Genomic DNA, 54,957 nt, shown 5'->3' with positions numbered 1-54,957 from the left:
AGCTCACGCGGCGGATGACCAAGCGGGTGGCCGCCAAGAGCGGCGCCCTTGCGCTGGGGCGCCTCATCCCCTTCGGGGTCGGCGCCGCCATCGGCTGGACCGGGGGCAGGGCCCTGGCCAACCAGGTCATCGAGGGCACCCGCTCCGCGCTCGGCCCGGCCGTGCAGCCGGCCGACCGCGCCGAGGTGATCGACGCGTGAGCCGCTCCGCGGACCGCTACCCCGCCCTGAGCGAGCTGGGGCTGCGGGCGCCCGACGGCGTCGACGTGGCCTACGAGGAGCTCCTCGCCGAGGTCCTGTCCCACGGCCTGCCCAAGGGCGACCGCACCGGGACGGGCACGCGCTCGCTGTTCGCCCGCCAGCTGCGCTACGACCTGGGGGCCGGCTTCCCGCGCATCACCACCAAGTTCGTGGCCATGAGGGCCGTCAAGGGCGAGCTGCTGTGGTTCCTGCGCGGGTCCACCAACGTGGGCTGGCTCCGCGAGCGCGGCATCACCATCTGGGACGAGTGGGCCGACGACGACGGCGAGCTCGGGCCCCTCTACGGGGCGCAGTGGCGCAGCTGGCCCACCCGCGACGGCGGGGCGATCGACCAGATCGCGAGCCTGGTCGACACCCTGCGCCACGACCCTGACTCGCGGCGCATGCTCGTGTCCGCCTGGAACGTAGGCGACCTGGGCGCCATGGCGCTGGCTCCCTGCCACGCCTTCTTCCAGTGCTACGCGGCCGGCGGGCGCCTGAGCCTGCAGGTCTACCAGCGCAGCGCCGACCTGTTCCTGGGGGTGCCGTTCAACATCGCCTCCTACGCCCTGCTGACCCACATGCTCGCCCAGCAGACCGGCATGGAGGCCGGCGAGCTGATCTGGAGTGGCGGAGACTGCCACATCTACGACAACCACGTCGTCCAGGTGCGCACCCAGCTCTCCCGGGTGCCCGCCGCCCACCCCTTCCCCGTGCTCCGCCTGAGGCCGGCGGAGTCGATCGACGCCTACACCATGGAGGACATCGACGCCTCGGCCGGCTACCTCCACCATCCCGCGATCAAGGCGCCGGTGGCCGTGTGAGCGCGCCGAGAGCCGGGCTCCCGTGAGCGGAGGGGAAGTGCGGCCCGCGGCGCCGGCGGGCGGCCTGGGCATGATCTGGGCGCAGGACGCCACCGGCCTGCTCGGCGCGCGGGGAGGGATGCTGTGGCGGGTGCCCGCGGACTTCAGGCACTTCAGGGCCACCACCATGGGCTGCGGGCTGGTCATGGGCCGCTCCACCTGGGACTCCCTGGCCGGGGCGCTGACGGGGCGCCGCAACGTGGTCCTCACCCGTGACCGCCGCTGGCGGGCCCCGGGGGCGCTGCGCGCCTCCGGCCTGCGCCAGGGCCTGGCCGCGGCCGCCCGGGGCCTGTCGGCCGAGCTCGGCGAGGACCCCCGCACGGGCGAGGCCGCGGGGCTGCCCAGGCTGTGGGTGATCGGCGGCGGGAGCGTCTATGACCAGGCCCTGGCGGCGGGGCTGCCCGATGTGCTCGTGGTCAGCGTCCTGGACCTGGACGCCGCCGAGCGGGCCCGCGAGCGCGGCCTGCCGGAGCCAGACCTGGTGCGGGCGCCGGCGGTCTGCGCCCGGCAGTGGCGCATCGACCCCGCCCGCTCCGACGCCCCGGGGACCTGGCGCCCCGTCTCCGGGGACGCCCGCTGGCGCGTGGAGACCTGGCGCCGCCTGTGAGGCCGGGGCGCCGCCCCTTTCCCGCCCCATCGCCCGGTTGTCCGCGCCCGCAGTCCGCTGGACCGGCGCGAGGAGGTGTCACCGCATGACGAACCGCCACCAAGACTTCCGTTCGAAAGTTCAGAACTTTCTAACGAAGGACTAATGTCCCTTTTTTGCAACTTTCTTGGTTGCGTACGCTTGTGTCCATCAGCCCGCCGCATAGGGTAGAAAGGAGGCATGCACACCATGGCCGCACGTCAAATGGCGATCCTCGAGACCGTTACTCGCGACGGCGAGGCATCCGTCACCGCTCTGGCCGAGGCCCTGTCAGTCTCTCAGGTCACGATCCGCAAGGATCTGGACACGTTGGAGGAGCAGGGCCTGGTACGCCGGGAACGGGGGATCGCGACGCCGGTGTCCAGCGACGATCCCGCGGGCAGGATCGCCCACCACTACGCGGCCAAGCTCCGCATCGCGCAGGCGGCGGCGGGCTCCGTCTCCGAGGGGGAGACGGTCATGATCGAGGCCGGATCGTGCTGCTCGCTTCTGGCCGGGGAGATCGCCCGCACCAAGCGCTCCTGCACCATTGTGACCAACTCGGCCTTCATCGCCGAGCACATCAGACGCCAGCCGCACGCTTCGACCATCCTGCTCGGCGGCAGCTACCAGAACGACTCCCAGGTGATGGTGGGTCCCATGATCCGCCAGGCCGTCAGTCAGTTCCTTGTCGACAAGCTGTTCATCGGAACCGACGGGTTCTCCCCCCGTGTCGGCTTCACCGGCAGGGACCAGCTCAGGGCGGAGGCCGTGCGCACCATGGCCGAGCGTGCCGAGCACGTCATCATCCTCACCGAGTCGGACAAGTTCGGCTCCCACGGCCCGGTCCCCCTGCTGGAGGCCTCCGCCGTGACCCGTGTGTGGACCGATGCGGCGATCAGCGAGCAGATGGTCGAGGAGCTGACCTCCGCGGGCGTTGACGTCTCCACGGTCGCGCCCGACGGAGCGGTGAGCGACCGCAAGGCTCGCCCCCACAGGCTCTAGTCCAGTCACCGGGCGGCAGCGAGGCCGCCCGGCCGACGCCGAGGCACGCCCGAGGCGCCATCCCGACATCCACAGCGCAGGCCCCGGCCACTGGCCGCCGGGTCCGTGACGCGCACCCGTCCTTCCACCCGTGAAGCCTCAGGGCGGCTCCAACCGGGAGCCGGCCCCGGGCCATTGCGGCCAATGGCAGGTACCTGTACCTGTCCATGATCCGCGTACCGCGAACCAGTCCAAGGAATCCGCACAGAGAGGTGCCTACTATGACTCTGACCGTACCCATTGAGCACATTGGCTCACTGCGCCGCCAGCGCGACACCCGGCCGCCCGGAACTGAGACGCTGCCCCGCAGCACCAGCTCATCCGTCTTCACGCCCACCACCCGCACCGGCTTCACCATCGGAGTCGACGTCGGCGGAACCAAGGTCGCCTACGGGCTGTTCAACGGGGAGCGCGAGCTGACCAGCCGCGTCCAGGTCCCCGCCGACCCCTCCGCCTCCCCCGAGGAGTTCCTCGACAGCATTGTCGGGACCTGCCGCGCACTGGCTGAGGACCAGGGGCTGAAGATCGACGAGCTCCGCGGCATCGGCATCGGCATGCCCTCCTACGTCCTGTACGAGGAGGGCCGGATCATCAAGACAGCCAACCTTCCGCTGCTGCACGACGTCCCGGCGCGCTCCTATCTCAGGGCCGCCCTGGGAGGGAGCGTGCGCGTCCTCATCGACAACGACGCGCACACCGGGGCGCTCGCCGAGCACCGTCACGGGGCGGGGCGGGGATTCCGGCACATGCTCTACTGCCCGGTGTCGACCGGTATCTCCTCGGGCATCATTATCAACAACGACCTCTTCCGCGGCCGCTACGGCTGGGCCGGGGAGTCGGGGCACATGATCGTCACGCCGGGCGAGGGCATCGAGTGCGGCTGCGGCAACCGCGGCTGCCTCATGTCGTACTGCTCTGGGTCCATGATCGTCAAGCATGTCCGCGCCCGTCTTGAGGCGGGCGCGGCGTCCATGATGCCCGAGCTCGCCGGGGGCGCGCAGAATATCACCGCACGCACCCTGGAAGAGGCCTGGGACGCCGACGACGAGCTGGCCCGGTGGGCGGTGGAGCAGATGGCCCGGTACATGGCGGTGTGGACCTACAACCTCTACGTGCTGCTCAATATCAACTGCTTCGTCTTCGGCGGCGGTCTGCTCAACTTCGGCGATCGGCTCTTTCCCCGCGTGCGCGAGCTCTTCGACGCCTACAACGACAACGACATGCCCGTGTACTTCAAGGAGGCCGAGCTCGGCAACGACTTCGGCATTATCGGCGCTGCGGAGCTGATGTTCCAGTGAGCACCGCCGCGCACCCCGCCGAGCAGCCGGCACCTGCACCCGAGAACCGCCCTGAGCCGCCGGAGAGCACCACTTCGAAGGGCTCCGGGTTCTCACCCCGGGGGCTGCTCGATGCGGCCATCAGTGCGATCTCGCAGATCTTCCTTCCGCTGCTCAACGCCTTGGCCGCCGCTGGCATCCTCAAGGGCCTGCTCGCGGCCCTGACCATGACCGGCCGGCTCCCCACGGAGAGCTCCGCGTACGCCGTTCTCAATGCCATGGCGGACGCGTTCTTCGCCTTCCTGCCGGTTTTCCTGGCCTTCACCACGGCGAACCTGGTCAAGGCCAACCGTTTCACCGCCGTCTTCATCGCCGTGGTGCTGCTCTACCCGAAGCTGACAGAGGCGCTCGCCGGCGGCCAGCCCGTCACCTTCGTAGGAATCCCCGTGGGGAAGGTGAACTACGCCGCCAGCGTCATCCCGATCATCTTGGCCGTCGTGCTGCTGCGCTACGTGGAGGCGGCGTGCAGGCGCCTGCTGCCCGAGGTTGTCGAGGGCCCCTTCACCCCACTGATCAGCGTCTTCGTCGTCGGCGGCGCCACCCTGGTCGCGCTGGGGCCGCTCGGCACGACGATCGGCAGCGCCCTGGCCGCCGGCTACAACTGGGTCTACGCACTGAGCCCCGTTGCCGCCGGTACGATCCTGGGAGGACTCATCCAGCTCATGGTGCTCTTCGGCTTCCACTGGGCGCTGGTGCCCATCGCAATAAGCAATATCAGCGAGTTCGGATCGGACACGATCCTGGCCTTCTTCGCCCCAGCGGTCTTCGCCCAGGCAGGCGCCTGCCTGGCCGTGTGCATCAAGACCCGCTCGCGCCCCTATCGCGCGATCTGCCTGTCCGCCGCGATGAGCGCCTGCTTCGGCATTACCGAGCCCGCCATGTTCGGCGTGACCCTTCCGCTGAAGAAGCCCCTGGTCGCCGTGTGCATCTCGGGCGCCGTAGGAGGCGCCATCGTTGGAGCCTCCGGGGCCTCCGCCATGAGCTTCGCCTTCCCGGGCCTGGCCACCCTGCCGGTCTTCCTGGGCCACGGCTTCGCCCTGATGGCCGTCGGGTGTCTGGGCGCAATGGTCCTGGCCTTCGCGCTCTCACTCATCATGCGCTTCCCCAGTGAGCCGGCAGCGCTGAAGGACGGTGAGGCGATCCGCACGTGAGAAGGCCGGACTTCCGGAAAGGCGCCTCGCACAGCCTCCGGGGCCCGGCCCCGGCCCGGGGCGGTGTCCTCGCCGCGCTCCTGCGGCGAGGACACCGTCGCCCCGGGCGCTTGAAGCCGGGCGGGAGAGTGGCGGCCCGGGGCCGGGACTGAGAGCAGACGCCTAGAAGTAGGCGGCGACGCCGTCGCCGGCCAGGGTGCGGCGGAAATCCTCCAGGTCCTCCTCGTGGAGGGCCGGCACCCCCGAGAAGCGGTACTCCCAGTCCAGCAGCTCGTACTTGCGCTCCCCGAACTGGTGGAAGGGCAGGAGCTGGACCTCCTCGACCCCCAGGCCCCGCAGGACCCGGGCGAAGCCGTGGGCGTCGTCGCGCGTGATATTGACCCCGGGGACGCAGGGGATGCGCACCACGGTGGGCACACCCCGCTCCAGGGCGCGGCGCAGGTTCGCCTTGGGCAGCGCGTCGTCCACACCGGTCCACACGCGGTGGGCGACGGCATCCCAGTGCTTGACGTCGATAAGGAGGGTGTCGATACGGTCCAGGACCTTCTCGAAGATGGCGGGGGCGCAGTACCCGGTGGTCTCGATGGCGTTGTTCAGGCCCTCGGCACGGAAGGCGTCCAGCAGGGCGACGGCGAAGCGGTGCTGGACGAGGGCCTCCCCCCCGGACAGGGTGGCCCCGCCGCCGGATTCCTCGTAGAAGGGCCTGTCCTGCATGACGACGTCGAGGACCTCCTGGACCGTCCACTGCCTGGAGTCGGGCACGAGGACCCCGGGCCGGTCGGGGTCGTGGACCTGGAGAGCCTGGAGCTTGCGGGACCCCGGGTTGGCGCACCAGGGGCAGCTCATGGGGCAGCCCTTGAGGAAGACGACGGTGCGGATACCCGGCCCGTCGTGGATGGAGAACTTCTGGATGTTGAGGACCTGCCCCCTGTCAGCCGGCACCGAGACTCCTCCGCAAGTACTTGTATCTTTCGTTCGTAAGTATATATACTTGTGCTCGAAGGGAGCAAGAGATCCGGCGAACCTCCCTCCCCCGGGCCCCACCGACCCGCCCGCGGCAGCCGGCCGCCCACAACGAGAGACAGCAGCAATGACCATCCTCCAGGCCCCCGCATCCACCCGCGGCGCCGACGCCGCCCAGGCGGCCCCCGAGCCGCACTTCGGCGCCCTCACCCCGCGCATGGCCGCCTGGCGCGACCGCCTCCTGGAGACCACGCCATCGGTCTGCGCGGAGCGGGCCACCATCACCACCCGCGTCTACCGGGAGCACGCGGCCGACCCCGTCGTCCTCAGGCGCGCCCACATGCTGCGCTCCGTCCTGGAGGGCATGAGCATCTACATCGAGCCCGAGACCCTCATCGCGGGCAACCTGGCCTCCACCAACCGGGCCAGCGCCATCATGCCCGAGTACGCGATGGACTGGGTCATCGAGGAGCTCGACGAGTTCGACAAGCGCCCCGGCGACCGCTACACCATCACCGAGGAGACCAAGCAGGCCCTGCGGGACATCGCCCCCTTCTGGGAGGGGCGGACCCTCAAGGAGCACGGGCTGGCGAACATGCCGCCGCAGGCGCGCGTCTTCTACGACCTGGGCATCATCCACCCCGAGGGCAATATCACCTCCGGCGACGCCCACATCGCGGTCAACTACCCGCGGCTCCTGGCCGAGGGCCTGGCCGCCTACAAGCGGCGCACCCGGGAGGCGCTCGACGCCCTGGACGCCACCGACGCCGAGGGCCTGAGGAAGTCCTACTTCTACCGCGCGGTCCTCATCGTCATCGACGCCGTCATCGCCTTCGCCCACCGCTACGCCGACCTGGCCGAGGACCTGGCCGCCGCCGAGCCGGCCGCCGAGCGCCGCGCCGAGCTGACCGAGATGGCGCGGATCCTGCGCCGCGTGCCCGAGCACCCGGCCACCACGCTCCACGAGGCCGTCCAGGCGGTCTGGCTCATCCAGGCGGTCCTGCAGATCGAGTCCAATGGGCACTCCCTGAGCTTTGGGCGCTTCGACCAGTACATGGGCCCCTTCTACGACGCCGACCTGGCCGCCGGCCGCATCACCCGGGACTCGGCCACCGAGCTGCTGACCAACCTGTGGCTCAAGGTCATCACCGTGGCCAAGCTGCGCAGCTGGTCCCACACCCGCTTCTCCGCCGGCGGCCCGCTCTACCAGAACGTCACCGTCGGCGGGCAGACCCGGGACGGGAGGGACGCGGTCAACGCCTTCTCCTACGTGGTGCTGCGCGCCGTCGCCCAGACCCACCTGCCCCAGCCCAACCTGACGGTGCGCTACCACCGGGGGCTGAGTGAGGAGTTCCTCTCCGAGTGCGTCGAGGTCATGCGCCTGGGGTTCGGGATGCCGGCCTTCAACTCCGACGAGGTCATCATCCCCTCGCTCATTGAGAAGGGGGTCGACCCCGCCGACGCCCGCGACTTCTCCGCCATCGGCTGCGTGGAGGTGGCCGTACCCGGCAAGTGGGGCTACCGCTGCACCGGCATGAGCTTCCTCAACTTCCCCAAGACGCTGCTGGTGGCCCTCAACGACGGCCTCGACCCGGCCACGGGCACGCGCCTGGCCCCGGCCTGCGGCCGCCTGGGGGACATGACCTCCTTCGACGAGGTCATGCGCGCCTGGGACGTAACCGTGCGCGCCTTCCAGCGGGCCGCCGTCACCCTGGACTCGGCCTGCGACCTGGCGCTGGAGGAGCTGGTGCCGGACATCCTGTGCTCGGCCCTGGTGGAGGACTGCATCGGCCGCGGCAGGCCCCTGAAGGAGGGCGGCGCCGTCTACGACTACATCTCCGGCCTCCAGGTGGGCATCGCCAACCTGGGCGACTCCCTGGCCGCCATCAAGAAGTGCGTCTTCGAGGACCGCAGCATGGGGGCCGACGAGCTGTGGGCGGCCCTGCAGTCCGACTTCGCCGGCGAGCGCGGCGAGCAGATCCGCGAGCAGCTCGTGGCGGCCCCCAAGTACGGCAACGACGACGACTACGTCGACGCCCTGCTCGTGGACGCCTACAACAGCTGCATTGACGAGATCCGCAAGAGCCGCAACACCCGCTACGGCCGCGGCCCGATCGGCGGCGTCTACTACGCCGGCACCTCCTCCATCTCCGCCAACGTCCCCCAGGGCGCCGGCACCGCCGCCACGCCCGACGGCCGCCGCGCCGGCGAGCCGCTGGCGGAGGGCTGCTCCCCCAGCCACGGCGCCGACGTCAACGGTCCCACCGCGGTCTTCAAGTCCGTGGGGAAGCTCCCCACGCACGACATCACCGGCGGAGTCCTGCTCAACCAGAAGGTCAACCCCTCCATGCTGCGCAAGCCGGAGGACCGCGCCAAGCTCATGATGATGCTGCGGACCTTCTTCAACCGCCTGGAGGGCTTCCACGTCCAGTACAACGTGGTCTCCCGCGAGACCCTCCTGGACGCCCAGGCCCACCCGGAGAAGCACCGCGACCTCATTGTCCGCGTGGCCGGCTACTCCGCCTTCTTCAACGTGCTGTCCCGGGCCACGCAGGACGACATTATCGCCCGCACGGAGCAGAGCCTCTGAGCCGGGCGGACAGGACGAGGAGCAGAAGCACGGATATGACCACCACGGGACTGGAGATCCTCTTCGACACCGCCGACCTCGCCCAGGTCGAGGCCGGCGCGGACATCTACCCCCTGACGGGGATCACATGCAACCCCAGCATTATCAAGAAGGAGGGCGCGGTGGACCTGCTGGACCACCTGCGCGCCGTCCGGAGCATCATCGGCGCCGAGCGCGGCCTGCACGTGCAGGTGATCGCCCCGAATGCCGACGGGATGCTGGCCGAGGCCCGTGCCCTCCTCGACGGCGTGGACGAGGGGGTGTACGTCAAGGTCCCGGTGACCGAGGAGGGCCTGCGCGCCATCAAGGCGCTCAAGGCCGACGGCGTGCGCGTGACCGCCACCGCCGTCTACACCCGCCTTCAGGGCACCATGGCCATTGCGGCGGGGGCGGACTACCTGGCCCCCTACGTCAACCGCATGGCCAGCCTGGATGTGGACCCCTACGCGGTGGTGGCCCACCTGGCGGCGATGGCCGACCGGGCCGGCACGGGCTCGAAGGTCCTGGCGGCGAGCTTCAAGAACGCCGGACAGGTCAACCGGGCCCTGGCCGCCGGGGCGCACGCTGTGACCGCGGCCCCCGAGGTGGTGCGCGGCGCCCTGGAGTCCGCCGACGTCACCGCCGCCCTGGCCGGCTTCACCCGGGACTGGGCGGGCACCTTCGGGCGCGAGACCCTGCTGTAGCCGGGCCGGGGAGGCCGACCCGAGCCGGGGCCCGCCGCCTTCGCGCGGTTCCGGGCCCCGGCGTCGTAGGAGAACGGTCAGGAGTACCTCTCCTCGAAGTGGCGCTCCAGGGACTCCAGGGAGTGCCCCTTGGTCTCGGGCAGGAACCTGACGTAGAAGGCCAGGGTCCCCAGGTTGACGGCCGCGAAGATGAAGAACACATTGCCCTGGACCGCCTCGATGAGATTCGGGAAGGTGAAGGTGACGATGACGTTGCCCACCCAGTTGCAGAGCACGGCGATGCCGTTGGCCAGGCCGCGCACGCGCATGGGGAAGATCTCGGAGAGCATGAGCCAGAAGGTCACGCCGATGAAGCACTGCATGAAGTAGAGGAAGGAGAGCATGAACAGCAGCACCAGGAGGCTGCGCACCATCGACTCGGGCAGCAGGAAGACCAGCCCCAGGGCGATCAGCGAGGCCACACAGCCGATCTGCCCGGTCACGATCATGCGGCGGCGCGGCAGCCGCCTGAGGAAGTAGGTGATGCCGATGTACACCGAGATCACCGAGACCGCCCCGTTGGCGATGGTCGCCACGATCGAGGCCTGCGACCCCATTCCCGTGGAGATCAGGATGGTGGGGGCGTAGTACATGATCCCGTTGACCCCGGTGAGCTGCGACAGCAGGGCCAGGCCGATGCCGATGAGGGTGATCCTGCGGATCCACGGCACCTTCAGGTCGGCCCAGGAGCCGCCGCCCATGCGGGCCTCCTCCTCGACGCGGAGCACGATGTCCTCGCCCTCCTCCTCCACCCGGTCGGGGGTGCGGACCTCGTTCAGGACGGCCCACATCTCCTCGAGGCGTCCCTTGCGGGCCAGCCAGCGGGGCGACTCGGGCAGCAGGTGGATGCCGACCCACAGCCCGATCGCCGGCAGGGTGGCCAGGACCAGCATCCACCGCCAGGCGTTGGCGCCCGGCCACACCGTGGCGATGACGGCGTTGCAGGTGTAGGCCAGGAGCTGGCCGGTGACGATCATGAGCTCGTTGCGGGAGACCATGGTGCCGCGGATCTCCACCGGTGAGAGCTCGGAGAGGTAGACCGGCACGGTTGCCGATGCCCCGCCGACGCCCCGCCGACGCCCAGCCCGAGGACGAAGCGGAAGACGGTGAGCACCGGCATGCTGGGAGCCAGCGAGCAGCCCAGCGCGCCGATGAGGAAGATGACGGCCACCATCATAATGTTGCGCCTGCGGCCGAAGCGGTCGGACAGCCTCCCGCCGCTCAGGGCCCCCAGGGCCGCCCCCACGGTCAGGGCGCTGGTGACGATCGACTCGTCGAAGGCGGTCAGCGCCAGGCCGCCCTCGGCGACCGGGTTCCTCAGGAAGGGCAGCGCCCCGGAGATGACCCCGGTGTCGTAGCCGAAGAGCAGGCCGCCCAGGGTGGCGATGGAGCGGATGGTCAGCAGACGGCGGTCGACGCCGCGCTGGTCAGGCGCGGGCCGGTCGGAGGCGGGCCGGTTGGTCGCGGCGCTCATGCGGGCGCCCCCTCGGACGGCAGGGACTCAGGCGGCAGGGAGAAGGTCCGGATGAAGTCGTCGAGGGCGTCGTCGCTGCTCCCGGTGGCGAAGGCCTCCATGGCGACAGTGCCGTGGTAGCCCATGGCCCCCAGTGCGGCGGCAACGGCGCTGTAGCTGATCTCGCCAGTGCCGGGCTGGGCGCGCCCGGGGACGTCGGCGACCTGGATCTCCCCGATCCACGGCCGGCAGGCGCGGCACAGCTCGATGAGGTTCCCCTCCCCGATCTGGGCGTGGTAGAGGTCGAGGTTCATCCGCAGGTGCGGGGAGTCGACGGCCCGGACCAGGGTGCGGGTGTCCCGGGCCAGGGCGAAGGGGCATCCGGGGTGGTCGACCGGCAGGTTGAGGTTCTCCAGGGTGAAGGTGCGGCCCGCCGCCCTTCCGAGCTCGGCCAGGCGCCGCAGGGTGTGAGCGGCGCGCAGCCAGTCCGCGGGCGTGGGGTGCTCGTTGGCGACGACGGGGATGCCGCCCTCCCCCAGCCCGGTGCCGTGGACGTTGAGGCGCGGGCAGTCGATCTTCTCGGCGGCCGCCAGGGACTGCTCGGCGGTGGCCAGCAGGCGGGCGGTGCCGTCGTCGGTGGTGAGGTCGCCCTCGATGTAGCCGGTCATGGAGACGACCTCGACGCCGTCGGCGCGCGCGGAGGCCAGGGCGTCGAGGTCCTTGGCGGACCAGTCCCACATCTCGACCTTCAGCCCGCGGGCGGCGATGCGCTGCGCGCGGTCGAGGAAGGGCAGGTCGGTGAAGATCATCTCAGCGCAGGCGGCGAGGGTGAAGGCGTTGTCGGCGGGAACGGTGACAGTGCTCATCGGGCGGCCTCCTGGGTGGCGACGATGCGGACGGGCGGAGCGGGTGACATGGTGGTTCCTTCGTCATGTGCGCGTCATGTGCGGCGGAGCCCGCGCCTCGAGGGCGGGTCCGAGGCTCCACCGGACGGCTCCGGTGCCGGCCAGTGGTGACAAGGAAACTAGCACGTTCTAGACACATAGGACCGAGGCGACGTCAAGTCTATAAATTGATAGTGATCTTTCTCAGCAATCACAACGATATATGACATGCGAGTCTCGCGATAACGTTCTAGATTTCTAGCTGATACAGTTGCTCCCGTAATGCTCCGCCGTCGCTCAGCGGAACGCCGGGCGACGGCGCAGTCGAAGAGAGGCGGGAAAGCCGTGACGAAAAAGCCACGAGAGGGCGGGCGCTCACGGGGGCGCGCCCGGAAGGTGACGCTCGTCGATGTCGCCCGCGAGGCCGACTGCTCGGTCTCCCTGGCCTCGATCGTCATGCGGGACGCCGCCGGGGCCTCGCAGGAGACTCGGCGCCGGGTCAAGGCGGTCGCCGCGCGCCTGGGCTACCGACCCGACCAGCGGGCGCGCGCCCTGCGATCGGCGCGCTCGGGGCTCATCGGGGTCACCTTCGGGGTGCACCAGCCCTTTCACGCCGAGATCATCGACGGCCTGTACGCGGCCGCGGAGGCCAGCGGGCACGAGCTGGTGCTGTCCGCCGTGGTCGGACCGGTCGATGACCGGCGGGCCGCCGAGACCCTTCTGCGCGACCGCTGCGAGGCGCTGATCATGGTCGCCCCCGCGTTCGGCACCGCCCGTCTGCGCATGCTGGCCGCCGAGGTCCCCGTCGTCGCGGTCGCCCGCCCGCTGTCCTGCCCCGGCGTCGATGTCGTGCGCATCGACGACCGCGGCGGCATCGCCATGGCGGTCGACCACCTCGTGGGCCTCGGGCACCGGCGCATTGTGCACGTCGACGGCGGGACCGCGCCGTCGAGCCCCGAGCGGCGGGCCGGCTACCTGGAGGCGATGGCGGCGCACGGCCTGAGCGCGCAGGCCTCGGTCCTGCCCGGCGGACTCGAGCAGGAGCACGGGGCGCATGCGGCCGCCGAGCTCCTCGAAGAATCCGGCCACGAGCTGCCGACGGCGATCACGGCCTTCAACGACCGGGCGGCCTTCGGCCTCCTCCAGGGGCTGCTCATGGCGGGCGTGGACGTGCCGGGGCGGGTCAGCGTGATCGGCTTCGACAACGCCCGCCGCTCCGATGCCGCTCTCGTCCCGCTGACGACCATCGACCAGAACCCGGGTCTTATGGCCCGGCTCGCGCTGGAGCGGGCGATCGGGCGCGCCGCAGACCAGTATCTGCCCACCGAGCAGGTGCTGGTCCCCCGCCTGATCGAGCGGGCCTCGACGGCCCCGCCCGCCGGGGCCGATCGCCGGTGGACCGGCATCAGCCCCCGACCAGGCCCTGCTCCTTGAGCCAGTCGGAGGCGATGACGCCCGAGCCGACCTTCTCCTCGGTGGAGCGGGCATTGAGGGCACGCAGCTCCTCAATGCCCAGACGCGCCGAGACCGTGTCAATGGCCTGAGCGGCGCCGACGGCGAGGGTCCTGCGCACCAGCGGGGTGACGTTCTCCGGGAGGATGAGGCCCTTGGGGTCCTCCAGCACGACGAGGCCGTTGTCCACGATGGCCGGGCTGGAGCTGGGGATATTGGCCGCGTCCACGGTGCCGTCGGTCAGCGCCTTGACTGTGAGCGGGCCCCCGGTGTCCTCCACCGGCTCGACCTTGGCGTCCACGCCGTAGGCGGACTTCAGCCCGCTCGGCCCGTAGGGGCGGGTGGACAGCTCGGAGTTCGCGGCGACCATCACGGTTCGCCCGAGCTTGGCGAGGTCCGCGATGGAGGTCAGGCCGTGGGCGTCGGCGGCCTGACGGGTGACCGTGTAGGTGTCCTGGTCGGTGGCCTCGGCCGAGGCCAGGATGGTCAGACCCCCGGGCAGGACCGCGAGCAGCTCGGCGCGCACGGAGTCGGCGTCGGCCGCCGTCCCGGTCCCGGCGTCGGAGACCGTACCGGTGGGCGCCTCCGCGGAGGCCCCGGTGGTGGCCTGGTCCTTGCTGGTGTAGTACTGGAGGAGGTTGCCGCCGTACTCGGGGATGACGTCGATGTCGCCGGACTCGAGCTGGGGCAGGTAGATCTCGCGCTGCCCGATCTGGTAGGTGCGCGTGACCGTGTAGCCGGCCTCCTCCAGGATCTGGGCGTAGAGCTCGGCGATGATCTCATTGGAGAAGTACTGCTGACTGCCCACGACAATGGGCCCGTTCCCCCCGCTGCCGCCGCGCTCAGAGGCGAAGGGGTCCTTGCCGAGACCGCAGGCGCCGAGCGCGCCGCCCAGAGCAGCCAGGCCCGTCCCGGAAAGAAGACGGCGGCGGGTGGTGGAGAGCATCAGGAGTCCTTCCTGTGGCGCGTGCCGGCCGGTGCGACGGCTCGTTGAACGGTACTGAAGACGGCCTCGGAGAACAGTGCCAGGACGACGACCAGAAGGGAGGCCACGAGCATCATGGTGTACTCCTGGGTCTTGAGGCCGAGGAACATGAGACTGCCGAGCCCGCCCGCGCCGGTGTAGGCGGCCAGGGTCGCGGTGGCGATGACCTGGAGGCTGGCCGAGCGCAGCCCGCCGACGAGCTGGGGCGCTCCGAGGGGGATCTCGACGCGGACGAGCACCTGGGCCTCGCTCATGCCGCTGGCGCGGGCGCCGTCGACGGCCATGTGGTCGGCGGCCTCGATGCCCGTGTAGGCGCCCGCCAGCACACTGGGGAGGGCCAGGATGACCAGGGCGAGCAATGGCGCGCGCAGACCGATGCCCAGCGCCAGGCCGAACAGGGTGATCAGGCCCAGCGTCGGCAGGGCGCGCACGGCCCCGGAGACGGCCACGGCCAGGCCCCGCCCCCTGCCGGTGTGGCCCACCCACCATCCCAGCGGCACCCCGATGATCGCGGAGACGCCCACGCCCAGCAGGGAGTAGCCCACGTGCTGGGCAATGAGAGTGCCGAGGCCCATGGCACCGGTCCAGTGGTCGGCGTCCAGGATGTAGTCGAGGGTGCTCTCAAGGTAGTTCATGCGTCCTCCTGGTCGGCCTGCGCCCCGGCGCGCCGGCCGCGGGTCCAGGGCATGAGCACCCGTCCTCCCAGGACGACCAGGCCGTCGAGGACGAGGGCCAGCAGCACCGTGATCACCAGGCCGGTGAGGATCTCCGCGGTCAGGCCGCGCTGCAGACCCTCGGTGAAGAGCCAGCCCAGGCTGCGCACGCCCAGCACCGCCCCGACCGTCGTCAGGGACACCGTGGAGACGGTCACCACCCTCAGCCCGGCCAGGATGGCGGGGCCGGCCAGCGGCAGCTCGACGGTGAGGAAGCGGCGCACCGTCCCCATGCCCACGGCCGTGGCGGCGTCGCGCACGCGCTGGTCGACCGCCTCGAGGGCCTCGACGGCGGTCGGTACGAGCAGCGCCAGCCCGTAGAGGGTCAGGGCGACCACGACATTGGCGACGTCGCGGATCCCCGTGCCCAGCACGAGCGGGAGGATGACGAACATGGCCAGGGAGGGGACGGCGTACATCAGCGAGGCCCCGGAGACGATGAGCGCCCGCAGGGGCGCGACCCGCTGCGCCAGGCGCGCCAGGGGCAGGGACAGCACGAACGTGGCCAGGACCGCCGGGACCACCTGCAGGAGGTGGGCGATCAGGTGGGCCTCCACCTGCGGGATGTTGGCGAGCAGCCAGCTCACGTGCCGACCGCCTCGTGAGCGCGGGCCCGCCCAGCTGCCTGCTCGGCGGCGGAGGCGTCGTCCAGGACGCCCAGCGTCCTCCCGGCCGCATCCTGGACGACCCGCTTCCCGGCGACCTCGCGCAGGCGCAGCGCGCGCTCGGAGTCGTCCAGGCCGAGGAAGCGGGCGACGAAGCCGTCGGCGGGGGCGGCCACGAGCTCGGCGCCGGTGCCCCGCTGAGCGATGTTGGCGCCCTCGCTCAGCAGGATGATCTCGTCGCCGAGCAGCAGGGCCTCGTCGACGTCGTGGGTGACGAAGACAATGGTCTTGGCCAGGTCCGCCTGGATGCGGAGGAGCTCGCGCTGCAGCTCGCGGCGCACCAGCGGGTCGACGGCGCCGAAGGGCTCGTCCATGAGCAGGACGCCGGGATCGGCGGCCAGCGCCCGGGCCACCCCGACGCGCTGGGCCTGCCCGCCGGAGAGCTGGTGGGGGTAGCGCTGGGCGAGCTCGCGGTCCAGGTCCAGCATGTCCATGAGCTCCAGGGCGCGCGTGCGGGCGGCCCGGCGATCGGTTCCGTTCAGGCGGGGCACGAGGATGATGTTGTCGAGAACCCGGCGGTGCGGGAGCAGGCCGGCGGTCTGCATGACATAGCCGATGGAGCGCCGCAGCGCGACGGGATCGCGCTCGCGCACGTCCTGGCCGTCGAGCAGAATGCGCCCGCCGGTGGGCTCGACCATGCGGTTGACCATGCGCAGCAGGGTCGTCTTGCCGCAGCCGGAGGAGCCGAGCAGAACCGTGATGGTGCCCACGGGCAAGCAGGCGGAGAAGGACTCGACGGCCGGCGGGGCGTCCCTCCGCCCGCCCGCGAGTGCGGGATAGCGCTTGGTGACGGCGTCGAACTCGATGGTGCTGGCCGTGTGGGCCACGCCGGGGGCAGAACTCACGCTCGGGGTCTCCCTTCCGCGTGCACGCACATCTGTCCGGCACGCGCGTCCACCGTAGCAGCCCCGACCCGCTTACGTCGATTCGATGTATCCTGCGTGTCGTGCTCGCCCTCAAGATCCTCGGGTTCCTCGACGACGGCCCGCTGCACGGCTACGAGCTGCGCCGCCGCATCGTCGAGCTCGGCGGCCCCGGGAGCCACCTGTCCGACGGGGCCCTCTACCCCGCGCTGGCCCGCCTGGAGGCAGCCGGCTACCTGGTCCGCACCGCGAGGCCCGGGGGGCGGGGCCGCGCCCGGCGCCGCATTGAGATCACGACGGCGGGCCGCGAGCACCTGCACGCCCGGCTGCGCCACCCCGACGAGACGGAGATGACCTCCACGCCCCGCTTCCTGACGGTGCTCGCCTTCCTGTCGCGCCTGCCGGCCGCAGCCGACCGCGAGGCGGTGCTCCGCCGTCGGCTGGCGATCCTCCAGGCCCCGGCGCCGGCCTTCTTCTACGACGACGGCGCGCCCCGCCGCTCCGCCCGGGAGCCCGACCCGTACCGCCGGGGCATGGCGCGCGTGGCGGGCGCCGCCCGCCGCGCCGAGATCGAGTGGCTGCACGAGATGCTCGACGATGAGCACGATGAGCACGATAAGCACGATGAGCACTGAGACGCGCGCACCTCCGGCGCACGGTCGCGCCGGGCACAAGCCGACCAAGGAGCCTCCTGTGACGCCCACCACCATGCGGGCTGCGGTCCTGACCGCGCCCGGCATCGACAACCTGCACGTCACCGACCTGCCCGTCCCCTCGCCCCGACCGGGCTGGGTGCGGATCAGGGTCATGGCCTTCGGCCTCAACCGCAGCGAGTACCACTCGGTGACCGGGCAGGCCGAGGGCATGTCCTACCCGCGGGTCCTTGGCATCGAGGCGGCCGGCGTCGTCGACCTCGACCCCGAGGGCGTGCTCGCCGCGGGCTCGCAGGCGGCCACCATGATGGGCGGTATGGGGCGGGCCTTCGACGGCGGCTACGCGCAGTACGTCGTCGTGCCCCGCGAGCAGGTCATCGTCTTCTCCTCCGACCTGCCGTGGAAGGTCATCGGCGCGGTGCCCGAGACCCTGCAGACGGCGCACGGCTCGCTGACCACCGGCCTGGACCTGCGGCCGGGGCAGTCCCTGCTCGTGCGGGGCGGGACCTCCGCCCTGGGACTGGCGGCGGCCGCGCTCGCGGCGGACCGGGGCTGCCGGGTCCTGGCGACCTCGCGGCGCGAGGCGGGGCGGGTGCTCCTGGCCTCCCGGGGCGTGGAGGCCCTGCTCGACGACGGCGCCGTGGCGGCGCAGGTCCGCCGTCGTCTGCCCGAGGGAGTGGACGCGGTCCTGGAGCTCGTGGGTGTCCCCGCGCTGCGCGACTCGCTGGCGGCGACGGCCGCGGGCGGCACGGTGTGCTTCGCGGGCATGCTGTCGGACTCCTGGGCGATCCCCGACTTCTACCCGATGGACTGGATCCCCACCGGGGTGAGGCTGACCACCTACTCGGGCCAGGCCCACAACCTGCCCGCGGCCGAGCTTCAGCGGGTCCTGGACCGGGTCGCGGCGGGTGGGCTCGACCTGGCGCCGGTGCACGCCTACCCGCTGGAGGAGATCGTGACGGCGCAGCGGGACATGGCCGCGGGCGCGCACACCGGCAAGCTCGTGGGCCTGCCCTGGGCCTGAGGGCCCGGCAGGTCCGCCGGCACCGCCCCGGCCCTCAGCCCAGGAGGGCCCCCAGGACCAGGCAGACGACGGCGATCGCGGGCAACGATCCCTGCTTGAGGGCGGCGCCGCGGTGGGCGGGCGACTTCAGGGCCAGGACGAGCGCGGCGGCGAGCATGGAGCCGGTGCCGAACAGCGCCAGGGCCGTCCCCGCCCACGAGGCGGGGCCCGGGCCGCCCGCGGCCCGGAGGAGGACGCCGAGGAGGGCCTCAAGAGCGAGGAAGAGGTTGTAGAAGCCCTGGTTGTAGGCGTAGAAGGCGTGGGGCCGGGCCTCGGCGGGGGTCCCGCCGAAGGTCTTTCGGGCCAGCGGCCCCTCCCAGGCGATGGACTCCATCCAGAAGATGAGGACGTGGAGGGCGGCGGCGAGGACGGCGGCGGCCAGGCCGACGGATGTGACGGCCCGCATTACGAGGCCCGCTCCCCGGCCGGGTGCGCGGAGACGAGGTCGTCCGCGCCGCTGCCTGACCCGTGGGGCGCGTCGTCCTCGAGCCCGGCGAGCACGACGCGCGCGATCATGCCCGCGGCCATCTCGTAGCCGGCGGCGGAGGGGTGGAAGCCGTCGTCGGCCCAGAAGCCGTCCTTGAGGTCGCAGTGGGCGACATCGACGAAGGGCACGCCCCGCTCGGCGCAGACGGCCGCCGAGGCCTCGGTCTGGGCGTCGGTCCACTCGCGCAGGACCGAGCGCAGGGTCGCCATGAGGGCGGGGCTGCGGTAGAGCTGGCCGGCGCTGCAGGCCACGACGTGCCGACCGCGCCGCGCGGCGCCGTCCAGGACGGCCGCGAGGTCATCGGTCCACTCCTGAAGGCTGCGGCGGGCCATGAGGTCGTTGGAGCCGGCGCACACGAAGAGCACGTCGGCGTCGTCCACCTCGGGCAGGAAGCGGTAGCGCACGCGGCGCATGGTCGCCCCCAGTCTGGCGTGGGTGGCCCACTCGACGTCGCGCCCGGCCCCGGCGGCGACGAGGCGGGCGATGCGCGGCACGAGGGCCTGGTCCTGGGCCTGCACGCCCGAGCCGGCGACGAGGGAGTCCCCGACGGCGGCCAGCCTGAGCGGCGCGCTGGAGCCGCGGACGGCCCCGGAGCCGGCGGGCGCCGTCGTCCCGTCGGGCGTCACGACGCCCTCGCGCTCCCCCGGCGGCTCCGGAGCGAGACGCACGGTGCGGCGGGCGAGCGCCGCCTCGGCGACGGCCAGGGAACGGCGCAGCCCGCGACGGATGCCGCGGCCGGGTGCTGGCCCGGATGGAGAGGTGCTCACGTGACGCGAGTCTACGACCGCGCGCCCGCCGCCGATCTGCGGGATCGGGCACACCGGCGGCTCATGCGCCGGGGCGCTGAGCGACCTCGTCGGTGTAGTCGCCGGCGACGATCTCGACGCAGTTGCCCTCGGGGTCGAGCAGGACCGCCTCGTAGTAGCCGTCGCCGGTGAGCCGGGGCCCGTCGACCACGGGCACCCCGGCGGCGCGCGCCCGGGCGGCCAGGTCGTCGACGTCGGCGCGGCCGGGCAGGGCGAAGGAGATGTGGGCCCAGCCGAGGGCCTCGGCGTCGGGGCGGGCGGTGATGTCGGGGCGGCTCATGAGCTCGAGCCGGCTACCGCGCCCGCCGGGTCTGCCGGGCGCATCGCCGGAGGTGTCGGGGGCGAAGGTGAGGATGAAGGTGCGCAGGCCGGTCCTGGGATTGTGGTACTCGCCGTTAGACCGTCCTGCGAACCAGCGGGCGTAGAAGTCGCGTGCGCCGGCGAGGTCGGAGACCCAGACGGCGGCGTGGTCGATGCGGGGCATGCGTGCCTCCTCTCGGGCGGCGTGCTGGTACTCGGTCCCGGGCGTCTGCTCGCGCAGGGAGGTGCTGCGCATTTTAGATGACTGACTCCGGGGGCGCCGGTTCTGCCCGGCCCTCGGCGGCCCCGGGCCCGGGCCGGCGGCCTCGGAACAGATCCCCGGGGAGGATCTCAGCCCTTGACGGCGCCCTCCGTCATCCCGGAGATGAACTGCCTCTGGAGAGCCAGGTAGAGCACCGCCGCGGGCAGGGCCACGAGCACGGCGCCGGCGGCCAGAAGGGTGGAGCCCTGCGTGTACTGGCCCTGGAAGAGGGCCAGCCCCAGCGGCGCGGTGCGCACCCGCCCCGAGGGCGACATCACCAGGGGGATGAGGAAGTCGTTCCACGTCCACATGAAGGTCAGGACGATCTGGGTGACGACGGCGGGCCGCCCGATGGGCAGGAGCACGGAGCACAGGATGCGGATGTCGCCGGCGCCGTCGATCCGCGCCGCCTCCAGGATCGCGGGGTCCACGCCCCGGAAGAAGGCCCGCATCCAGAAGGTGCCGAAGGCGAGCGACTGGGCCGTCTGCGGCAGGGCCACCGCCCAGACGGTGTCGGTGAGCCCCAGGCCGCGCAGGTCGAAGAACAGGGGCAGGACGACCGCCTCGGAGGGGACCATGATGCCCAGCAGGAAGACGTAGAAGAGCGCCTCGGATCCCCGGGGCCGCAGGATCCCCAGGACGTATCCGCTCATGAGCGAGAGCACCAGCGCGGCGCCGACCACCAGGACGGTGATGAGCGCCGAGTTCCGCATGTACTGGGAGAAGTGTCCCTGCTCCCATGCGGCGGCGAAGTTCTCGACATGGCCCCAGCCCGTCTGCCCGACGCCCTGGGGGCTCAGCGCCAGGAGCAGGACGTAGGCGATGGGGGCCAGGGCCTGGAGCGCGAAGAGCACCAGGACGGCGTAGCCGGCGGTCTTCTCGGCGGCGGAGGCTCTCATCGTCCGCGCTCCCCGAAGAGGTTGATCGTCAGGTTGATGACGAAGATGACCGCGGTCAGGATGACGGCGAGGGAGGAGGCCGTCCCGACCCGGCCCAGCCGGAAAGCCTGGTTGTAGACCTCGTAGGAGGGCACGGTCGTGGATGCGCCCGGCCCTCCCGAGGTGGTGACGTAGACCAGGTCGAAGGTCTTGAGCGCGGCGATAATGGTCAGGGTGAGTGACACGAGGACCTCGGCCCTGACTCCGGGGAGGGTCACGTACCACAGGCGCCGCCACCAGCCCGCCCCGTCGAGCGTGGCGGCCTCGTAGTAGTCCCTGGGGATGGCGGCGATCCCGGACATGAGGAGCACCGTCACCAGCCCGGTGCTCACCCAGGTGCCGATGAGGCCGACGGCGATGAGCGCCGTCGAGAAGTCCCCCAGCCAGGCCCGGGTCAGGGCGTCCAGGCCCAGCGCGCGCAGGGCTGAGTTCAGCAAGCCGTCGGGGGCGTAGATGCGCCGCCAGGCGACCGCCAGCACCACCATGGCGACCACCTGGGGCAGGAACACCACCGTGCGGAAGAAGCCGAGGCCCTTCAGCCGGGCGCGTGTGAGCAGGTCGGCCAGCACCAGGCCGATGGCCAGGGGGATGAGGGCGTAGAAGACGATGAGGACCAGGGCGTGCCCGAAGGCGCCCAGGAGGCGGTCGTCGGAGAGGGTCTGCACGTAGTTGTCCGCCCCCGCCCAGGTCCCCGTGCCCAGCCCGTCCCACCGGTAGAGGGAGAGCAGGAGCACGCGGGCCAGGGGGTAGAGCATGAACGCCCCGTAGAGGGCCAGGGGCGGGGCCATGAGGCCGAGCGCGGCGAGCCTGCGTCCGCTGCGCCTGGACGGCTTGGCCGGGAGGTGCGGCGCCGGCGGGCGGGGCCTGTCGGTCTGTGCGCTCATGGTCTCCTGCGTCTCCTGCGTCTCCTGTGCGGGCGTGGCGGCCTGCGGGCCTGCGGTGGCGGTCGGGCCGCGGCCGTCAGCGGCCGTCAGCGGCCGTCAGCCGTCGATGAACTCGGTGTAGGAGGCCTGGAGGGCGTCGGTGAACTCCTGGGGCCGGGTCCGTGCGTCCAGGAGGCCCTGGAGGGCGTCGCCCAGGACCTGGTCGAAGGTCGGCGTGGCGTAGTCGAGGTAGGGCAGGATCTCGCCGTCGGTGGTCAGCTCGCTGAAGGCGCGCATGACGTCGTTGGTCACGGAGTCCTCGGCGGTGGCGAAGCCGGCGGTGCCGTTGACCGGGACGTTGCCGGTGTCGGCCAGGACCTGCATGGCCTCGGCGCTGGTGATGAAGCTGATGTAGGCCGCCGCGACATTGGGGTCCTTGGCCGCCGAGGTGATCGCGAAGGGCAGGCCGGTGCCGCCGGTGGTGCGGACCTTGTCCATCCCCGCGGCCCTGGGCGGGAGGATGAAGGCGACGTCGGAGCCCATGACCGCCTTCAGGTCGGGCGCCAGCCAGGAGCCGGCCATGAGGAAGACGCCGTCGCCCCGGGAGAAGCTCTGCCACACGGTGTCGTAGTCGAGGCCGTTGAAGCCGTCGTTGAAGTAGCCCCTGGTGGCCCACCCCTGGAGCTCGGTGGCCGCGGCGAGGTTCTCCGGGGTGTTCCAGGAGGCCCCGGCACTGCCGAAGCCGAGGGCGCGGATGGTCGCGGCGTCCACGTGGGCGCCCTGGACGGGGCCGAAGACGTGGAGGCCGGGCCACTTCTCGACATTGCCGAGCATGAGCGGGGTCTGCCCGGCGTCCTTGATGGTGGCGAGCTGGCCGGTGAAGTCCTCCCAGCTCCGGGGCGCGGCCAGGCCCAGGGCGGACAGGCGCGACCTGGAGTAGTAGATGCCCACGGCCTCGCCGACCTGGGGCAGGCCCCACAGGGAGCCCTCCCCGAAGGTGGCTCCGTCCGCGGAGTAGGAGGAGTAGGCCAGGATGGAGGGCGGGTAGGCGGCGTCCCAGCCGTAGGCGCTGATCCAGGGGTCCAGGGGGCGCAGCTGGCCGGCGGAGACGAGCTGGCCCATGGTGCTGCGGCTGTTGTTGGCCTCGACGACGTCGGGGGCGTCCTCGCCGGTCAGCGCCAGGCGCAGGGTGGTCTGAAGGTCGTCGAAGGACTGGGAGACCCGGTTGATGGTGATGTTCGGGCAGGCCCGCATGAAGGCGTCGTTGAGGCGCTGCATCTGCTCGTTCTGGCTGCCGCGGACCTCCTGGTCCCAGACCGTGAGGATCTGCTCGGGCGCGGAGGCGATGTCGGTGGACACCTCCACGGGGGTGGCGCCGGCCGAGGCGGAGCCGCCCTTGGGGGCGCAGGCGGACAGGGAGGCGGCGACGGCGAGCGCACCGGAGCCGAGCAGGAGGCCGCGGCGGCTCATGGGGCGCGAGTCGACAACGGCGGCAAGAGGGGTGGGGCTCATCGGAGGGCTCCTTCATGCGGTTGCGGAGTGGTCGGGGAGATCGCCTGGACGTCGTCGATGGCGTCGATGGCGTCGATGGCGTCGATGGCGTCGAGCAGGTCCAGGAAGCTGAGGTCGTAGCCGGGGACGGGGCTGATCCGGCGGGCGCGCGCGGCGAGCCGAGCGGGGGTGGGGGCGCCGGCCGAGCCGCCCGGGTGCTCGACCGCCAGGGAGGCGGCGATGCTCGCCAGGCTGAGGGCCGTCCTCAGGGGCAGGCGGTGGATCAGGCCCCAGGTCAGGGCGGCGGTGAGGCAGTCTCCGGCGCCGGTGGCGTCCACCGCCCGGGCGGGGGCGGCCGGCAGGGCGATCTCCTGCTCGCCGTCGCAGGCGACGACGCCGCGGCTCCCGCACGTGACGACGGCCACCGGGACCCGCTCGGCGAGCGCGCGGGCCGCGTGGCGCGCTGAACCGGTGCGGGTGTAGCGCACGGCCTCGGCGTCGTTGGGGGTGACGGCGTCCGCGATGTCGAGCGCGGCGAGGTCGGCCGGGTCCCATCGGCCGGTGGCGTCCCAGCCGACGTCGCCGACGACGGTGGCGGGCTCCCGCCCGGTGCGCCAGGAGCTGATGGTCCTCCGGTTCGCCGCCAGGGCGCGCAGGTCGGCCAGGAGCGCGCAGGGGGCGGGGAGGCCCGCCAGCGGCGGGGTGGCGTCCGACCCGCAGCTGGTCATGGCCCGGTCGCCGTCGAGGCCCAGGGACACCGTGACCGGCTGGCGCTCCACCCGGCGGGCGTGGCGGAGGTCAACGCCCTCCTCGGCGAGGGCGCCGCGCACCAGGTCTCCGGCGCGGTCCTCGCCCAGGTCGCAGCGCACCATCACGGGCGCTCCGAGCCGCGCCAGCACGACGGCCTGGTTGGCGCCGCCTCCGGGGGCGACGGCACACTCCGGGACCCACTGCTCCTCCCCCGGGCGCGGGGCGCGGGACAGGCCGCTCATGACGACGTCGAGGAAGACGGGGCCCGCAACGCAGACAGGACGGCTGATGCTTCTCACGGCGACCTCCTTGTCAGCAGTGCATCCCGCCTCAATGATGCCACCAGATGCCAATAATGAGCAAATCCAGTCATAGTCGAGCAAGAATCGCGCACGTGCTGTAATCTTCGAGCATGTTGGTTCCACAGCGCCGTTCCGCGATACTCGACCTGGTGCGCGAGCAGGGCGGGGCCACCGTCGCGGACCTGGCCCGGCGCCTGGAGGTCTCGGAGTCGACGATCCGCCGCGACCTCAATCACCTCGACCGGCAGGGCAGGCTTCAGCGCGTGCGCGGCGGCGGGGCCGCGGAGGCGGACGAGCAGCCCTTCTCGCACGTGGCCGTCCGCTCGGCGCCCGAGAAGGATCGCATCGGCGCCGCCGCGGCGCGCCTGGTGCGAGACCGTGACGTCGTGCTCATCGACATCGGCACCACCTGCGCGGCGGCCGCCCGCCACCTGCGCGGCCGGAAGATCACCGTGGTGACCGCCTCGCTGGCCGTGGTCGACGAGCTGCGCGAGGATCGCGCCGTCGAGCTCATTGTGCTCGGGGGGCTGCTGCGCCCCTCCTACCTCTCCCTCGTGGGCGCCCTGCCCCTGCAGGCCCTGGCCCAGCTCAGCGCCGACGTGGCCTTCATGGGCGCCTCCGGGCTGCGCCCCGACGGCACGGTGCTCGACTCCACAGGTACCGAGGTTCCCATCAAGCACGCCATCCGGGAGGCGGCCGAGCGCACCTGCCTGCTGGCCACCACCGACAAGTTCCCGGGGTCGGGGCTCCTGCCCGTGTGCCCGGTCACCGACCTTCAGACGGTTGTCACCACCGCCGCCCCGGCGACGGACCCGCTGCCGTCCCTGGAGAGCACCGACACGGAGGTCATCCCCGTATGAGGCTCGTGATCGCAGGCGGCGGAGGCTTCCGCGTCCCCCGGGTGGTCGAGGTGCTCGCCGCCGCCCGCGCGGGAACCGGTCCCTACCCGGGACTTAAGGTGGACGAGGTCTGCCTCTACGACGTCTCCCGGCGCCGCCTGGACGTCATGCGCGCCGTCATCGCGGACCTCGGCCTTCCCCACGCCCCCGCGGTCGTGACCACCACGGAGCCAGCCGAGGCCGTGCGCGGGGCGGACTTCGTCTTCTCGGCCATCCGCGTGGGAGGCGCGCACGGGCGCGTCGTCGACGAGCGCGTGGCCCTGGACCACGGCGTGCTCGGCCAGGAGACGGTGGGCGTCGGCGGCTACGCCTACGCCTTCCGCACCGTCCCCGCCGCCATGGAGCTCGCCCGCGTGGTACGGGACCTCGCGCCCGAGGCCTGGGTCATCAACTTCACCAACCCGGCAGGCCTGATCACTCAGGCGATGCGCACGCTCCTGGGCGAGCGCGTCGTGGGCATCTGCGACACCCCGATCGGCCTGGTGCACCGGGTCGCGGCGGCCCTGGGGCTGGACGAGAGGCGGGTCGGCACCGCCGATGGCGGGGAGCTCGACTTCGACTACGTCGGGCTGAACCACCTGGGCTGGCTGCGCTCGCTGAGCACGGCCGGGCACGACCGCCTGCCCGACCTGCTGGCCTCGGACGAGGCCCTGGAACGCATCGAGGAGGCCCGCGTCCTCGGCGCCGACTGGGTGCGGGCCCTGGGCATGCTGCCCAACGAGTACCTCTTCTACTACTACCTCAACCGCGAGTCCGTGGCCCGCATTCGCCGGGAGGCCCTCACCCGCGGGCAGTTCCTGGAGCGCCAGCAGGAGACCTTCTACGACGCCGTCGAGAGGGAGCCCGGACGGGCCGGGGAGCTGTGGACCCGCGCCCACCGGCAGCGGGAGGCCACGTACATGTCCGAGTCGCGCCGGCCCGGCGAGCTGGACCGGCGCGAGGAGGACCTGGCGGGCGGCGGCTACCAGCAGGTGGCGCTCGACCTCATGACGGCCGTGTCCACGGGGAGGCCCGCCCGGATGATCCTCGACGTCGGCAACGCCCAGGCCCACGGCCGTGACGGCGCCGGGCTCCTCGTGCCGCAGCTGCGCGAGGACGCGGTGGTGGAGGTGCCCTGCGTGGTCGACGCCGACGGGGTGCACCCCCGGCGGGTGGGGCGCCTGGCGGGCGCCGAGCTCGGACTGGTCAGCGCCGTCAAGGGCTGCGAGGAGCTCGCGATCGACGCCGCGCTCAGCGGGGACCTCACCCTGGCGTGGCGGGCCCTGGCGGCCCATCCCCTGGTCGACTCCGTCCGCGCGGCCCGCCGCATCCTGGACGGCTACCTCCGCAGCAGCCCCGAGGTGGCGCGGGTCTTCGAACGCTGAGGAGCCCCGGACCAGCTGCCGCGCCCGGCCGCCCGCCGACGGGAATAGATCCCCGCGGCCCCGGGTTCACCCCACACGCATTCATAGAAATGCCTGTTTTCTGAACTCCGTTTCGAAAGGTTGTCCTTATGGCCGGATCGCGTTTCCCCCGTCGTCGCCTCCTCCTGGGGCTGGGCGGCCTCATCCTCATCGCGCTCGCCATCGCCCTGCCCGTCTTCAAGCCGTGGCTCCTTTTCGTCAACACGAGGGTCGACGACAAGATCCCCCAGGTGGCGGCCGCCGGCCAGGCACCCGCCACCGGGGAGCCGGCGGGCAGCGCGACGGGGAGTCCCGCAGCCGGCGCCGAGGGTCCCGAGCTGGTCGCACGCGGCACCTTCATCTCCCACGAGCACACCACCACCGGCGAGGCGAGCATTGTGCGCGGCTCCGACGGCTCCCACCAGCTGGTGCTCTCCAACCTGGAGACCAGCAACGGCCCCGATGTGCGGGTGTGGCTGAGCGCGGGCCCCGTCGTCGAGGGGGCCGCCGGGTGGACGACCGCGGGCGACCACGAGCACCTCGAGGTGGCCCCCCTCAAGGGCAATCGCGGCAACCAGGTCTACGACCTGCCCGCGGACTTCGACCCGGCGGCGTGGCCCTCCGTCGACCTGTGGTGCGAGGACTTCAGCGTGTCCTTCGGAGCGGCGGCGCTCAGCCCCGCCGGGTGAGGCCGCCGCTCGCGATCAGTCCTCGGCGGCGCTGGGGCGGGTCATGTCGACCGGCACGACCCAGGCGTCGAACTCCTCGGGCGTGACGAAGCCGAGCTCGAGGGCGGACTCGCGCAGGGACAGGCCCTTGTGGTGGGCGTTCTTGGCGATCTTGGAGGCCTTGTCGTAGCCGATGCGGCGGTTGAGGGCCGTGACCTGCATGAGGTTGGTCTCCAGGTTGTGCTCGATCCTGGCGCGGTTGGGCTTGATGCCGTAGGCGCAGTGCTCGTCGAAGGACACGCAGGTGTCGCCGAGCAGCTGGATGGACTCCAGCACGCACCAGGCCATGACCGGCTTGAAGACGTTGAGCTGGAAGTTGCCCTGGGAGCCAGCGAAGCCGACGGTGGCGTCATTGCCGAAGACCTTGGTGGCCACCATGGTCATGGCCTCGCACTGGGTGGGGTTGACCTTGCCGGGCATGATCGAGCTGCCGGGCTCGTTCTCCGGGATGATGAGCTCGCCGATGCCGTTGCGGGGGCCGGAGGCGTACCAGCGCACGTCGTTGGCGATCTTCATCAGCGCGTCGCCCAGCACGCGCAGGGCCCCGGAGACCAGCACCAGGGCGTCGTGGGCGCCCAGGGCGGCGAAGAGGTTGCCGGCCTGGGTGAACTCGATGCCGGTCTCCTCGCTGATCCTCTTGGCGGCCAGCGCGCCGAACTTCGGGTGGGCGTTCAGGCCCGTGCCCACGGCGGTGCCGCCGATGGCGAGCTCGCGGGCGCGCGAGTCGGCGTAGCGGATGCCGTCCAGGGCGAGGTCGATCTGGGCGACCCAGCCGGAGATGACCTGGCCCAGCCGGATGGGGGTGGCGTCCTGGAGGTGGGTGCGGCCGACCATGACGACGTCGTCGTACTCCCTGGCCTTGGTGTCCAGGGTGTCGCGCAGCCGCTGCACCCGCGGGTACATACGGGCGAGCTCGCAGACGATGGCGATGTGCATGGCCGTGGGGAAGGTGTCGTTGGAGGACTGGCCGCGGTTGACGTGGTCGTTGGGGTGGACCGGCGTCTTGGTGCCCATCTGGCCGCCGGCCAGCTCGATGGCGCGGTTGGAGATGACCTCGTTGGCGTTCATGTTGGACTGGGTACCGCTGCCGGTCTGGAAGACGACCAGCGGGAAGTGGGAGTCCAGGTCGCCGGAGATGACCTCGTCCGCAGCGGCGGCGATGTACCGGGCGATGTCCTCGGGCAGCTCGCCGAGCTCGGCGTTGGCCAGGGCGGCGGACTTCTTGAGCACGCCCAGGGCCTTGATCAGGGGGCGGGTCAGGACGAAGGTCTCCCGGCCGATATTGAAGTTGGTCAGGGAGCGCTGCGTCTGCGCGCCCCAGTAGCGGTCGGAGGCGACCTCGACGGTGCCCATGGAGTCGGATTCGGTGCGCGTCGTGGCGGCCCGGTCGGGCGTCGTTGCATCAGTTGTCATGGGAGCAAGGCTATGCGCTCGGTGCACGCGTAGGTGCGCGGACGGGCGCATCTGGCGGCTTTTCAGGCCGATCGCGACGGGCCAGGAGAACGGGCCGGAGAGCGGGCCGGGAAGCGCTCATCGGAGTCGATGACCCTGATGACCTCGAGGCCGTGCGTGGGCGGCCGCGCGTCCCTGGAGACCTGCGCCTCTCCAGCACGCGGGCGACGGCGGTGCGTGCCCTGCTGGCGGGTCCGCCCGCGCGAGCGGATGTGCTCCGATCCACGGGGCGAGCCGGCCGGATCGCCTGCGGCCTCATCGACGTCGTCGCCGGCACTGCCAACCATCACTGCCAACCAAGCCGAGAAAAGGGACACCAGCTAGCGGTGCGGGGGCCGCTCTCGCGGGCCGGGCTCAGTGGAGGGCCTTGTACAGGGTCAGCGCCAGCACGGTGCGGTCGGACGCCTGCAGCTTGCGCAGCAGGGCGGAGACGTGGTTCTTGACCGTGCCCTCGGCGAGCACCATGCGCTCCGCGATCGCCTGGTTCGTCAGGCCCTCGGCCACCAGTGCGGCCACCTCGCGCTCGGTCGGGGTGAGGACGGCCAGCACGGGCGGCTCGCCCTCGTCGTTCTTCGGGGAGGCGAGGGCGAGCCGCGCCACGCGCGGGTCGATGACCAGCCCGCCCGCCGCCACCGCGCGCACGGCCTCGGCCAAGGACTCGATCGAGGTGTCCTTGAGCAGGAACCCCGCCGCCCCGGCGGCGACCGCCCCCTGGACGACGTCGGGCTCGTCGAAGGTGGTCAGCACCAGGACCGGCAGACCCGGGTGCGTCCGGGAGCACTGCCGCACGAGCTCGATCCCGTCCATGACCGGCATCTTCGCGTCCGCCAGGACGACGTCGACCTCCCTGGCGCGCAGCACCGCCAGGGCCTCGGCCCCATGGGCGGCCTGGGCCACCACCTCGACGTCGTCGACGGTGCCGAAGAGCATGATCAGGCCCCGGCGCAGGAGCTGCTGGTCGTCAACCACCAGGATCCGGATCGGCGCACTCATCACGCCCTCCGATCGATCGAAGAGACGAGCTCCCGGGGCGGGAGCACCAGGGTGAGCAGGAAGGAGTCGTCGACCCTGCCCGCCGTCACCGCGCCGCCCAGCTCGGCGGCGCGCTCCGACAGGCCGCCGAGGCCGAACCCGGCGACGGCACCGTCCCCCTGCCCCACCAGCGCCTGCGGAACCGCCTGACGGCGCTCGGCGGGAATGTCATTGGCCACCGAGACCAGGAGGCCGTCGCCGCTTGTAGCCGCCAGGATCTCCACCGACCGCGCCCGGGAGTGCCTGAGGGCGTTGGTCAGCCCCTCCTGCACGGCGCGGTACATGAGGAGCTCAGCCGCCTCGGTGAGCACGTGCGGGCCGAGCTCGTCGCGGACCCGCACCTCCAGCCCCGTCCCGCGGAACGACGCCGCGACGGCCTCCAGGCCCGCCACGCCCCGACAGCCCTCGGCGCGCACGGGGCTCAGGGCCCGCACCCACGTGCGCATCTCGCCCACCGCCTCGCGGCTCGTGCGTTCGGCCACCGCCACCTCGTTCCACGCCGCGCTCGGGTCCGAGTCGCGCACACGGCCCGCGAACTCCAGGCTCATCCCGATCTGCGTCAGCCGGTGCCCCAGCCCGTCGTGCAGCTCATGCGCGGCCCGCGCGCGCTCATGGGCCAGCATGAGCTCCTTCTCCAGCGCCACCCTCCTCCTGGTGTCCTCCAGGGCCGCGTCGCGCTCGGCGATCGCGCGGCGCTGGGCGGCCAGGGCGACGTCATACCCGGACAGGACCACTCCGAGAGCAGTGCCGACCGACATGAGAGCCATGAAGGAGAGGACGTCGGACAGGGTCTGCGCCCATGATCGCCCAAGGGCCAGGGACAGCACCGGCAGGGCGGACACGAACACGTCGCCGACCAGGCTCGCGCGCACACCGATATCGACGACCAGCAGCGCGGCAGCCACCACGAGGACCGGCACGGAGAAGCCGATCGTCCCCAGCTGCGCAGGCCCGGCTACGAGAAGCAGCACGACCACCGAGCAGGCCGCGCGTCCGCGACCGGCTCCCAGCCGCCGTCGTACCACCCACAAGGCGCCGACCACACCGACCACGGCAAGGACGCAGCACAGGACCGCGACGCCGACCCCGGTGAGTGCCGAGGCCTCGAGAAGCCGCAGCCCGAAGATCGCCAGGCACACGAGTGCGAGGATCTGCAGAACGGGCAGAAGGGCGGCGCCCGTCGGCAAGATCTCCCCCGATCGATCCGGCCGGCCACCGGTGTGCTGCTGCTGGATGCTCATCCGCTCACCGTAGACCGGCTCGCACCCCGACGTCCCATGACCGGGGTCATGGGTGCGCGTCAGGATTCCTGCCCCCGGTCACGCGAGACCGCTCCGGGCGGGTTCATAGCGTCGAGGCATGACGCACTCACACACCGCAGAGTCTCCAGAGCCCCGGCCCCAGGCGCCCGAGTCGCAGCAGAAGACTCCTCGTCGCCCACCCGGCTGGGCGCGCACCCTCCTGGCCCTCCTCGCCTTCGAGGTCGCCGCGTTCTCCTCGGCGCTGGCATACCTCATAGGCCCGCTGCGCGACGGGTACGGCTCGAACAACCTCCTGCTCAGGGCGGAGGCGACCACCCTCATCCGGCTGATCCCCCTTCCCTTCTACCTCCTGTTCACCGTCCTGCTCACCCGCTGCGCGGACCATCGGCCCATGCGCGCCGCCGGCCTGACCCTCAACCGCCGAGCGCTGCTCGGCACGCTGGCCGGAACCGGAATCTCGGTGGCCGTCGTCGGCTGCCTCGCCGCGGTCCTCCTGGCTGCCGGTATCGGGACCCGGGCCCCGGCAGAGGCAAAGGAGGAGATCGCTGTGCTGCCGCTCTGGCTCGTGGTCGCAAACACTATCGTGTTCAGCTACGTGTTCCAGGGAATCGGTGAGGAGGCGCTCATGCGCGGCTACCTCCTGCAGAGCCTGTCCGACCACCCCAGGCGCGCCGTATGGACTGCAGTGATCGTCTTCACCATCCCGCACCTGCTCTCCAACGGCGGTCAGCAGAACGCCCTGGACCACGTCCTCTACCTCGCCGTACCACTCGGATTCGCACTGGCCGCCGCCTGCCTCGCACTGATCATGCGCAGCACCTGGGCCGCCATCGGCATCCACGGCGGGTACCACCTCGGCAACCAGCTCGTCGCGATCATGGGCCTGAGCATTCCGAGCCGCCGACTCGTGTGGATCACGACCGGCCTGGTCTTCTGCGTGATCGCCGCGGTCCTCGCCTCCCGCATCAGCAAGCAGCGCTGGGCGGAGATCGCCGCCAGTGGGCCCTACGCGCCGCCGGCGGGCCGGTAACCGGCGCCACTGGCCGTCGTCAACCGCCCATCACCGCAGGGCGGGGCCGACATCCGCCCAGGCCAGCGCCCAGGTCGGGTAGAAGGCGCCGATCCGGTTGCCGATCAGACCGACCAGGAGCGCGGCGAGGACGCACGCGCTCACCAGGAGCAGCGTCCTGACGGCAGCCCGGGCCACGCCGACCGCCGCCCCTCCCCGCCCCGGGCGAGCCGCACCTGCCTCGGCGCCGGGGCCGTCCTCAGCGCCGGAGAGGCCGTTACGAGCCGCCGCCCGGGCGGGGACGACGATGCACGCCAGCGTCGCCGCGAGCGTCAGCAGGCAGGCCATGGTGATCACGCCTGTGCCGCGGATCTGGGTGAGGGACCGCACCAGGCGGCCGCCCAGCCCGAGGCTCTCCTCCGGCGAGGCCGGGGGCGTCTCGGCAGCCGGCGGCGCCTGGGACGCGGAGGCGTCGGGGGTCGGCGTGGGCGACGGGGTCGGGGCGGGCGACGGGGTCGGGGTGGGCAGCGGCACGGGCCCGTTCAGGTTGACGCTCGGACGCTGCCCCCACCAGGTGAGGAAGGCGGTCGTCTGCTCCTTCCACAGACTCCAGGAGTGCCCGCCCGCACCGGGCCTGACCGCTTCGGCGGTGTCGCCCTTCCCGACGGCGGCAGGCAGGGCGGTCACCGTCCCATTGGCCAGCGGGTCGTCCTGGGCGCCCAGGAGCCACAGGTTGATCGGGGCGTGCCGCTGACGGGCCACCAGGGTGCTCAGGGTGTTGGCGTCGCGGAGCTCGGGCGAGGCCAGTCCGCCGACGTCGGGGACGTCGTACCCGGACAGGGAGGCCGCGGTCGCGTAGACGTCGGAGCGCATAATGGCCGTCCACACCGCGCAGTAGCCGCCGGAGGACACCCCGCCCAGCGCCCACGCCTGACGGTCCGTGCGCACCCCGGGGAAGGTGGCCCGGATCATCTTGGGCACGTCCTGCTGGATCCAGGTCCCGACCTTGGCGTGTCCGACGATGTCCGCGCAGTCGGGCTCCGAGCGCTGGGTGGCGTCGGCGTTGAGCGAGGGAATGGCGACGATCGTCGGGGGCAGGCGCCCGTCGTCGATGGCCGCCTGCAGCTGGCGGCCGAGCTCCAGGCCCGGGACGACGCCATCGGCCGTGCCGGGCACGCCGTGCAGGAGCATCAGGACGTTGTAGGACTTCCCGTCGGCGGCGGAGTACCCGCGCGGGGTCCAGAACCACACGTCGTCGGTGATGCCGCTGGCGGGACCGTGGAAGCTCGTCCTGAAGGTGTTCCCGCCCTCCGAGGTCGCCTTCAGCGAGGCGACGTAGGCCGGGTCGGGCGCGGGCGGCGTCTGCGAGCCGGTGGCCTCGGCGTCCGCCTCCCCGGTCGCCTCCGGGGTGGCCACCGGCGCCAGCTCGGTCACCCCCGAGTCGCGGCCGGAGCCGGATGCCAGCTCGGCGACCTGCCCGAGCGTGTTGGCGAACCGCAGTTTCGAGTTGATCTTCGCCGTCGCGAGCCCGGTGACGAGGAGCTGGCAGATCAGTACCGCGGGCAGCGCTGCGACCAGGAGGCGCCAGCGCCGCGCAGAGCCCGCGGAGGCGTTCTTCACGTGCTTGTGGCCGGAGCACCGACGGCGGTGTGGAAGCCACAGCAGCAGAGCGACCGTCGCGGCCAGCGCAGTCACGGTGACAACGGCGAGTCCGGCGACAAAGCCCGGAGAGACGACGCTCACGCCAGAAAGAGAGGACACTGAACCTTCCAAAGAGCTGACACGTATGAATAAGTTGGCCGCACCGGTCGGCGCCCAGGCTCGGTTCCGGACAGCAAAAAAAGACTTCGGCCCCTGGTTGATATCAGGGGCCGAAGTCTTCACCGCCTCGCGGCACTTCGTAGCGGGGGCAGGATTCGAACCTGCGACCTCCGGGTTCCAGGTCGTCTCCTGGATGGTCACCCTCGCCGAAGCAATACTACCCCTGCTCCGCGCGGAGTCTAGCGCTCGTGCCCGGATCCAGCGCAAGCAGAGCGGGCAGTGCAAACACTCACTCACCGCCAGCCCGAACAGCTGGGGGCTGGCGTCATGAACGGGGCCGAGGCCGCGTGGGTGCGCAAGCACGCCTGGACAAGGGCTATGCGCAGGACACACAGACACTGCCCGGCGATCCACAGCAAGTGCCCGTGCCAGTACGGGCCCTGCGGCAGCTGCTCAGCAGGAGACCACGCCAGGTGCCCCTACAGCCTCCCCGAGCACGCCGCCTGGGCCGCCGCCCACGCGGACGTCCCCGCCGGCTACGTCACCTACGCCGACACCACCATCCCCAGCCTCGGCGGCCCCAGCACCTGGCAGCTGTGGGAGACCGGCACCACCCACGACAGCCGATGCCCCTGCGCCCAAGACAACCACCACGGCTGGACCCCACCCGCTGGCCCCGGCCGGCAGACCACCATCGACGACTTCCTCGACCAGTAAGTACCCCACGCCCGGAGGCGAGCAATGAGTAACACAACAGAAGACCTCATCACGATAGCTCTCACCGGGCAGCAGGCCCGGCTCGTCGCCGCCGCCCTGAGCCTGTGGGGAGCCGAGCTCGACCACCGCGCCGAGACCGCCCGCACGACCGAGCAGGACAGGTGGGAGACCGCCCAGCTCGCCGCCTGGGACGCCGGCGCCGACAGCCCGGGATGGGAACCGCACCAGGCATGGGACGACTCCGAGCGCCTCCGCTCACTCGCCATCGAGGCCCACGAGCTCGCCGCCGCCGTCGCCGACGACGCCGGCACCACCACCCCCGAGGACCTCGCCGCCGACCCCCTGCGGGCACACACCCGCTATACGACAGGCGCCCAGTAGCCCACCAGCACCACCGCCACCACTACAACCAGCAGTACCAGTAACGCCAGCAGAAGGAAGAACCAGTGACCACCACAGCGAGAGTGACCACCACAGCGAGCAGGACGAGCACGAGAGTGCTGACCACGAGCCAGCAGGTCCTCATCATGGCCGCCCTGGACGACCTCCGCACCACCACCTCCCACAGCCTGGAGCTGCTCCAGGCCGACGGCACCCAGGCCGGCCAGGACACCCTGACAGCCGAGATCACCGACATCGAGACCCTCTACGAGCTCATCGCCGACACCCCCGGCAGCTCACCTCCTCGAGCATATCGACGACCTGACAACCACGATCCTGCCCGAGGAGGTGAGCTGCCGGGTGCGTCCTGACGCGGCAAAGACCACACCTGAGTGAAAACGGTCACTCTACGCGGTGCCAGACCGGAGGCCTGGCACCGTGCTGGGTCATGAATACCCACCTCATCACCCACCGCCCCTCCCTCACCCCGATCCCCCACCCCTGGGAGACACCGATCGAGCACCTCGAACTCGCCCTGCGAGCCCAGGGAACCCGCGAATCCTCCATCAGCACCCGCATCCGCCACATCCGCCGACTCGCCCGAGACCTCGCCCCCATCACCCCCACCGAACTCACGGCAGACGAGCTTATTGCCTGGGCCGGCCAGCAGACATGGGCACCCGAGACCCGCCACTCCCACTACAGCTCCATCCGGGCCTTCTACACCGCCCTCAACCTCAGGACACCCAGCCCCGCCGACGCCCTCCCATCAGTCAAACGCCCCGTACCATCACCTCGTCCCACACCTGAGACCGTCTACACCAACGCCCTGACCCAGGCCGACGCCCGCACCCGATTCATCCTCCGCATGGCCGGCGAAGCCGGACTCCGACGCACCGAGATCGCTCAGATCCACACCAACGACCTCATCCTCGACCCCACCGGCCACAGCCTCATCATCAACGGCAAAGGCGGCACCACTCGCCAGATCCCACTCACCGACGAGATCACCGCCCTCATCCGCCACCACCTACGCACCAGCCCCACCGAATGGGCACTCCCCTCACGCAACGGCGGACACATCCAACCCCACTGGGTCGCCAAGCTCGCCTCACGGGTCCTGCCCAACGGCTGGACACTCCACACCCTCAGACACCGATTCGCCACCCGCGCCTACGCCCAGGACCGCGACATCCTCGCCGTCCAACGCCTCCTCGGCCACACCTCCGTCACCACCACCCAGCGCTACGCCGCCCCGCCCATCGACGCCCTGCGCCACGCTGTCACAGCCGCCACACCCAACCCGCGCCCCAACAGCAACTGACCACAACCAGCACGCCCGCCCTCCGATGCAATCGGAGGGCGGGCAACCCCGAATGAGCAGCAATCCCGGGGGGAGCAGAGAATGGTACGGGCCGTCAGACCCGATGGGGCACGGCGGGAAATGCCGTCCATGGCGGGGCAGGCTGTCCGCCTAACACCCCATCGGAAAATGAGGACGGCCGAGCAGGACCGTGCCCAAGGAGAGGGGCGACGCAGGCACTGCCACTCAATCTGGGTGGTGGCCGGGGACCCGGGGCCAGGGCAGAGGAGACTGAGGCAGACGAGCGCCTTGCGCTCAGCGGAGGAGCCAGCAGGAAGCCCAAGCAGCTCAGATATAGTGTTCTACATCACTATATTTGGGTTTACTTCCTGGTCTACCGGCAGGACGCGGACATGCCCCCCGGACCCGCCCGGACCCTGGGCGCCGCGTGGTGGAGGGCCGTCGCAGCCCGCGCCCGTGACACCCTCGGCCCCGACCACATCACCATCGGCTACGCCGACGAGATCGACACCATCACAGGATCCCGAGACCGCACCCTAGACACAGCCATCACCCCCAGCACCATCACCAGCACAGCAAAAAAACCCAGCCACCCCGTATAAACGAGACGCTTACACGACGCTGCATCGTGCGCGTCAGCGGCACTCCCGCCGCCGACCACAGCACCCGCGTCCTGCGCCTGCGCCACCAGCTCACCGGGCGCTGACCCGGCGCTGAGGGAGCGTCGTGGACACGAGCATCCTCAGCGGGGCATAATAGCGGGGAGCCACCCGGCGCCCACCGGATGGCTCCCCAGAAACAGTCTGGGATGTTGACTCAACGACCCATCAGGGCGTTGATCAGAGCTGCAAGGGCCCAGATCAACGGCGGAACGGCTTCCAGTGCGGTCCGCCAGATCTGGGCCTTCTGCGCGCCCGTCATCCCCGTACGCGTCATCCCCTTACGGGAACGACGCTTCCGGCTTCTTGACGACATGCCCAGCCTCACCCCCTCTCGGTGCACTCCCCGGCAGAGCCGATGCTGTGTTGACCCGGGGTGCGCCGTGGAGGCGCTACCAGCATGCCACACCAGCCGCGCGCTGGGAGTGGGAGGGCAAAAAGAGCTGGGCGCGGTCCCAGCCCGTGCACACGACGGCACAAGCGCGCCAGCGCCAGGAGGCCCGGGGTGCCGCACGGTGGGCCGTGGGCCGGCCCTAGGGGGCCGGCCCACTCCCAGGTATCCCGTCTCGTGGGCCGCTCAGTCTAGCCCGCGGCCGGTTCCCGGGCGTCAAGGCACGCTCCGGGCCTCCGCCCTGGTCCCCGTCACGGCTCCTCCGTCGCCATGACGGGGACCACCGCGGCGCCCCTGCGCTCTTCGGCCATGACGGGGACCACCGCGGCGCCCCTGCGCTCTTCGGCCATGACGGGGACCGGCCGCAGGCTGGAGCGCCGGCCGCCCCCGAGGCGGGGGCCGCTGGCACGCACGCCGGCGATGACGACCAAGGAGTCAACATGGACAAGGACCCGCGGAAGATCCTCAAGGCGGCTAGGAGGGCCGGCTATGACGTCGAGACCACCCGCAAGGGCCACATCGTGGTCCGCCGCGACGGCACGACGATCACAACCTTCTCCGGCACCGCCTCCGACCGCCGCAGCCTGAGGAACGGCCTCGCCCCGCTGCGCCGCGACGGCTTCGAGTGGCCGCCCCGCCGATAAGTACACCCGACCAGGGGCGGAGGACCCAGCACCTCCGCCCCGGAAAGGGTGGGGCGCCCCGGGCTCACCGTCCTCTACCTCATAACTTGTCATAGGCAAATAGAAGGCACTATAATATTGGTGTACGCAAGATTTGAGGAGACTGCCATGGACCGCGCTGCAACGAGCTACACCGCAACCATCACGCTCAGACCCGCCATCGGCGTCGAGGAGGACGACGTGATCGACAGGTTCATGGAGGCCCTGACCGATTACCACCCCGCGGTCAGCCCCGCACCGGAGTCGCCGGGCGCGTGGGCGGTGACCACCACCTACCCGGCGGAGAGCCTGGGCCAGGCCGTCACCACCGCCCGTGCCCTCACCTCGCCCCTGGGCGCCCTCGAGGGCCTGGAGGTCATCACCACCGAGGCCTGGGACCGCCGGTCCGGGCTGCCGGCCGACGACGTCGAGCTCGTAGGCGTCACCGAGGCCGCCGGACGCCTCGGCCTGACCCCCCAGGCTGTGCGCGACCGGATCACTGCCGGCACCCTGCCCGGCAAGAAGATCGGCCGCAGCTGGGCCGTGCCCGCCACTGCTCTGCCCTGCTGAGCCGCGAGGATAAGGAGAGTCTCATGATGCTCATCATCACCACCATGCTCAGGAGCCTGGTGCCCTTGTTCGCGGCCACGGTCGTCCTCCTGGCCGGTCGCGTCTCCACGGTCAGCCAGGAGGGCGCAGTGGCTGGGTGCGCCGGTCTGTGCGTCGCGGTCGTTGTCCTCACGATCTGGGCTGCCATCCCCTACCGGCTCGCCGGGTTCCGGCTCCCCTGGGGCTTCATCGGCGCCTTTCTCCTGGCCCTTCTGGCAGGCGGAGCGTGCATGCTCCTCAGCCCCAGGCCCGCCAGCGGAGTCCTCGCAGGAGCAGTGCTCCTCAGCACCGCCTACACGGTTCTCGCCGTCGAGACCATCTTCATCATCCAGCAGGCCCGCCGGCGGCGGCCACCGCCCCGACCGCTGCTCCGATAGCCGGCGCGGCGGGTCCCTCCTGCCGGTCTTCTCCGTCACACTTGCATGTCCGGGCCGCGGGAGTCCCGCGGAGCCGGGGACGTGTACTGCCCGACCTGAGGGCCGGCGCCTGCCATCACCCGCCTCTGGCCGACAGCGGGCGGGGGCGGCGACGCTGACCGCTGGGCCTCGCCCGATTCAGGGGTGTAAGCCTCTCGACCCGGCTGAGCCGGCACGTGCTCCACCGGCCTGTCGCTGTCGGCCTGCTGGGCCCGGCCGCCCACGGCAGGGATCACCTGGTCCCGGCTGGTGTAGACGTCCTCGACCCCGTCAGGACGAGCGACGTAGAAACTGACGTCCCCGGCTCTGTCGCCGACGCGGGTGACGTGCAGGGTCTCCTCGCCCACGGGGACGGTGATGGTCCGTGCGGTGACCTCCAGCTGGGCCGGACGTTGCGGCAGGCTGCCCGCGACGGCCAGGGCGTCGCTGATCTGCTCGCGCGTCAGGGCCTGTTCCCACCCGCTTTCGGGCGCGAGGGGGCTTGTAGTCGGCTCGTCCTCGGTGAGGACGGTCACCGAGTCCTTCCCGATAAGGACGCGTGTCTCTGTCCCGGCGGCCTGCTCGAGCTCCTCAGCCAGGCGGCTGGTCTCCTCCAGGCCGCTCAGGCTCATCTGGCGGGTCTGCCCGGCCATGGGCGCGTCCGGCGGCCTCTCGTGCGTCTCCGGGACGGCCGGCGGCTCGCGCCGTGGACCGGCGGGCCCCGGTCGGGGGTCGCTGCCGACGAGCACCGGGGTAGTCCTGTCGGGCAGCGCGTTCTCAACTAGTGCCGTGAGCTCGCTGGTCGTCGCGCGGCGAGTCACCCCGTCCGGGGTGGAGACGCTCACGCCGCCGCCCGTGAGCGTCTCCACCCTGTAGTCCACGCCGTCGCCATGGATATCGACCAGTCGGGCGGAGTCGAAGCCGTCGCTGGTGACGTCGAGGGCTCGCACCTCCACATCCTTCTGAGCGAGCGCACTCTGCGCCCGAACCCACATCTCCAGCGCGGCCTTCTCCGTGGGCCCCCAAACATGGTTGTGGTCTCCTCCGCGATCCAGGCCGATCGCCTCACCGGGGGCATCGTGCTCCAGCCCGTGGCGGATGAGGGCGCTGTCCACCGCCCACCGAGCCTGTCCGGCGGTGACCTCGCGGGCCGCGACCGCCCGCTCGGCGTCGCTGAGTGGGCCGTTGTCGATCTGCTGTCCCGGCGCGACATCGTGGTAGTCCTTCACCAGCAGGACCTGCCCGTCCTCGCGCACCCCGACGGCCACGGGCTCGCGCGAGGTCGTCGGGGTGCGCGAGTACAAGGTACCTGTCCCTGCCGGGTAGTCGGGCTCGCTGAGCGTCTCGAGGATGGCGCGGACGTCTGCCGGGACCGCGACCTCCCGTCTGCCATACTCGTCGTACTCGACGCTCCTGTAGCTGATGCCCCTGCCCGGGGCGGCCGGATCGACATCGGTCATGGTTGCCTCCTTTGGTACCGCAGCTCCCTGTCAGGGCCACTGTCACGGATGTCTACGACCGGGGCGCGCACAGCATCCGGTATCGGAGCAGGAGAGGCGGTGCAGAGGGGTCTCGGCGATTCTCTCCAGGTCTTCTGGTTGCCTCTCCGCCCCGTGAGCCGCGCCCGGGGCGGACGAGCGCGTTGTGCGCGCGGGCTCCGGTCCCGTCAGCCTGTCCTGCGGGGCCTGCCCGGCTGGCGGGGTCTGGACCGCGCGGATGCGTGGGCGCTGTGCGGGCTCGTCGTCCTCGCGGTCTCAGACCTGGTCCTCATCCGTGTCCCTCCCGGCCTCCAGCTGTCTCGTCTCGGGCAGCCTGATGCTGTCGGGGTCGGGCAGAAGGCCGGGCTGGTCGATGGTGACCATGAGGAGCAGGCCGTCCTTGCTGCTGACCACGACGGCGCGGCCGGTCCCGGTGAGGAGGGCCGGCTCCTTGAGCGGTATCGGGATGGGATGCTCGATCCGAGGTCTGCGGACGAAGATGTTCAGGGCGGCGGTACCGGGGGAGCTTTTCCTGATGGCCCAGGTCACCAGTTGCCGTCGGCCTATCCTGCGGAGTCTGGCCGGCCGGCGGCGCGGACGAAGGGCGCGGCACAGCCGCTTGGCGCTGTCGCGCATCTGGCCGAGGGAGGTCAGCAGGGCGCGGTCCTCGCGGTCCCGCTCGCGCATCTGCTCGCAGCGGACCACGCTCCAGGGGCGGCGGGCGGGTGCCGCGGTGCCGTCGGGGCGGAGGCGCAGCCACCGGTCATCAGCCTCGATGTCGATGGCTCGGCCGTGCCGGCCCGCCAGGCTGACGAGGACGGCGTTGAGCTTCTCGTCGGGGACGACGCAGACCTCCTGGTCCTCCAGGGCGTCGACCACTCTCACCTGCACCTGCTGCTCGGTCCCAGCCCCCTCGGGCACGACCCGGTAGGCGGGAGTGACCGGGACCTCGGGGGCCGGCGTCGCCGGCCCCGTCTCGGCCGCCTTGCGCTTCCGGCTGTGAGTCCTCGTTCTTGGTCTCATTGTCTTCGTCCTTCGTCAGTCGTTTCCCGCCAGTCGCAGGTGCGGCTGGCTGTGCTTGCGGATGGCGGCCAGGCGGCGCCGGCCGGTGGAGGGCGAGCAGCCCATCCTCCTGGCGACCTGTGCGCCGGTGACGGTGGCCCCGACGGCCTCCTGGGCGCGCACCCAGGTCTCCAGGTCCTCCCAGGTGGTCACGCCGGCGTGCTCGCTGGCCGGCTCGTCGCCGGTGCCGGCTGTGGGTACCGCGGTGCTCTCGCTGCCGGTGACGGGGCCCGTAGCGGCCTCGGCGGCTGGCGGCTCAGGGGCCGGGACGCTGGGGGGCGCCGGTGCCGGGGCCGAGCCCGGCCTGGTGCCGTCGCGGGCGTCGGCCTGGGCGTTGCTGCCGGTCCTGGCGGTGGGTGGTTCCAGGAGCAGGACGGTCAGGTGCGTCATGGCCAGCAGGACGACGGGTGCGACCGCGGAGGCGGCGGCGCCTGCCAGGCCGTGGCCCGTGGCCACGGCGTGCACGCTGTTGGAGCCGACCGAGGTGAGCGCGCCGCCGGCCAGCAGCGCCCAGGCGTACCAGGTGGCCCGTGACCGCAGCTGCGACAGCCGCACGACCGCCAGCGTGGCCTCGATGATCAGCCCGTCGATGAGCAGCGGCCAGATCCATGCCAGGTCCTCGGGCATGCCCACGCGGACCGCCAGGTCGCGCAGGGCGGTGAATGACAGCACGAACCCTCCCAGACCGAGCAGCGCGGTCCCGACTACGGCCAGGCGCCCCGCCATGCGGCCCATGCGTCCTATCGCGCCCACACCGGCGCCGCCCATCAGGCGACCGTCCTGACGGCCGTCAGGACGGTCCTGGCCGCCGTGCGGGCCCTCCGGTCGGGCGGTCCCGGTCGCGGGTCACTGCTCATAGGTGCCTCCCAGGTCAGAAGTGCGGGCCCCGGGCGGGGTCCTTTCCTGTCTCACCTGCTCCTACGACCGGGGCGCGCACAGTCCCGCCCACCGGAGCCCGCACAGCCCCGCACCGGGTCGCGGATGGCGAGCCGGATCGCCTCCCGGGTCCCTGCCCCGCGGCCGTCCCCGAGGCAGGTCGCGCGTCCTCGAGCACGCCCGTCCCGGATGCCCTAGGACCCGGGAAAAGCCGCCCGGCTGCTCTTATCCGACCGAGAAGCGATAACAAGAGGCACATCTGGCACTGGGCAACGAGATTGCCGAAGTGTCGGGAGCCGGTGTGCGCGCCCCGGTCGTAGGAGCAGGTGAGACAGGAAAGGACCCAGCAGCAGAGGGAGCCAATAATGATACATGTCACTTGCATATGTTGTGGTGGTGTCTTCGAGGCGAGACGGCGGTCAAGGCGCTTCTGCTCGGCGGCCTGCCGTCGCCGGTGGAGGCAGGAGCACCGGGTGCCCTGCTCGGGGTGCGGGCGGGTGTTCACGCCGGCCCGCGCCTCGCAGCGGTACTGCTCGGCGGCCTGCCGGGACGGGGCTGCTCGCCGGCGCCGGTACGCGCGTGCGGCCGAGCGGGAGGGCCGGCAGGTGCGCGCCTACACGCGCGGCCGCGGACCGGGGGCGGTGGAGCCGGCGGCCTGCCCGGTGTGCGGGCGGGTGTTCACGCCGGCCCGCGCCTCGCAGCGGTACTGCTCGGCGTCCTGCCGGCGTGCGCGCGCCAACGCGGCGCGCACGCGCGCGGCCGCTCTGACGCCGAGCGCGCGGGCGTGCGAGGTGATCGCGCGCCTGCACGTGCCCGACGAGGACGGCCGGTGCGCGGAGTGCGCACGGGCGTGGCCGTGCGAGACGCGGCGCCTGGCCGAGATGACCAGCCGGGCGTGACCCGTGATCACCGTCAAGCGCCTCTACGACGCCGGTACCGGCGGCATCGTCGACTACCTGCTTGACTCCGTGGCGGACGGGCCCGAACCGGGCGTGCACGCCCGGTTCGAGGGCACCGCCTACTACACCGCTGCCGGTACCCCGGCCGGGCGGTGGGTGGGGTCAGGCCTTGCCGGCCTGGCCGAGGGCGAGGGCCTGGAGACGGGATCGGTGGTCAGCGCCGACCAGCTGCGCGCACTGATCGAGGCCGGTGAGGACCCTGTGAGCGGCCGCCCGCTGGGGCGGCGCTTCGCCGTGCACGTGAGCGCCGCTGACCGGGTGCGCGCGCTCGTGCGCACGCTGCCCGCTCACCTGAGCGCCGAGGAGCGCGCGGCGCGCGTCGAGCAGATCGAGCGGGAGGTCGCGCGCACCAGCCGCAGCCGGGCGGTGCACGGCTTCGACCTCACCTTCGCCCCGCCCAAGAGCGTGTCGGTGGTGTGGGCGCTGGGCGACGCCGGGGTGCGCGAGCAGGTGGAGGCGGCCCACCACGACGCGATCGCCCACGTGGTCGGGCTGATGGAGGCCCGTACCATCCGCACCCGGCAGGGCGCCGGCGGCGTGGTCCAGGCCGAGACCCGCGGCGTCGTCGCCGCCGCCTTCGACCACTGGGACTCCCGGGCCGGGGACCCGCACCTGCACACCCACCTGGTGGTCGCCAACCGGGTCCAGGGACCCGACGGGCGGTGGCGGACCCTGGACTCCCACGGGGCGCTCCTGCCCGCCCAGGTCGCCCTGAGCGAGGCCTACGACAGCCACCTCATGGACAGCCTCGCCGCGCGCCTGGGGGTGGACTGGTCGGTACGCTCCGTCTCGCGCACGGGCCGGGAGCACTGGGAGATCGACGGCGTGCCCGACCGCCTGCTGGAGGCCTTCTCCACCAGGCACGCCGACATCGAGGCCGTACGCGACCAGGTCGACGGGCCCGGCCACTGGCGGGCCGACGAGAGGGCCTGGCGGGAGACCCGCACGGCCAAGCAGCACCGGTCCCTGGCCGACCTGACCGCCGAGTGGCGCGCCCGCGCCAGCCGCGCCGCGGGTCCCGAGGCGCTGCGCGGCGTGCTCGGCCGGCCCCTGCCGGCCCCCGGCACCCTGGCAGGGGCCAGGGGCACGCGCACCCACCCCGTGCGCGCCGCCGACCTGGGGGACGGCGACGTCGAGCGCCTGGCCGCCGGGGTCCTGGAGGCCCTGACCGCCTCACGGCCGTCCTGGTCGGTGTGGAACGTGCGCGCCGAGGCCCAGCGAGTCTGCCGGCCCCTGCGCTTCGAGTCTCCCGCCCAACGCGACCAGGCCACCGAGGCGGTCGTCCGGGCCGCCGTCGCCTCCTGCGTGCGCGTCGACCACGCCCGGCGCGCCCACGCCCCCGCCCGGTACCGGCGGGCGGACGGGTCGAGCCGGTTCATCCCCGAGGGCTCGGAGATCTACACCGTCCAGGCGCTCATCGACGCCGAGGACGACCTGGTGCGACTGTCGGCGGACACCACAGCGCCCCGCCTGGACGGCATCGACCGCGGCCGGCCGGTGGCCGGCGGGCGACGGCTGAGCGACGACCAGGCCGAGGCGATCGAGGCCGTGGCCACCAGCGGCAGGCGCCTGGACCTCATGGTCGGGCCAGCCGGAGCGGGCAAGACCACCGCCCTGCGGGCCCTGGTCGAGGCCTGGCAGGCCCAGGGCGGGGCGGTGACGGCCCTGGCCCCCTCCTCGGCGGCCGCCGAGGTCCTGGGCGAGTCCCTGGGCGCCCGGGCCGACAACACCGCTATGTGGCTGACTCTGAGGCGCGCCGACGCCGAGAGGAGGACGATGGTCGACGCCCTGCGCGGCATCGACGCGCGGCTGGCCGCCGGAACCCGCCCGCGCGAGGTGCGCGACGACCTGGCCGCGGCCGACCCGGACACCTTCTCCGGCCTGGGCAGGCTCACGCGGCGCTCCACCGTGCGCGCCGCCATCGCCTCCCGCCTGGCCCGCCTGGAGGCCACCGACGACCGGGCGCCGCTGAGGGAGGGGGACCTGGTCATCATCGACGAGGCGTCCATGGCCGCCACCCTGCCCCTGCACGACATCGTCCGCCAGGCCGAGGCCGCCGGAGCCAAGGTCCTGGCCGTGGGCGACCCCGACCAGCTGAGCGCCGTGGAGGCCGGAGGCGCCTTCGGCATGCTGGTCGACCGCCGCGCCGACACGCCCGCCCTGAGGACGATCCACCGGTTCGACGACCAGTGGCAGGGGCCCGCCTCCCTGGCCCTGCGCGCCGGTGACCAGCGCGCCATCGGCATCTACGCCGGCGCCGGAGCCGTCAGCTCCGGCGGGATGGACGAGGTCCTGGACCAGGTCCACGCCGCCTGGCGGGCCGAGACCACCGCAGGCCAGGAGAGCCTGATGATCGCCGCCGACAACGCCACCGCCGCCGAGCTGGCCCGCCGGGCCCGCGCCGACCTGGTCGCCGACGGCGCCGTCGGCGGCAGGGAGGTCGCCCTGGCCGACGGCAACCGGGCCTCGGCCGGGGACACGGTGGTCACCCGCAGGAACGCCCGCCACCTGCGCTCCGGACGCCACTGGGCGCACAACGGCGCCACCTGGCGGGTCCAGGCCGCCACCGCCGACGGGGCCCTGCTGGTCACCCCCACCGCCGACCCCACCGCCCGGGCGATCCACCTGCCGGCCGCCTACGTCTCCCAGGACGTCGAGCTGGCCTACGCCACCACGATCCACCGCTCCCAGGGAAGGACCGTCGACCACGCCCACGTGGTGGTCGACCCCGCCGGGCTGGGCCGCCAGGGCCTCTACGTCGCCATGACCCGCGGCCGGGGCACGAACACCGCGCACGTGGTCACCGACACCGCCGACCAGGCCGACGACCTCGTCCCCCAGGCCCCCCGCAGCGTCGAGGAGCTCCTGGGGGACGTGCTGGCCCGCTCCACGGCGCCGCTGACCGCCCGCCGCGCCGCCAACCAGGCCGCCGAGCGGGCCGAGTCCATCGCGCAGCTGGCCGACGAGTACACCACCATCGCCGCCGGCCAGGCGGCGTGGGGGTGGGAGAACGCCCTGCCCGACCTCCTGCCCGAGCACGCCGACGCGCTCCTGGCCGACGCCTGGGCCGACGCCCTGGCCACCGAGCTCTCCCGCGCCGCGCGCACGGGGGTGGACGTGCCCGCCGTGCTGCCCGCCCTGGCCGCCCGGGTGCCGCTGGACGCCGAGCACCCGGCGGCCGACCTGGCGTCCCGCGTCGCGGCCGCACGCAGGAGGACCGCGGACAGGGGAGGCGGGCGCCTCGTCGTCGGCCTCATCCCCGCCGCCCCGCCGTGCGCGGACCCCGACACCTCCCGCGCCCTGGCCGAGCGCGAGGCGCTCATCACCTCCAGGGCCAGCAGGGTCCTCCACCAGGCGCTGCACGACGGGCAGCCGTGGGCCACAGCCCTCGGACGACCGCCGGCAGACCCCGCCGCCCGGTCCAGGTGGCTCCAGGAGGCGCGGACCGTGGCCGCCTACCGCGACCGGTGGGGCATGACCAGCCCGTCCGCAGGCCCCACCGGCAGGGACTACGACCTGGGGCTGGAGGACCCCCTCGGGGTACGCACCGGCCTGACCGACCGCGTCCAGGCCGAGGACCTGCGCCGCGCCTCCCGCGCCCTGGCCGCCGCCCAGCGGATCAGCAGCGGCCGGGCCCAGGACCCCGTCCGGCCCGCACGCCCGGCCCCTGGGCGTTCTTACCCTCGGCCGGACCGCGTCAGGGGGCCAGACCTGTAGCAAGCCGCGGGTGGGAGCCCATGGCTCGGCAGCCCTCGAGCAGGTCCGTCAGCGCCTGCGGCGGGCCGCCCTGCGCAGGGCTCAGGGTCCCGTCCGCGTCCAGGACCTCGCCCCAGGGCCGCTCCAGCACCAGGTACAGGCGCGCCCCGACCTGGGCGCGAGCCCACGGCAGGAGCCACACCTGCAGGTCATGGGCGTCTGCGGCGAGCAGCACGCGGCCGCCGGCGTCCACCACCGCCCTCCCGGTGCGGGCGACCAGCACGCCCCTGTCGCCGACGGCGGCCCGCCCGCCGGCCAGCTCAGCGCACGATCCGGCGGTGACCGCGGCCCGGCCGCCGGCCCGGACCCGGACCAGGTCCTGGGAGCGCCCCGCACGCTCGTCCGGCGCGGCACCGCCGCCCGCTCCCACCAGGGCCTCCCGCAGCAGGCCGTCACGGGAGGCGTCCCCGGCGCCGAGGCAGCGCAGGCAAGCCCCATACCGGCACGCCTCTACCGCGCGACGTCGGCGGGCCCGCCTGTCGGGCAGCCAGGCGAGCTCCAGGACGTCGCTGTGGCCGCAGGGCCACAGCACCGTGGCCCGCGACCAGCCCGGCTCGCGGGCGATCAGGCGCCCGCCGCCCGGACGGCCTCCCGCTGACGGTAGGCGGCCACCGCCTCCTCCTGACCGGCCCTCCACGTCTCAGAGCTCCTCCCGCCCTCATTGATGTCGGCCGCCCACGCCGGCGGCCGCGGCCTGACGTGGGTGGTCGGGCTGCACGCCTGCCCGGCGAAGTAGGCGTGCAGCTCCTCACGGATAAACGCGTAGTTCTGGTGCCAGCCGATGAGCGCCTCGCCGACCTGCGTCGGGTGGACCGCGATCAGGTAGCTGCGGTGCAGCGCGTCCAGGAGGCGGACCGCACCCTCGTGCCTCTCCCAGCACGGCGGGACGTCGAGCCGGTAGACGACGACGAGCCGGGCCACGAAGACCCGCAGCTCTTCCAGGGTCTTCACCCGCTCCGCGTCCCGCATGGCCCACCAGTCCACGGTGGGAGCGAACGGCGTGTCCTTCCCGTCTTCGTTACCACCGGGGCCGCCGCCACGGGCGATGAGGTCACCGTCAGTCATCTCATGCTCCTTCTCAGCTGGTCGACGATCGCCCTGGTCACCGCGTCCCGGTGGCCCGAGGCGATCAGGGCCTGCCAGGCCCTGGAGGCGTCGATGGCCCTGTGGAGGTCCTCGTGGCAGCCTCGGCACACCGCTATGAGGTCCTCGTGCCTCTCCGCACCCAGGTGCTCGTAGGACAGGTGGTGCAGGTCGCCGGCTGTCTCGCTCCAGGGGCGGTCGCACACGGCACAGACGATCGTCCCCAGCCTGACCGTCTCCTCGCGCACCCACCGGCGACGCCGGGCCCGCCACCCTGGTGAGCCCATCCACGCCGCGTACCGCGCTCCCGCGGCCAGGCGCCGTGCCGTGCGCAGCGGCCGCACGCGCCGGCGCAGCCCGCTCACGGCGCCCGCTCCGTGCCAGGAGAGGTGATCGCGTCCAGCCGCTCCTTGCGGAACCCCGCCCGCTCCCGGCCGCCGAGCACGACCACGGGCAGGTGCCGGGAGCCGATGCGTCCTGCAATCGTCTCGGCCTGGGCGGCCGCGGACTCGTCAGCGCTGACGTCACGCCAGATGAAGCCCACGCCCCGGGCGGCGAGAACGCACCTGGTGGCCAGGCAGGCCCCGCACCCGGGACGCCCGTAGACCACGACACCGGTGTCGGCCCCCACGACTACTCCTCGGCCTGGGCGGTCGTGGTCCCCGCGGTGCCCTGAGCCCTGCGCAGGGCGGCCCGCCGCAGGCGCTGACGGACCTGCTCGAGGCCTGCCGCGCCGCGGGCCAGTGGCCCGCTACAGATCCGGGCCCATGGCCTGCTCGGGAGCCGGGCGGGCGAGTCGAGCTCCTTGCCCTCGACGATGACGGCCGGCGCGGAGGCCTTGAGCACCAGGGCCTCACCCTTGGGCAGCTCGCGCACCTGGGCGCCAGTGAGGATCCGCTCCTCGTTGTCTGCCCAGGACGTCTGGCTGCTCCACATGTCGCGGCCGGTGGACACGGTCCTGCGCGGCACGTCGCGCTCCCCGACGGCGCCTGTCACCTCGCTGAGGGTCTCGGACCTGGTGGCGCCGCCCAGGATGATCTTGGTGGTCGCCGAGTCGAAGATCGCGTCCGACGCCTCCCTGCCCAGCCGGGCGGCGGCCTGGGCCCGCGACTGCTCGACGATGACCGTGGTGATGTTGCTGCCGCCGCCGGCTGACATCATCCTGGGCAGGGACGGGATGATCGCGATGTTGTGAATCTCGTCCAGGATCAGCCCCAGGGGCGGGGTCAGCCGGTTCCCCTCGGAGCTGTTGGCCAGGCGGTTGACAGTGGCGTAGATGTCCTCGACCATGGCCGCCACCAGCGGCGCGCTGGTCGCGGTGGCGTCGCCGACGATGTAGAGGGTGCCGCGGCGGCGGATGAAGTCGGCAATGTCGAGCTCCTCGCCCGGTGCCGGTGAGATGGCCTCGCGCACGGCCGGGTCCATCAGCGGCTCGCTGACGCAGGTGCGCACGGTCGCCCAGACGTTGTTGACCGTGCGTTCGTCGCCGTTCAGGGCGCCGGCGAGCTGGTCCGCCCAGCCGATGGCGGCCCGCGGGTGGTCGGCCAGGATGCTCACGGCCTCCTGGGCGTTGCTCGGCCTGCTGGCCCATCGGGCCAGGGCGTCCACGCCCAGGCCCGAGATCGCCGCCGCGTGCAGCATCGGTCCGAGCACCATGCGGGCCTGGGCGCTCCAGAAGCTGTCATCACCGGTGCCCTTGGTGCCGTTGGCGGCCAGGGCCCGTGCCCTGAGCATGGCGGTCTCGGTGTCCTCGCAGCCGCGCGACAGCGACCAGCGGATCGACGCGTCGCGCAGGACCTCCCCGGCCCGCCCGCCGACGTCGATGCCCGACGGGGCGAAGATCGCGACGGGCCCCACCGCGGCGCGGCGCAGTACGGTGCTGGCGGCGGTCTCGGCCCGCACCGACGTGGTCAGCACGGCGCCCGGGTACTCCACCACCATGGGGTCGACGAAGTACCGGCCCTTGCCGCCCCGGGAGGGCGCTGAGATGACGATCGAGTCCTCGACCGGCGCCCACACCCACATCCGGTGCGCCGTCCCGAGGCGCAGGCCCAGGTCGCGGGCCCGAGGCCGGGTCAGGTCCGGCCGCAGCCAGGTCATCTTCTCCACCGCGGCGGCGGAGAGGTGCCTGCGCACCTGGGCGGCGGTCGCCAGGCCCTCCTGCCTGCGGGCGCTGCCGTGACGCCGCTGCCGACGCCCGCCCCACCTGCACCAGGCCCACATCACTGCGAGCACCGCGGCGGCGACCAGGATCACCCACATGACCCAGAACAGGGGCCCGACCATCCCCGGGGCCCGCCACGCGGCCTCGGGCGAGCGGCCGGTCATGGTCCTCATCAGCCCGGTGGGCGCCGGAGCGCCCACCGTGCACCCGCTGATCGCGCACGCCCCGCCGGCGGCGAGCCTGGCCGTCCCGCTCAGGCCCACGATGAGGCCCACCGCCGCCAGGACGACGCCGGCACCCGTGTCGTCCCCCTTCACCATGCTCATGCCCGGCCTCCCATCCCGCTGTCGGTGTCGGTCACGCTCGTCTCCCAGGCCGTGCGCTGATGCGCCACCAGGAAGGCCCGCTCGCCCACCAGCCACAGGCCCGACCCGACGGCCAGGCTGCCGACCGCCTCCATGCCGGTCTCGCTCATGCCGAGGCTGCGCGCAGCGGCCTCGAGCTGATCGGACTCCTGCCGGTAGACGATCCTGGTGGAGGTGTCGGCCAGGAGCCCCTCGGCCACGGCCCGCTCGCGCGAGCCCGCGGCCCCCACCGCGTCCAGGTCGGACAGGCGGTGGATGACCAGGACGTTGGAGGTCCCCCACGCCCTGGTGAGCTTGAACTGGTCCCGCATGCGGTCCAGCAGGCCTGGCAGGGACATGAGCCTGTGGGCCTCCTCGTAGATGATGTACCGCTGCCCCAGGTCGGCGGCCCTGAGAGCCGCCTCCATCCACGAGCCCGTGCAGGCCATGATCAGAGGCAGTGCCTCCGACCCCTGCGAGATGTTCCTCAGGTCCACGCTCATCATGGGGGCGGCGGGGTCGAAGGCAGCGGTCGAGGGGCCGTCGAACATGCCGCCCAGGTCGCCCTTGACCAGCCGTCGCAGGGCCAGGCCCGTGGGCCGCCCCATGTCGGCCAGGTGATCGACGTCCCGCGTACCCATGGGCAGGCCCGCGGCCTGGGAGGGCTCGAGCAGCTCCTCGACGACTGTCGGCATGATCGGTACGCCGCCACGGGCGACGGTCGCCTCCACCGCGGTCTCCAGCGCCGTGTGGTCGTCCTGGTCCAGCGGCCGCTCCAGGAGCGCTGAGGCCAGGGCGCTCAGCAGGCTGTGCCGCTGACGGGCGACCATCCATGCCCACTGCTCGTCGTCCACGGCACGGCCGTCCAGGTCACGCTCCGGGCGCCGTCCGGCGTCCAGAGGATTCAGACGGGCGTCGCTGGCGCCGCCCACGCTGATGACCGTGCCGCCGGCGGCGCGGACCACCTCCGACCACTCGCCCTTGACGTCACCAGGGATGAAGGTCCGCCGCCCGAAGGCGGCCGACCTCAGCGCCAGGCACTTCATCAGCGCCGACTTCCCCGACCCGATCGACCCCGACACCGTGATGTTGGGGTTGGAGATCACCCTCCGCTGATAGAGCCCGAAAGGATCAAAGACGAACGCGGTGCGCGAGAGCTTGTCCTGCCCGACAAGGACACCCTCCCCACCGAGCCCCTCCTCGGCCAGGAAAGGGTACTGGCAGCGCAGCACCCTCGTGGTGGCGCGCTCCGTGCGGACGTGGGTGGCGAGCACCGCCCTGCCCGTACGCGGGCCCGGCTCCCCCTCCGGAGGCAGGTAGTCCCCGGCCCAGATCGCCTTCTGGGCGGCGCGCAGGGCGCGCTCCCGCTCCCTGCGCGCCCGCTCGAGCTCCTTGCGGCGCCTCCTCTCGGCCCTGACAGCGGCCCGGGCCTCGGCGCGGGTGCGCTCACCGGTCACGAGCGTCTCGACACGGCTCACGCTCATCACCGCACCCCCAGCCCCAGGGGCAGCGCGGCGGCGTCGAAGGTCTCGTCCTGCTGGGCCACCAGCGTGCGGCAGGCGCACTTGGCCCGCCTCACCGCTGACCGAACGTCCTCGACAGCGCGGTCGAGCTCCTTCCTGGTCGGAGCCGACACGCTGATGAGGGTCGCGTGATCCATGTCGATCCACCCGTCGTCCAGGTCCGCCAGGTGCCGCTCCGCCTGAGCCCGCTCTCGCCGGTTGATGATCGTGTCCCGGCGTCCGACCTTGTGGCGGTCCCGTCTGGCCTCAGCCTCCTGGGTATCGGCTCGCTGCGCGTCCTTAATGGCCCGGTCGGCCGCGATCGGCTTGTAGATGATCGAGGTCGACATCTTCACCCCCGGCAGGAGTACCAGGGAGGACAGGAAGCCGGCCTGGGCGCGGACCCGCGGCCACCGGGTGATCTGGAGGACCTTGTGCCACCCCGAGTCGGTCCGCATCGACGTCCACCCCCCGTCCACCGCCATCGGGCCGGCATCGGCCAGGTCATCGGCCTCCTCGGGATGCTGCTGAAGGCGCACCGCCACACCGGGGTCGTAGGCGCCGCGGATGATGACCGCCAGCTCGCTCGGACTCACCCAGCCGCGCAGCGTCAGCCCGGCGTCGTGCAGGTGGTCCTCCACCAGCCGCATCCGCTGCCGCATCACGGCCGCCCCGCCCCTCAGGCCCCCGCCGTAGCTCTTCACGGCCTGCTTGACCCTCTCCAGGTCGAGCACCACCGTGATCGACGACTCGTGGTTCTCAGTCTCCATGGCCGACTGCTGCAGCAGGGTCTCGTAGTTGGTGCGCACCACCGCCCCCTGCGGCGCCTTGTCGTCCCACTGCTCCCAGTGGGACCGCACGCCCACCCCCGAGTCCGCCATCGACCGCTCCAGGACCTGGAGGCGGATGACCCCGTCGGCCTCGCCCACCGCCGAGCACAGTCCAGCGAACCCGTCCGCCTTCGCAGTCTGCTCGATACCGTCGGACATCATGAACTGCCCGTGGGCGACCAGGCACGTCGCCGCCAGCGTCCGCTTGTGCGGATCATGGACCAGGGCCGTCCCCGTGCGCTCATCGACCACCAGCCGCAGACGCGCCCGCGACCCCGGCAGCGCCAGGGTCCCCGCCGGGCGGGTGCGGAACACCGGCCGCCGGTACTGGTGCTGCCCGGTCGCCCTGCGCGCGGCGTACGACACCCCCACCGGCACCCAGTCGATGAGCCTGCCACCGACTGTGCCCATCGGCACCAGCCCCAGCACCAGCAGCAGCCCCCACACCGGCAGCGTCACCGCCAGACCCGTCACGGACCCCGACACCGGCAGCGAGAACACCGCGATCCCCGCCCCCAGGAGCACACAGCCCATCGCCGCCCCGGACAGCCCCAGGACCACGCCCCGCGAGGACCGCCGGGGGAACACCTCCCCCTGCGCTCCTGCTCCCGCACCGCCCCGGCTGTCAGACACTGGAGGCCCCCAGGCCCGCAGCCCACTTCACGAACGCTGACGCCCCACCGACCACGAACGCCGCGATGATGCTGATGACCACCCCGGCCTTCCCGGCGTGGCTCGCCCTCCCGTGGTCCCAGAAATACCCGGCGGCCCACACCAGGCCCGAGATCGCCATGACCGCTACCAAGCACGTCAGGACGATCGCCACCGTCGAGTTGACAAGAGCTCCCAGCGTCCCCATGAATGGCAGATAGGTCCAGTCCGGCCTGACACCCGGGTCATAGCCGGACCCGTCCGCCGGCACGAGCAGTGCCGCGGCGGCGAGCGCACGGTTCTTCACAGCCTCGATCTTCACGATCATCTCCGTCTCCTCACGAGAGCCCCACGGCCCTCCTTACCCGTGTCTACGACCGGGGCGCGCACACCCCGTCCCCTGCCTCCTCGGCTCACGCCGAGAGTGTGTGGATGATCCAGTCGATCATGCGGGGCACCACCGGGATGCAGAACGCGCTCAGGATCGACACCCCGACACCGACCTTTCCGGCGGCCGAGATCCCGGGCATGCCCGCCACCCGGCCGCCGGCCCACGCCAGGGCCGACAGGACCAGGCCCGCCACGCACGCCAGCAGCGTGACCGCCTCCACTGCGCCCAGGAAGCTGACGAAGTCCGCGATCGCAGCCCACATATCAGTGTCAGGTGTCACAAAACGCATCGTTATGCCTCCTCCCACCCTGAGGACGACTCCTCGTCCATGAAGGCCTCGGGGCCGTCGTGACCGGTCGGGCCACCGGGACCACCACGACCGCCTTCAGAGCCGTTGGAGCCTTCCTCGTAGTCGTAGTAGTTGTAGTCGGGGTAGCCGCTCGACGAGGATGACGGCACGGGCCCGCCGCTGTCCGGTGACACCGCCGTGGGAACGGTCGCGGCCGTCGGAGCAGCCGACGCTGCTGGGCCCCCGTCGCCGGGCCCGCCAGCGCTGTTCGGCGACGCTGCCGTCGGAGCCGTCGCAGCAGTGGCACCGCCGGCCGCCGACGTGGGGCCGCCTCCGGCCGGCGGTCCAGAAGCACCACTGCCGCTGCCACCCGGTGACGCCGCCGTCGGAGCGTCACCAGCCGAGT

General features: G+C 72.3%; 58 protein-coding genes (1 of these 58 running past the window's edge). 25 read left to right on the top strand and 33 right to left on the bottom strand.

From position 1 onward, the window contains the following. The 6 genes from O145_RS16245 to O145_RS16220 form a co-directional block, all read left to right on the top strand. Positions 1 to 200, top strand: partial view of a hypothetical protein gene (locus tag O145_RS16245; RefSeq protein ID WP_043564844.1) — the 3' portion only. The gene continues 487 nt to the left of window position 1, outside the view; the window shows 200 of its 687 coding nt (coding positions 488–687); the start codon falls outside the window, past its left edge; it ends in the stop codon at positions 198 to 200. Beyond that, the gene (locus O145_RS16240; protein WP_043564842.1) at positions 197 to 1,063 is read left to right on the top strand and encodes a thymidylate synthase; all 867 of its coding nucleotides are present in this window, start codon (positions 197 to 199) and stop codon (positions 1,061 to 1,063) included. Before O145_RS16245 ends, O145_RS16240 begins: the two co-directional genes overlap by 4 nt. A gap of 70 nt (positions 1,064 to 1,133) precedes the next feature. After that, on the top strand, positions 1,134 to 1,709 hold the full coding sequence (locus O145_RS16235; RefSeq protein ID WP_043564907.1) for a dihydrofolate reductase: 576 nt from the start codon (positions 1,134 to 1,136) through the stop codon (positions 1,707 to 1,709). A gap of 228 nt (positions 1,710 to 1,937) precedes the next feature. Continuing rightward, positions 1,938 to 2,732 (top strand): DeoR/GlpR family DNA-binding transcription regulator, encoded by a 795-nt coding sequence (locus tag O145_RS16230; protein ID WP_043564905.1) that lies wholly within the window; start codon positions 1,938 to 1,940, stop codon positions 2,730 to 2,732. 260 nt (positions 2,733 to 2,992) lie between these two features. Beyond that, positions 2,993 to 4,069 carry an ROK family protein gene (locus tag O145_RS16225; protein ID WP_043564840.1) on the top strand — a complete coding sequence of 359 codons (1,077 nt, stop codon included), beginning with the start codon at positions 2,993 to 2,995 and terminating at the stop codon, positions 4,067 to 4,069. Beyond that, entirely contained in the window at positions 4,066 to 5,259 is a 1,194-nt protein-coding gene (locus O145_RS16220; RefSeq protein ID WP_229118650.1) for a PTS transporter subunit EIIC, read from the top strand. The genes O145_RS16225 and O145_RS16220 overlap by 4 nt, the downstream gene beginning before the upstream one ends. Positions 5,260 to 5,421: 162 nt before the next feature. Here O145_RS16220 and O145_RS16215 read toward each other — a convergent pair whose 3' ends face one another. Next, complete coding sequence (locus tag O145_RS16215; RefSeq protein WP_043564839.1) at positions 5,422 to 6,201, bottom strand: 4Fe-4S cluster-binding domain-containing protein; 780 nt, start codon at positions 6,199 to 6,201, stop codon at positions 5,422 to 5,424. A gap of 148 nt (positions 6,202 to 6,349) precedes the next feature. Between O145_RS16215 and O145_RS16210 the strand changes: the two genes are divergently transcribed. Both O145_RS16210 and O145_RS16205 read left to right on the top strand, forming a co-directional pair. Beyond that, the gene (locus O145_RS16210; protein ID WP_084682694.1) at positions 6,350 to 8,812 is read left to right on the top strand and encodes a glycyl radical protein; all 2,463 of its coding nucleotides are present in this window, start codon (positions 6,350 to 6,352) and stop codon (positions 8,810 to 8,812) included. A gap of 35 nt (positions 8,813 to 8,847) precedes the next feature. Continuing rightward, positions 8,848 to 9,534: a fructose-6-phosphate aldolase gene (locus O145_RS16205; RefSeq protein WP_229118649.1), complete on the top strand. Its 687-nt coding sequence runs from the start codon at positions 8,848 to 8,850 to the stop codon at positions 9,532 to 9,534. Between the two features lie 77 nt (positions 9,535 to 9,611). Here the strand turns inward: O145_RS16205 and O145_RS16200 are convergent, their stop codons facing one another. The 3 genes from O145_RS16200 to O145_RS16195 are packed head-to-tail and all read right to left on the bottom strand — an operon-like array spanning position 9,612 to position 11,892. Then, complete coding sequence (locus tag O145_RS16200) at positions 9,612 to 10,619, bottom strand: MFS transporter (RefSeq protein WP_267489948.1); 1,008 nt, start codon at positions 10,617 to 10,619, stop codon at positions 9,612 to 9,614. Then, positions 10,547 to 11,047, bottom strand: a complete 501-nt coding sequence (locus tag O145_RS19705) for an MFS transporter (RefSeq protein ID WP_267489947.1) — start codon at positions 11,045 to 11,047, stop codon at positions 10,547 to 10,549. The genes O145_RS16200 and O145_RS19705 overlap by 73 nt, the downstream gene beginning before the upstream one ends. After that, positions 11,044 to 11,892, bottom strand: coding sequence for a TIM barrel protein (locus O145_RS16195; RefSeq protein WP_052375329.1), 849 nt, complete (start codon positions 11,890 to 11,892; stop codon positions 11,044 to 11,046). Before O145_RS16195 ends, O145_RS19705 begins: the two co-directional genes overlap by 4 nt. A 363-nt stretch (positions 11,893 to 12,255) precedes the next feature. On the opposite strand from O145_RS16195, the gene O145_RS16190 reads away from it, so the two are divergent. Further along, the gene (locus tag O145_RS16190; RefSeq protein WP_229118648.1) at positions 12,256 to 13,344 is read left to right on the top strand and encodes a LacI family DNA-binding transcriptional regulator; all 1,089 of its coding nucleotides are present in this window, start codon (positions 12,256 to 12,258) and stop codon (positions 13,342 to 13,344) included. Here the strand turns inward: O145_RS16190 and O145_RS16185 are convergent. The 4 genes from O145_RS16185 to O145_RS16170 are packed head-to-tail and all read right to left on the bottom strand — an operon-like array spanning position 13,316 to position 16,570. Then, complete coding sequence (locus O145_RS16185) at positions 13,316 to 14,308, bottom strand: ABC transporter substrate-binding protein (RefSeq protein ID WP_043564837.1); 993 nt, start codon at positions 14,306 to 14,308, stop codon at positions 13,316 to 13,318. The two genes, O145_RS16190 and O145_RS16185, sit on opposite strands and share 29 nt — an antisense overlap. Then, a complete protein-coding gene (locus O145_RS16180) occupies positions 14,308 to 14,982 on the bottom strand; it encodes an ABC transporter permease (protein WP_043564835.1) in 675 nt (224 codons plus the stop codon). Before O145_RS16180 ends, O145_RS16185 begins: the two co-directional genes overlap by 1 nt. Continuing rightward, a complete protein-coding gene (locus O145_RS16175) occupies positions 14,979 to 15,647 on the bottom strand; it encodes an ABC transporter permease (protein WP_043564834.1) in 669 nt (222 codons plus the stop codon). The genes O145_RS16180 and O145_RS16175 overlap by 4 nt, the downstream gene beginning before the upstream one ends. Then, on the bottom strand, positions 15,644 to 16,570 hold the full coding sequence (locus O145_RS16170; RefSeq protein ID WP_229118647.1) for an ABC transporter ATP-binding protein: 927 nt from the start codon (positions 16,568 to 16,570) through the stop codon (positions 15,644 to 15,646). The genes O145_RS16175 and O145_RS16170 overlap by 4 nt, the downstream gene beginning before the upstream one ends. 101 nt (positions 16,571 to 16,671) lie before the next feature. Between O145_RS16170 and O145_RS16165 the strand changes: the two genes are divergently transcribed. Next, on the top strand, positions 16,672 to 17,223 hold the full coding sequence (locus O145_RS16165; RefSeq protein WP_043564831.1) for a PadR family transcriptional regulator: 552 nt from the start codon (positions 16,672 to 16,674) through the stop codon (positions 17,221 to 17,223). Continuing rightward, complete coding sequence (locus tag O145_RS16160; protein ID WP_229118646.1) at positions 17,213 to 18,265, top strand: zinc-binding dehydrogenase; 1,053 nt, start codon at positions 17,213 to 17,215, stop codon at positions 18,263 to 18,265. The genes O145_RS16165 and O145_RS16160 overlap by 11 nt, the downstream gene beginning before the upstream one ends. A 34-nt stretch (positions 18,266 to 18,299) precedes the next feature. On the opposite strand, the gene O145_RS16155 is transcribed toward O145_RS16160, so the two are convergent. The 7 genes from O145_RS16155 to O145_RS16125 form a co-directional block, all read right to left on the bottom strand. Continuing rightward, complete coding sequence (locus O145_RS16155) at positions 18,300 to 18,710, bottom strand: DUF1304 domain-containing protein (protein ID WP_043564829.1); 411 nt, start codon at positions 18,708 to 18,710, stop codon at positions 18,300 to 18,302. Beyond that, positions 18,710 to 19,558 (bottom strand): GDSL-type esterase/lipase family protein, encoded by an 849-nt coding sequence (locus O145_RS16150; RefSeq protein WP_084682699.1) that lies wholly within the window; start codon positions 19,556 to 19,558, stop codon positions 18,710 to 18,712. The genes O145_RS16155 and O145_RS16150 overlap by 1 nt, the downstream gene beginning before the upstream one ends. Positions 19,559 to 19,619: 61 nt before the next feature. Beyond that, entirely contained in the window at positions 19,620 to 20,081 is a 462-nt protein-coding gene (locus tag O145_RS16145; protein ID WP_043564891.1) for a VOC family protein, read from the bottom strand. 167 nt (positions 20,082 to 20,248) lie between these two features. Next, positions 20,249 to 21,058, bottom strand: coding sequence for a carbohydrate ABC transporter permease (locus O145_RS16140; RefSeq protein WP_043564827.1), 810 nt, complete (start codon positions 21,056 to 21,058; stop codon positions 20,249 to 20,251). Next, entirely contained in the window at positions 21,055 to 21,981 is a 927-nt protein-coding gene (locus O145_RS16135) for a carbohydrate ABC transporter permease (protein WP_084682693.1), read from the bottom strand. The genes O145_RS16140 and O145_RS16135 overlap by 4 nt, the downstream gene beginning before the upstream one ends. A 96-nt stretch (positions 21,982 to 22,077) precedes the next feature. After that, positions 22,078 to 23,472 (bottom strand): ABC transporter substrate-binding protein, encoded by a 1,395-nt coding sequence (locus O145_RS16130; RefSeq protein WP_229118645.1) that lies wholly within the window; start codon positions 23,470 to 23,472, stop codon positions 22,078 to 22,080. Then, positions 23,469 to 24,500: a carbohydrate kinase family protein gene (locus O145_RS16125; protein WP_052375326.1), complete on the bottom strand. Its 1,032-nt coding sequence runs from the start codon at positions 24,498 to 24,500 to the stop codon at positions 23,469 to 23,471. The genes O145_RS16130 and O145_RS16125 overlap by 4 nt, the downstream gene beginning before the upstream one ends. A gap of 113 nt (positions 24,501 to 24,613) precedes the next feature. On the opposite strand from O145_RS16125, the gene O145_RS16120 reads away from it, so the two are divergent. From O145_RS16120 to O145_RS16110, 3 genes are all read left to right on the top strand, one after another. Next, positions 24,614 to 25,363, top strand: a complete 750-nt coding sequence (locus tag O145_RS16120; protein ID WP_043564825.1) for a DeoR/GlpR family DNA-binding transcription regulator — start codon at positions 24,614 to 24,616, stop codon at positions 25,361 to 25,363. Next, positions 25,360 to 26,766: a family 4 glycosyl hydrolase gene (locus O145_RS16115; RefSeq protein WP_043564823.1), complete on the top strand. Its 1,407-nt coding sequence runs from the start codon at positions 25,360 to 25,362 to the stop codon at positions 26,764 to 26,766. Before O145_RS16120 ends, O145_RS16115 begins: the two co-directional genes overlap by 4 nt. 128 nt (positions 26,767 to 26,894) lie before the next feature. Continuing rightward, positions 26,895 to 27,473, top strand: coding sequence for a DM13 domain-containing protein (locus O145_RS16110; RefSeq protein WP_043564821.1), 579 nt, complete (start codon positions 26,895 to 26,897; stop codon positions 27,471 to 27,473). A gap of 15 nt (positions 27,474 to 27,488) precedes the next feature. Here O145_RS16110 and fumC read toward each other — a convergent pair whose 3' ends face one another. The 3 genes from fumC to O145_RS16095 all read right to left on the bottom strand — a co-directional run bounded on the left by fumC (position 27,489) and on the right by O145_RS16095 (position 31,237). Further along, entirely contained in the window at positions 27,489 to 28,925 is a 1,437-nt protein-coding gene (gene fumC, locus O145_RS16105; protein ID WP_043564820.1) for a class II fumarate hydratase, read from the bottom strand. A 393-nt stretch (positions 28,926 to 29,318) separates the two neighbouring features. Beyond that, positions 29,319 to 29,957 (bottom strand): response regulator, encoded by a 639-nt coding sequence (locus O145_RS16100; RefSeq protein ID WP_043564818.1) that lies wholly within the window; start codon positions 29,955 to 29,957, stop codon positions 29,319 to 29,321. Continuing rightward, positions 29,957 to 31,237, bottom strand: a complete 1,281-nt coding sequence (locus tag O145_RS16095; protein WP_043564816.1) for a sensor histidine kinase — start codon at positions 31,235 to 31,237, stop codon at positions 29,957 to 29,959. Before O145_RS16095 ends, O145_RS16100 begins: the two co-directional genes overlap by 1 nt. Positions 31,238 to 31,355: 118 nt before the next feature. Here O145_RS16095 and O145_RS16090 point away from each other — a divergent pair, with 118 nt between their 5' ends. After that, positions 31,356 to 32,288 (top strand): CPBP family intramembrane glutamic endopeptidase, encoded by a 933-nt coding sequence (locus O145_RS16090; protein WP_043564814.1) that lies wholly within the window; start codon positions 31,356 to 31,358, stop codon positions 32,286 to 32,288. A 30-nt stretch (positions 32,289 to 32,318) separates the two neighbouring features. On the opposite strand, the gene O145_RS16085 is transcribed toward O145_RS16090, so the two are convergent. Beyond that, positions 32,319 to 34,010 carry an alpha/beta hydrolase gene (locus O145_RS16085; RefSeq protein WP_229118644.1) on the bottom strand — a complete coding sequence of 564 codons (1,692 nt, stop codon included), beginning with the start codon at positions 34,008 to 34,010 and terminating at the stop codon, positions 32,319 to 32,321. Positions 34,011 to 34,355: 345 nt separating this feature from the next. Between O145_RS16085 and O145_RS16080 the strand changes: the two genes are divergently transcribed. From O145_RS16080 to O145_RS16060, 5 genes are all read left to right on the top strand, one after another. Continuing rightward, positions 34,356 to 34,745 (top strand): DUF6248 family natural product biosynthesis protein, encoded by a 390-nt coding sequence (locus O145_RS16080; RefSeq protein WP_267489949.1) that lies wholly within the window; start codon positions 34,356 to 34,358, stop codon positions 34,743 to 34,745. A gap of 24 nt (positions 34,746 to 34,769) precedes the next feature. After that, a complete protein-coding gene (locus O145_RS19700) occupies positions 34,770 to 35,126 on the top strand; it encodes a hypothetical protein (protein ID WP_043564808.1) in 357 nt (118 codons plus the stop codon). 65 nt (positions 35,127 to 35,191) lie between these two features. Then, positions 35,192 to 35,497, top strand: a complete 306-nt coding sequence (locus O145_RS16070; protein ID WP_156966846.1) for a hypothetical protein — start codon at positions 35,192 to 35,194, stop codon at positions 35,495 to 35,497. Positions 35,498 to 35,574: 77 nt separating this feature from the next. After that, a complete protein-coding gene (locus O145_RS16065) occupies positions 35,575 to 36,450 on the top strand; it encodes a tyrosine-type recombinase/integrase (protein ID WP_043564805.1) in 876 nt (291 codons plus the stop codon). 392 nt (positions 36,451 to 36,842) lie between these two features. Continuing rightward, positions 36,843 to 37,052 carry a hypothetical protein gene (locus tag O145_RS16060; protein WP_043564804.1) on the top strand — a complete coding sequence of 70 codons (210 nt, stop codon included), beginning with the start codon at positions 36,843 to 36,845 and terminating at the stop codon, positions 37,050 to 37,052. Between the two features lie 699 nt (positions 37,053 to 37,751). Here the strand turns inward: O145_RS16060 and O145_RS16055 are convergent. After that, positions 37,752 to 37,931 carry a hypothetical protein gene (locus O145_RS16055; RefSeq protein WP_043564803.1) on the bottom strand — a complete coding sequence of 60 codons (180 nt, stop codon included), beginning with the start codon at positions 37,929 to 37,931 and terminating at the stop codon, positions 37,752 to 37,754. Between the two features lie 9 nt (positions 37,932 to 37,940). Here O145_RS16055 and O145_RS16050 point away from each other — a divergent pair, with 9 nt between their 5' ends. The 3 genes from O145_RS16050 (at position 37,941) to O145_RS16040 (ending at position 39,148) form a co-directional block, all read left to right on the top strand. Further along, entirely contained in the window at positions 37,941 to 38,144 is a 204-nt protein-coding gene (locus tag O145_RS16050) for a hypothetical protein (RefSeq protein ID WP_043564801.1), read from the top strand. A gap of 147 nt (positions 38,145 to 38,291) precedes the next feature. Next, positions 38,292 to 38,732, top strand: a complete 441-nt coding sequence (locus tag O145_RS16045) for a helix-turn-helix domain-containing protein (protein WP_043564799.1) — start codon at positions 38,292 to 38,294, stop codon at positions 38,730 to 38,732. A gap of 23 nt (positions 38,733 to 38,755) precedes the next feature. Next, the gene (locus O145_RS16040; protein ID WP_043564797.1) at positions 38,756 to 39,148 is read left to right on the top strand and encodes a hypothetical protein; all 393 of its coding nucleotides are present in this window, start codon (positions 38,756 to 38,758) and stop codon (positions 39,146 to 39,148) included. Positions 39,149 to 39,183: 35 nt separating this feature from the next. On the opposite strand, the gene O145_RS16035 is transcribed toward O145_RS16040, so the two are convergent. The 3 genes from O145_RS16035 to O145_RS16805 all read right to left on the bottom strand — a co-directional run bounded on the left by O145_RS16035 (position 39,184) and on the right by O145_RS16805 (position 42,441). After that, entirely contained in the window at positions 39,184 to 40,626 is a 1,443-nt protein-coding gene (locus O145_RS16035) for a hypothetical protein (protein WP_043564796.1), read from the bottom strand. Positions 40,627 to 40,920: 294 nt separating this feature from the next. Continuing rightward, on the bottom strand, positions 40,921 to 41,667 hold the full coding sequence (locus O145_RS16030; RefSeq protein WP_043564794.1) for a hypothetical protein: 747 nt from the start codon (positions 41,665 to 41,667) through the stop codon (positions 40,921 to 40,923). A gap of 15 nt (positions 41,668 to 41,682) precedes the next feature. Further along, the gene (locus O145_RS16805; RefSeq protein WP_229118643.1) at positions 41,683 to 42,441 is read right to left on the bottom strand and encodes a DUF2637 domain-containing protein; all 759 of its coding nucleotides are present in this window, start codon (positions 42,439 to 42,441) and stop codon (positions 41,683 to 41,685) included. A gap of 614 nt (positions 42,442 to 43,055) precedes the next feature. On the opposite strand from O145_RS16805, the gene O145_RS16020 reads away from it, so the two are divergent. Both O145_RS16020 and mobF read left to right on the top strand, forming a co-directional pair. Continuing rightward, on the top strand, positions 43,056 to 43,481 hold the full coding sequence (locus O145_RS16020) for a hypothetical protein (protein WP_156966845.1): 426 nt from the start codon (positions 43,056 to 43,058) through the stop codon (positions 43,479 to 43,481). A 3-nt stretch (positions 43,482 to 43,484) separates the two neighbouring features. Beyond that, positions 43,485 to 47,258, top strand: a complete 3,774-nt coding sequence (gene mobF / locus O145_RS16015) for a MobF family relaxase (RefSeq protein ID WP_052375322.1) — start codon at positions 43,485 to 43,487, stop codon at positions 47,256 to 47,258. On the opposite strand, the gene O145_RS16010 is transcribed toward mobF, so the two are convergent. The 10 genes from O145_RS16010 to O145_RS18815 form a co-directional block, all read right to left on the bottom strand. After that, positions 47,239 to 47,829 carry a hypothetical protein gene (locus tag O145_RS16010; protein WP_043564790.1) on the bottom strand — a complete coding sequence of 197 codons (591 nt, stop codon included), beginning with the start codon at positions 47,827 to 47,829 and terminating at the stop codon, positions 47,239 to 47,241. The two genes, mobF and O145_RS16010, sit on opposite strands and share 20 nt — an antisense overlap. Positions 47,830 to 47,861: 32 nt before the next feature. After that, positions 47,862 to 48,362, bottom strand: a complete 501-nt coding sequence (locus O145_RS16800) for a hypothetical protein (RefSeq protein ID WP_052375320.1) — start codon at positions 48,360 to 48,362, stop codon at positions 47,862 to 47,864. Next, on the bottom strand, positions 48,359 to 48,745 hold the full coding sequence (locus O145_RS16000; protein WP_043564788.1) for a hypothetical protein: 387 nt from the start codon (positions 48,743 to 48,745) through the stop codon (positions 48,359 to 48,361). The genes O145_RS16800 and O145_RS16000 overlap by 4 nt, the downstream gene beginning before the upstream one ends. After that, on the bottom strand, positions 48,742 to 49,011 hold the full coding sequence (locus O145_RS15995) for a glutaredoxin family protein (RefSeq protein WP_052375318.1): 270 nt from the start codon (positions 49,009 to 49,011) through the stop codon (positions 48,742 to 48,744). The genes O145_RS16000 and O145_RS15995 overlap by 4 nt, the downstream gene beginning before the upstream one ends. Before the next feature lie 2 nt (positions 49,012 to 49,013). Beyond that, the gene (locus O145_RS15990) at positions 49,014 to 50,870 is read right to left on the bottom strand and encodes a type IV secretory system conjugative DNA transfer family protein (protein ID WP_084682691.1); all 1,857 of its coding nucleotides are present in this window, start codon (positions 50,868 to 50,870) and stop codon (positions 49,014 to 49,016) included. Beyond that, positions 50,867 to 52,366 (bottom strand): ATP-binding protein, encoded by a 1,500-nt coding sequence (locus tag O145_RS15985; RefSeq protein WP_043564878.1) that lies wholly within the window; start codon positions 52,364 to 52,366, stop codon positions 50,867 to 50,869. Before O145_RS15985 ends, O145_RS15990 begins: the two co-directional genes overlap by 4 nt. A gap of 5 nt (positions 52,367 to 52,371) precedes the next feature. Next, a complete protein-coding gene (locus O145_RS15980; RefSeq protein ID WP_043564786.1) occupies positions 52,372 to 53,808 on the bottom strand; it encodes an SCO6880 family protein in 1,437 nt (478 codons plus the stop codon). Positions 53,809 to 53,845: 37 nt separating this feature from the next. Further along, positions 53,846 to 54,199 (bottom strand): DUF6112 family protein, encoded by a 354-nt coding sequence (locus tag O145_RS15975; protein WP_043564784.1) that lies wholly within the window; start codon positions 54,197 to 54,199, stop codon positions 53,846 to 53,848. Between the two features lie 85 nt (positions 54,200 to 54,284). Continuing rightward, the gene (locus O145_RS15970; protein WP_156966844.1) at positions 54,285 to 54,542 is read right to left on the bottom strand and encodes a hypothetical protein; all 258 of its coding nucleotides are present in this window, start codon (positions 54,540 to 54,542) and stop codon (positions 54,285 to 54,287) included. Between the two features lie 11 nt (positions 54,543 to 54,553). Further along, complete coding sequence (locus O145_RS18815) at positions 54,554 to 54,745, bottom strand: hypothetical protein (protein WP_169740389.1); 192 nt, start codon at positions 54,743 to 54,745, stop codon at positions 54,554 to 54,556. Positions 54,746 to 54,957 lie beyond the last annotated feature (212 nt).

The organism is Actinomyces israelii DSM 43320, from assembly GCF_000711965.1.
GTDB lineage: Bacteria > Actinomycetota > Actinomycetes > Actinomycetales > Actinomycetaceae > Actinomyces > Actinomyces israelii.
The sequence above is the reverse complement of the archived record's forward strand: the minus strand, read 5'-3'. Positions and strand labels throughout refer to the sequence as shown.

What these genes read in the sequence shown, in the direction of transcription:
- O145_RS15975 (WP_043564784.1), bottom strand. Translation starts at nt 54,199, where the DNA reads ATGATCGTGAAGATCGAGGCTGTGAAGAACCGTGCGCTCGCCGCCGCG.
- O145_RS19700 (WP_043564808.1), top strand. Translation starts at nt 34,770, where the DNA reads ATGAGTAACACAACAGAAGACCTCATCACGATAGCTCTCACCGGGCAG.
- O145_RS16045 (WP_043564799.1), top strand. Translation starts at nt 38,292, where the DNA reads ATGGACCGCGCTGCAACGAGCTACACCGCAACCATCACGCTCAGACCC.
- O145_RS16060 (WP_043564804.1), top strand. Translation starts at nt 36,843, where the DNA reads ATGCCCCCCGGACCCGCCCGGACCCTGGGCGCCGCGTGGTGGAGGGCC.
- O145_RS16185 (WP_043564837.1), bottom strand. Translation starts at nt 14,308, where the DNA reads ATGCTCTCCACCACCCGCCGCCGTCTTCTTTCCGGGACGGGCCTGGCT.
- O145_RS16205 (WP_229118649.1), top strand. Translation starts at nt 8,848, where the DNA reads ATGACCACCACGGGACTGGAGATCCTCTTCGACACCGCCGACCTCGCC.
- O145_RS16115 (WP_043564823.1), top strand. Translation starts at nt 25,360, where the DNA reads ATGAGGCTCGTGATCGCAGGCGGCGGAGGCTTCCGCGTCCCCCGGGTG.
- O145_RS16100 (WP_043564818.1), bottom strand. Translation starts at nt 29,957, where the DNA reads ATGAGTGCGCCGATCCGGATCCTGGTGGTTGACGACCAGCAGCTCCTG.
- O145_RS16210 (WP_084682694.1), top strand. Translation starts at nt 6,350, where the DNA reads ATGACCATCCTCCAGGCCCCCGCATCCACCCGCGGCGCCGACGCCGCC.
- O145_RS16065 (WP_043564805.1), top strand. Translation starts at nt 35,575, where the DNA reads ATGAATACCCACCTCATCACCCACCGCCCCTCCCTCACCCCGATCCCC.
- fumC (WP_043564820.1), bottom strand. Translation starts at nt 28,925, where the DNA reads ATGACAACTGATGCAACGACGCCCGACCGGGCCGCCACGACGCGCACC.
- O145_RS16120 (WP_043564825.1), top strand. Translation starts at nt 24,614, where the DNA reads ATGTTGGTTCCACAGCGCCGTTCCGCGATACTCGACCTGGTGCGCGAG.
- O145_RS16110 (WP_043564821.1), top strand. Translation starts at nt 26,895, where the DNA reads ATGGCCGGATCGCGTTTCCCCCGTCGTCGCCTCCTCCTGGGGCTGGGC.
- O145_RS16130 (WP_229118645.1), bottom strand. Translation starts at nt 23,472, where the DNA reads ATGAGCCCCACCCCTCTTGCCGCCGTTGTCGACTCGCGCCCCATGAGC.
- O145_RS16080 (WP_267489949.1), top strand. Translation starts at nt 34,356, where the DNA reads ATGAACGGGGCCGAGGCCGCGTGGGTGCGCAAGCACGCCTGGACAAGG.
- O145_RS19705 (WP_267489947.1), bottom strand. Translation starts at nt 11,047, where the DNA reads ATGAGCGCCGCGACCAACCGGCCCGCCTCCGACCGGCCCGCGCCTGAC.
- O145_RS16050 (WP_043564801.1), top strand. Translation starts at nt 37,941, where the DNA reads ATGGACAAGGACCCGCGGAAGATCCTCAAGGCGGCTAGGAGGGCCGGC.
- O145_RS16135 (WP_084682693.1), bottom strand. Translation starts at nt 21,981, where the DNA reads ATGAGCGCACAGACCGACAGGCCCCGCCCGCCGGCGCCGCACCTCCCG.
- O145_RS16040 (WP_043564797.1), top strand. Translation starts at nt 38,756, where the DNA reads ATGATGCTCATCATCACCACCATGCTCAGGAGCCTGGTGCCCTTGTTC.
- O145_RS16140 (WP_043564827.1), bottom strand. Translation starts at nt 21,058, where the DNA reads ATGAGAGCCTCCGCCGCCGAGAAGACCGCCGGCTACGCCGTCCTGGTG.
- O145_RS16180 (WP_043564835.1), bottom strand. Translation starts at nt 14,982, where the DNA reads ATGAACTACCTTGAGAGCACCCTCGACTACATCCTGGACGCCGACCAC.
- O145_RS16230 (WP_043564905.1), top strand. Translation starts at nt 1,938, where the DNA reads ATGGCCGCACGTCAAATGGCGATCCTCGAGACCGTTACTCGCGACGGC.
- O145_RS16095 (WP_043564816.1), bottom strand. Translation starts at nt 31,237, where the DNA reads ATGAGCATCCAGCAGCAGCACACCGGTGGCCGGCCGGATCGATCGGGG.
- O145_RS16155 (WP_043564829.1), bottom strand. Translation starts at nt 18,710, where the DNA reads ATGCGGGCCGTCACATCCGTCGGCCTGGCCGCCGCCGTCCTCGCCGCC.
- O145_RS16800 (WP_052375320.1), bottom strand. Translation starts at nt 48,362, where the DNA reads ATGACTGACGGTGACCTCATCGCCCGTGGCGGCGGCCCCGGTGGTAAC.
- O145_RS16225 (WP_043564840.1), top strand. Translation starts at nt 2,993, where the DNA reads ATGACTCTGACCGTACCCATTGAGCACATTGGCTCACTGCGCCGCCAG.
- O145_RS15990 (WP_084682691.1), bottom strand. Translation starts at nt 50,870, where the DNA reads ATGAGCATGGTGAAGGGGGACGACACGGGTGCCGGCGTCGTCCTGGCG.
- O145_RS16235 (WP_043564907.1), top strand. Translation starts at nt 1,134, where the DNA reads ATGATCTGGGCGCAGGACGCCACCGGCCTGCTCGGCGCGCGGGGAGGG.
- O145_RS16160 (WP_229118646.1), top strand. Translation starts at nt 17,213, where the DNA reads ATGAGCACTGAGACGCGCGCACCTCCGGCGCACGGTCGCGCCGGGCAC.
- O145_RS16030 (WP_043564794.1), bottom strand. Translation starts at nt 41,667, where the DNA reads ATGAGACCAAGAACGAGGACTCACAGCCGGAAGCGCAAGGCGGCCGAG.
- O145_RS16195 (WP_052375329.1), bottom strand. Translation starts at nt 11,892, where the DNA reads ATGAGCACTGTCACCGTTCCCGCCGACAACGCCTTCACCCTCGCCGCC.
- O145_RS16090 (WP_043564814.1), top strand. Translation starts at nt 31,356, where the DNA reads ATGACGCACTCACACACCGCAGAGTCTCCAGAGCCCCGGCCCCAGGCG.
- O145_RS16035 (WP_043564796.1), bottom strand. Translation starts at nt 40,626, where the DNA reads ATGACCGATGTCGATCCGGCCGCCCCGGGCAGGGGCATCAGCTACAGG.
- O145_RS16805 (WP_229118643.1), bottom strand. Translation starts at nt 42,441, where the DNA reads ATGGGCCGCATGGCGGGGCGCCTGGCCGTAGTCGGGACCGCGCTGCTC.
- O145_RS16145 (WP_043564891.1), bottom strand. Translation starts at nt 20,081, where the DNA reads ATGCCCCGCATCGACCACGCCGCCGTCTGGGTCTCCGACCTCGCCGGC.